Source organism: Pseudomonas sp. Tn43 (assembly GCF_014192635.1).
In the GTDB taxonomy this organism is placed as follows: Bacteria; Pseudomonadota; Gammaproteobacteria; order Pseudomonadales; family Pseudomonadaceae; genus Aquipseudomonas.
On the sequence record NZ_JACHYG010000018.1, the window covers coordinates 1 to 55530 of the forward strand.

Sequence of the window (55530 nt, forward strand, 5' to 3'; positions counted from 1 at the left end):
GGTTTCCCCATGTGAGAGTAGGTCATCGTCAAGATCAAATTCCGAAACCCCTATCTGCATCTGCAGGTAGGGGTTTTGTTTTGTCCGCAGGAAAATCTCGCTTGTGGGTTTCTATGCAACAGCCTGGGGCATGGCTATCATGCGGGCCTCATTGTGAGGCGAGACTTGCATGCTGACGTTGTTAAAGCTTCTTAAGGATGGTCGATTCCATTCGGGCCAAGCCCTCGGCACTGCCTTGGGGGTCAGTCGTAGCGCTGTATGGAAGCAGCTTCAGCACTTGGAAGCTGAACTCGGCTTATCCATACACAAAGTACGCGGTCGCGGCTATCAATTGGCTGCGCCGTTGACACTGCTTGATCCTGCGCAAATAAGCGCATGGGCGCCTTCTTGTGAGTGGCCCATTCTAGTCTTCGATTCAATTGATTCTACAAATGCTGAGGCTTTGCGTGCTATTGAGCGTGGTCAGCCGGCACCCTTTCTGGTGCTGGCTGAGCGGCAAACGGCCGGTCGCGGGCGGCGAGGACGCAAATGGGTGAGCCCATTCGCGGAAAACATCTATTACAGCCTGGTGCTGCGCATTGATGGTGGGATGCGCCAGCTGGAGGGCTTGAGTCTTGTCGTCGGGCTTGCCGTGATGCAAGCCTTGCGGCAGCTTGGTGTTTCAGGCGTTGGGTTGAAGTGGCCAAATGACGTTCTTGTGGGGCAGCAGAAGATCGCCGGGATACTGCTTGAGTTAGTGGGGGATCCTGCTGATGTATGTCATGTGGTGATTGGGGTTGGAATTAATGTGAACATGCAGATGACCGATGAGGTTGATCAGCAGTGGACATCCATGAGACTCGAGTCAGGTAAGGCGGTTGATCGCAATCATCTGGTTGCGGAGCTAGGGCTAATGCTTAAGACCTACTTAAATCGTCATCAGGCGGGCGGATTTTCGGCTATCCAGGCTGAGTGGGAGCAAAATCATCTATGGCAGGGCCGGGCGGTGTCATTGATTGCCGGTGTTCATCAGATAGATGGGGAAGTTCTGGGTATCGACAGTCAAGGTGCCTTGCGCTTAAAGGTGGATGGTGTGGAAAAGGTTTTTAGCGGTGGCGAGCTCAGTCTGAGGTTGCGTGATGATTCTTGAGCTCGATTGTGGAAACAGTTTCATCAAATGGCGCGTGCTCGGCGAGGATGTCCGGCGGGTAGTTGGCGAGGGGGTCGTTGATTCGAATTTCGCATTGCTGGAGAGCTTGAAAGGGCTTAAGGGGCTCGCTCTCATGCATTGTCGTTTGGTCAGTGTCAGAACCTCCGAAGAAACCAATGCGCTGATATCACTGCTGACCGACGCTTTTGGCGTTTCCGTGGTGTGCGCGGCACCGGCTCGTGAGATGTCCGGGGTTCGAAATGGCTATGAGGAGTTCGAGCGGCTAGGGCTTGATCGGTGGCTTGCAATGCTCGGGGGCTTTCATCTGGCTTCGGGTGCTTGTTTGGTGCTCGACTTCGGTACGGCTGTTACGGCTGATTATATTGCAAAGGATGGTGAGCATCTCGGAGGATTTATCTGTCCGGGAATGCCTTTGATGCGCAACCAATTGCGCACCCATACCCGTAGAATTCGCTATGGAGATCTTGCTGCCGAGCGCGCGTTGGAGAGTCTTGTTCCAGGGCGCACAACCGTTGAAGCGGTCGAGCGAGGTTGTTTGCTAATGTTGAGGGGGTTTGTCCTGACTCAGCTAGAGTTGGCGCGCAATTATTGGGGAGAGGATTTCGCAGTCTTTCTGACTGGAGGAGATGCTGAGCTGGTCTCCGAAATTGTGCCCGAGGCCAGAGTGGTTCCAGACCTGGTATTTGTAGGTTTGGCGATGGCGTGTCCCTTATCCTGAGGTTTTTATGCGTTGGTTGTTCCTGCTGTTGCTTGTTCTCAATGTGTTCTATTACGTCTGGCACCAGCAGGAGGCTCCACTTCGCGCGAAAGATGTAACCCCCTTGAGTTTATATCGTGGTTCGCAGCAGGATATTCGTTTATTGAGCGAGGCAGCCGAGGCTCGAGACAAAGGAAAATCTGCGCAGACGGATAGCAATTGTTTCTATCTGGGAGGGGTTGCTCGACAGGATGTCGCCCAGGTGATTGAGCGTCGATTGAGTGACATGGATATCAAGTTCCTGCCCCTGCCGAAGGATCGCCCCGAATATCCTGGTTACTGGGTGCGTATATCCCCGGAAAGCGGGCGTTTGCTGGGTGACTCGCAGTTGCAAAACCTTTCTAGAGAATTCAATGAGTTAAAACATAAAATAATGCCATGCGAGGGGGTTGCACCCGTCGAATAGTTTGCATAGAATGGCGCCCGCTCCGCAGTGAAGACCTTTAACGGTCAGCAGTGCGAAGCGAGGTCAACGCAGCTAACCTCAGGTTTTTAATGAGAAAATGCTTGACAGAAGGCTGGCATGATATAGAATGCCGGCTCGCTTAGGAGGGGTTCCCGAGCGGCCAAAGGGATCAGGCTGTAAATCTGACGTCTACGACTTCGAAGGTTCGAATCCTTCCCCCTCCACCATTTTTAGCGAGAGCTGCAAGCTCCGCGGGTATAGTTTAGTGGTAGAACCTCAGCCTTCCAAGCTGATGATGCGGGTTCGATTCCCGCTACCCGCTCCAAGTTTGCAGGTCCTGCAAAGTGTTACGCTCTTGTAGCTCAGTTGGTAGAGCACACCCTTGGTAAGGGTGAGGTCAGCGGTTCAAATCCGCTCAAGAGCTCCATATAACAAGGCAGATATGAAAATATCTGCCTTTGTTTTAATGGCTGATAGTACTTGCTTAATTCTTCTGCTAGGGGTGATTTCGATGGCTAAGGAAAAGTTCGAACGTAACAAGCCGCACGTCAACGTTGGAACCATTGGTCACGTAGACCACGGCAAGACAACTTTGACCGCCGCTCTGACTCGAGTCTGTTCCGAAGTGTTCGGTTCGGCAAAGGTTGACTTCGACAAGATCGATAGCGCCCCGGAAGAAAAGGCTCGTGGTATTACCATTAACACTGCTCATGTTGAGTACGATTCGGCTGTGCGTCACTATGCGCACGTTGACTGCCCAGGCCACGCTGACTATGTGAAGAACATGATCACCGGTGCTGCGCAGATGGACGGTGCGATCCTGGTTTGCTCGGCTGCTGATGGCCCAATGCCGCAAACTCGTGAGCATATCCTGTTGTCCCGTCAGGTTGGCGTTCCATACATCGTTGTCTTCCTGAACAAGGCTGACATGGTTGATGATGCTGAGCTGTTGGAGCTGGTTGAAATGGAAGTGCGCGATCTGCTGAGCACTTACGATTTCCCGGGTGACGACACTCCGATTATTATTGGTTCGGCGCTGATGGCGTTGAATGGTCAAGACGACAACGAGATGGGCACCACCGCCGTCAAGAAGTTGGTCGAGACTCTGGATAGCTATATTCCGCAGCCTGAACGTGCTATCGATAAGCCGTTCCTGATGCCGATCGAGGATGTGTTCTCGATCTCTGGTCGCGGTACTGTTGTGACTGGTCGTGTTGAGCGTGGCATTGTTCGCATTCAGGAAGAAGTTGAGATTGTTGGTCTTCGTGACACTGTCAAAACTACTTGCACTGGTGTTGAGATGTTTCGCAAGCTGCTCGACGAGGGTCGTGCGGGTGAGAACTGCGGCGTTCTGCTGCGTGGCACCAAGCGTGATGATGTTGAGCGTGGCCAGGTTCTGGTCAAGCCGGGCACCGTCAAGCCGCACACCAAGTTCACTGCTGAGGTTTACGTTCTGAGCAAGGAGGAGGGTGGTCGTCATACGCCATTCTTCAAAGGCTACCGTCCACAGTTCTACTTCCGTACGACTGACGTGACTGGTAACTGCGAGCTGCCAGAAGGTGTTGAGATGGTGATGCCGGGTGATAACGTTCAGATGACCGTTACCCTGATCAAAACCATCGCGATGGAAGATGGTCTGCGTTTCGCTATCCGTGAAGGCGGTCGTACCGTCGGCGCTGGTGTCGTTGCAAAAGTCATCGAGTAAGTTGTTGTAATGTCTTTTTCGGGCCGGCATAATGGTCGGCCTGATTTTGTTTTAGGTCAGTAGCTCAATTGGCAGAGCGACGGTCTCCAAAACCGTAGGTTGGGGGTTCGATTCCCTCCTGACCTGCCAGATTCACTCGGTGTGTCTGGCTTTCTTTTCACAGGATCTTCATAGATGACTCCTAAAGCTGAAGCTCAAGGCTCTCGCTTCGATCTGCTCAAGTGGCTAGTAGTAGTCGCTTTGGTGGTTGTTGGCGTTGTTGGCAATCAGTATTACTCTGCTTCGCCGATCCTGTACCGCGTACTCGCTTTGCTTGTCATTGCTGCTGTAGCTGCCTTTGTAGGCCTGCAGACAGTCAAGGGCAAGTCTTTCTTTGTACTGGTTAAGGAAGCTCGCACCGAGATTCGTAAAGTCGTTTGGCCAACTCGCCAAGAAACCACGCAGACCACGCTGATCGTTGTGGCTGTTGTTCTGGTTATGGCGTTGCTGTTGTGGGGGCTTGATTCCCTGCTCGGTTGGCTTGTTTCCTTGATTGTCGGCTAAGGGTGTCCCGTGGCTAAGCGTTGGTACGTTGTGCATGCTTACTCCGGTTACGAGAAGCATGTCATGCGCTCGTTGATAGAGCGCGTAAAGCTGGCTGGCATGGAAGATGGCTTTGGCGAAATTCTGGTTCCCACTGAAGAAGTGGTTGAAATGCGTAATGGCCAGAAGCGCAAAAGCGAGCGTAAGTTCTTCCCAGGTTACGTGCTGGTTCAGATGGACATGAATGAGGGGACTTGGCACTTGGTCAAGGATACTCCTCGGGTGATGGGTTTTATCGGCGGTACTGCTGATAAGCCTGCGCCAATCACAGATAAAGAGGCAGAAGCGATTCTGCGTCGCGTTGCTGATGGTAGCGACAAGCCGAAGCCGAAGACGCTGTTCGAGCCAGGTGAGTCGGTACGCGTCAATGACGGGCCGTTTGCTGATTTTACTGGCACGGTTGAAGAAGTTAACTACGAGAAGAGCCGGATCCAAGTGGCAGTGCTCATTTTCGGTCGCTCTACTCCGGTAGAGCTAGAGTTCAGCCAGGTCGAAAAGGTCTAGCTGAGCAAGCATCCCAACCCCACAGCCCCAGGCTGTGGGGTTTTGTCGTCACTGGGATAAACGCGCAAGTAACCGGGGAGCCTTTCGAGGCGTTCGAACCCGTAATTGGAGTGCCTCATGGCCAAGAAGATTACCGCTTACATCAAGCTGCAAGTGAAGGCCGCTCAGGCTAACCCAAGCCCACCCGTTGGTCCTGCTCTGGGTCAGCACGGCGTGAACATCATGGAGTTCTGCAAGGCTTTCAACGCCCGTACTCAGGGTATTGAGCCAGGTCTGCCGACTCCAGTGATCATCACTGTCTATAGCGACCGTAGCTTCACTTTTGAAACCAAATCCACACCTGCTTCGGTTCTGCTGAAGAAGGCTGCTGGTCTGACTAGCGGCTCCGCTCGTCCGAACACCGTTAAGGTTGGCACCGTGACCCGTGCTCAGCTGGAAGAGATCGCGAAAACCAAAAACGCGGATCTGACTGCAGCTGATATGGAAGCAGCCGTGCGTACTATCGCCGGTTCTGCTCGTAGCATGGGCCTTAACGTGGAGGGTGTGTAATGGCTAAGTTGACCAAGCGTCAAAAGGCTATCGCCGGCAAAATCGAAGCAGGCAAGTCCTACAATTTTGTAGACGCTGCCGCTCTGCTGGCTGAGCTGTCGACTGTCAAGTTCAGCGAGTCGTTCGACGTTGCTGTAAACCTGGGCGTTGACCCGCGTAAATCTGACCAGGTTGTTCGTAGCGCTACTGTGCTGCCACACGGCACTGGCAAGACCGTTCGCGTAGCTGTGTTCACCCAGGGTCCAGCTGCCGAGGCCGCTCTGGCTGCCGGCGCTGACCGTGTAGGTATGGATGACCTGGCTGCTGAAATGAAAGGCGGCGACCTGAATTATGACGTAGTTATCGCATCCCCGGATGCAATGCGCGTTGTAGGTCAGTTGGGTCAGATCCTCGGTCCACGTGGTCTGATGCCTAACCCTAAAGTCGGCACCGTAACTCCAGACGTAGCTACCGCGGTTAAAAACGCCAAGGCTGGTCAGGTTCGTTATCGCACCGACAAAAACGGCATCATCCACACCTCCGTTGGCAAAGTTGGCTTCGATGCCGTCAAGCTGAAGGAAAACGTTGAAGCCCTGATCGCTGATCTGAAGCGTATCAAGCCAGCTTCCTCGAAAGGTATTTACGTCAAGCGCGTTACCCTGAGCACTACCATGGGTCCAGGTCTGGTCATCGACCAAGGCTCGCTCGACGCGTAAGACACAGGTTGGCGCAAGCGATTGCGCCAATGAAAGATTGGGGTCCCTGCCTGGCGGGGGCTATCCAAGACCGTAGGCGACGCAAGTCTTAAACCACAAGCCTACGCAGATGGTGCTCCCGGTTCCTTACCGAATCAGACACCAAAACGACATCCGGCTTCGGTTGGATGAAACGGTAACAAGCAGGAGTTAAACCCGTGGCAATTAAACTCGAAGACAAGAAGGCCATCGTCGCTGAAGTCAACGAGGCTGCCAATGTTGCCCTGTCTGCTGTTGTGGCTGATGCCCGCGGCGTGACAGTTGGCGCTATGACCGGACTCCGTAAAGAGGCTCGTGAAGCTGGCGTTTACGTACGTGTTGTACGTAACACCCTGCTCAAGCGCGCCGTTGCTGGCACTCAATATGACGTGCTCAACGACGTGTTCACCGGCCCGACCTTGATTGCATTTTCGAAAGAACATCCGGGCGCTGCTGCTCGTATCTTCAAAGAATTCGCAAAAGGTCAGGATAAGTTCGAGATCAAGGCAGCTGCGTTCGAGGGCAAGTTCCTCGCAGCTAATCAGATCGACGTACTGGCAAGTCTGCCGACCCGTGACGAAGCAATTTCTCAGCTGATGAGCGTGATTCAAGGCGCAACCAGCAAATTGGCTCGTACTCTGGCGGCCCTTCGCGACCAGAAAGAAGCTGCCGCAGCCTAAGGCTGAGCGACTCCTTTCAGCGTTTATTGTTTATTTCGATGGCCGCGTAGGCTGTCACCCCAATACAGGAATTTATAGTCATGTCTCTGACTAACGACCAAATCATCGAAGCAATCGGCGAAAAATCCGTTCTGGAAATCGTTGAGCTGATCAAGGCCATGGAAGAGAAGTTCGGCGTTTCTGCTGCCGCTGCTTCCGCTGGTCCAGCTGCTGTTGCTGCCGTTGTTGAAGAACAAACTGAATTCAACGTCATGCTGACCGAAGCTGGCGAGAAGAAAGTTAACGTGATCAAGGCTGTACGTGAACTGACCGGTCTGGGCCTGAAAGAAGCCAAGGCTGTAGTTGACGGCGCTCCTGCCATGGTTCTGGAAGCTGTTGCCAAAGACGCAGCTGACAAAGCCAAAGCAGTTCTGGAAGAGGCAGGCGCTAAAGTCGAGCTGAAGTAAGCATCGACTTTGCTCCTCCAGCCCGAGCGTTAAGCGACAGGCTGATGGCTGGTGGCTCTTGCCACCGGCCTTTTTCCGTTATTGGCAGCCGACTCGGTCGGTGCCCATAACGTGCTGTAACCACCCGATGCGGTGGCGCAAACCATGGGGTTTGCACGATTTTCTGGCTGCTCCCGTCGGGAGGGGCCAAACAAGCAGGTGACCAAGCTGGGGAACGCTGATGGCTTACTCATATACTGAGAAAAAACGTATCCGCAAGGACTTTAGCAAGTTGCCGGACGTCATGGATGTGCCGTACCTCCTGGCCATCCAGCTGGATTCGTATCGTGAATTCTTGCAAGCGGGAGCGACTAAAGATCAGTTCCGCGACGTGGGCCTGCATGCGGCCTTCAAATCCGTTTTCCCGATCATCAGCTACTCCGGCAATGCTGCGCTGGAGTACGTCGGTTATCGCCTGGGCGAACCGGCATTTGATGTCAAAGAATGCGTATTGCGCGGTGTAACTTACGCCGTACCTTTGCGGGTAAAAGTGCGTCTGATCATTTTCGACAAAGAATCGTCGAACAAAGCGATCAAGGACATCAAAGAGCAAGAAGTCTACATGGGTGAAATCCCCCTGATGACTGAAAACGGTACCTTCGTAATCAACGGTACCGAGCGTGTAATCGTTTCCCAGCTGCACCGTTCCCCGGGCGTGTTCTTCGACCACGACCGTGGCAAGACGCACAGCTCCGGCAAACTGCTGTACTCCGCGCGCATCATTCCTTACCGCGGTTCGTGGCTGGACTTCGAGTTCGACCCGAAAGACTGTGTGTTCGTGCGTATCGACCGTCGTCGCAAGCTGCCTGCATCGGTACTGCTGCGCGCACTGGGCTATACCACTGAAGAAGTGCTCGACGCGTTCTACACCACCAACGTCTTCCACGTGCAAGGTGAAAACCTCAGCCTGGAACTGGTGCCTCAGCGCCTGCGTGGTGAAATTGCTGTCCTGGATATCCTGGATGACAAAGGCAAGGTTATTGTCGAGCAAGGTCGTCGTATTACTGCTCGCCACATCAACCAGCTGGAAAAAGCAGGGGTCAAAGAGCTGCAAGTGCCTCTGGACTACGTCCTGGGTCGCACTACCGCCAAGGTCATCGTGCATCCGGCAACCGGCGAAATCCTGGCAGAGTGCAACACCGAGCTGAGCACCGAAATCCTGGCAAAAATCGCCAAGGCCCAGGTTGTTCGCATCGAAACTCTATATACCAACGATATCGATTGCGGTCCGTTCGTTTCCGACACTCTGAAGATCGACTCCACCAGCAACCAATTGGAAGCGCTGGTCGAGATCTATCGCATGATGCGTCCTGGCGAGCCGCCAACCAAAGACGCTGCCGAGACTCTGTTCAACAACCTGTTCTTCAGCCCTGAGCGCTATGACCTGTCTGCGGTCGGCCGGATGAAGTTCAACCGTCGTATCGGTCGTACCGAGATCGAAGGTTCGGGCGTGTTGTGCAAGGAAGACATCGTTGCGGTACTGAAGACTCTGGTCGACATCCGTAACGGTAAAGGCATCGTCGATGACATCGACCACTTGGGTAACCGCCGTGTTCGCTGTGTAGGCGAAATGGCCGAAAACCAGTTCCGCGTTGGCCTGGTACGTGTTGAGCGTGCGGTCAAAGAGCGTCTGTCTATGGCTGAAAGCGAAGGCCTGATGCCGCAAGACCTGATCAACGCCAAGCCAGTGGCTGCGGCGGTGAAAGAGTTCTTCGGTTCCAGCCAGCTTTCCCAGTTCATGGACCAGAACAACCCGCTGTCCGAGATCACCCACAAGCGTCGTGTCTCTGCACTCGGCCCTGGCGGTTTGACTCGTGAGCGTGCTGGCTTTGAAGTGCGTGACGTACACCCGACTCACTACGGTCGTGTATGCCCGATTGAAACGCCGGAAGGTCCGAACATCGGTCTGATCAACTCCTTGGCTGCCTATGCGCGCACCAACCAGTACGGCTTCCTCGAGAGCCCGTACCGTGTGGTGAAAGACGCCCTGGTCACCGACGAGATCGTGTTCCTGTCCGCCATCGAAGAAGCTGATCACGTGATCGCTCAGGCTTCGGCCACGATGAACGACAAGAAAGTCCTGGTCGACGAGCTGGTAGCTGTTCGTCACTTGAACGAATTCACCGTCAAGGCGCCGGAAGACGTCACCTTGATGGACGTATCGCCCAAGCAGGTAGTTTCGGTTGCGGCGTCGCTGATCCCGTTCCTCGAGCACGACGACGCCAACCGTGCGTTGATGGGTTCGAACATGCAGCGTCAAGCTGTACCAACCCTGCGCGCTGACAAGCCGCTGGTCGGTACCGGCATGGAGCGTAACGTAGCCCGTGACTCCGGCGTTTGCGTCGTGGCTCGTCGTGGCGGCGTGATCGACTCCGTCGATGCCAGCCGTATTGTGGTTCGCGTTGCTGATGATGAAGTTGAAACCGGTGAAGCCGGTGTCGATATCTACAACCTGACCAAGTACACCCGCTCCAACCAGAACACCTGCATCAACCAGCGTCCGCTGGTGAGCAAGGGTGATCGGGTTCAGCGCAGCGACATCATGGCCGACGGTCCGTCCACCGATATGGGTGAGCTGGCTTTGGGTCAGAACATGCGCATTGCGTTCATGGCGTGGAACGGCTTCAACTTCGAAGACTCCATCTGCCTGTCCGAGCGTGTTGTTCAGGAAGACCGCTTCACCACGATCCACATCCAGGAACTGACCTGTGTGGCACGTGACACCAAGCTTGGGCCAGAGGAAATCACTGCAGACATCCCGAACGTGGGTGAAGCTGCACTGAACAAACTGGACGAAGCCGGTATTGTTTACGTAGGTGCTGAAGTTGGCGCAGGCGACATCCTGGTCGGTAAGGTCACTCCGAAAGGCGAGACCCAACTGACTCCGGAAGAAAAACTGCTGCGTGCCATCTTTGGTGAAAAAGCCAGCGACGTTAAAGACACTTCCCTGCGTGTGCCTACCGGTACCAAGGGTACTGTCATCGACGTACAGGTCTTCACCCGCGACGGCGTTGAGCGTGATGCTCGTGCACTGTCGATCGAGAAGACTCAGCTCGACGAGATCCGCAAGGATCTGAACGAAGAGTTCCGTATCGTTGAAGGCGCCACTTTCGAACGTCTGCGTTCCGCTCTGGTCGGCCACAAAGCCGAAGGCGGCGCCGGTCTGAAGAAAGGTCAGGACATCACCGACGAAATTCTCGACGGTCTTGAGCATGGTCAGTGGTTCAAACTGCGCATGGCTGAAGATGCTCTGAACGAGCAGCTCGAGAAGGCTCAGGCCTACATCGTTGATCGCCGCCGTCTGCTGGACGACAAGTTCGAAGACAAGAAGCGCAAACTGCAGCAGGGCGATGACCTGGCTCCAGGCGTGCTGAAAATCGTCAAGGTTTACCTGGCAATCCGTCGTCGCATCCAGCCGGGCGACAAGATGGCCGGTCGTCACGGTAACAAGGGTGTGGTCTCCGTGATCATGCCGGTTGAAGACATGCCGCACGATGCCAATGGCACCCCGGTCGACGTCGTCCTCAACCCGTTGGGCGTACCTTCGCGTATGAACGTTGGTCAGATCCTGGAAACCCACCTGGGCCTCGCGGCCAAAGGTCTGGGCGAGAAGATCAACCGGATGGTCGAAGAGCAGCGTAAAGTTGCCGAGCTTCGCACTTTCCTGGACGAGATCTACAACCAGATCGGCGGCCGTAACGAAGAACTGGATAGCTTCTCCGACCAGGAAATCCTGGATCTGGCGAAAAACCTGCGTGGCGGCGTACCAATGGCCACTCCAGTGTTCGACGGTGCCAAGGAAAGCGAAATCAAGGCCATGCTGAAACTGGCAGACCTGCCAGAAAGCGGCCAGATGCAGCTGACCGACGGCCGTACGGGCAACAAGTTCGAGCGCCCGGTTACTGTTGGCTACATGTACATGCTGAAGCTGAACCACTTGGTAGACGACAAGATGCACGCTCGTTCTACCGGTTCGTACAGCCTGGTTACCCAGCAACCGCTGGGTGGTAAGGCACAGTTCGGTGGTCAGCGTTTCGGGGAGATGGAGGTCTGGGCACTGGAAGCATACGGTGCCGCTTACACTCTGCAAGAAATGCTCACAGTGAAGTCGGACGATGTGAACGGTCGGACCAAGATGTACAAAAACATCGTGGACGGCGATCACCGTATGGAGCCGGGCATGCCCGAGTCCTTCAACGTGTTGATCAAAGAAATTCGTTCCCTCGGCATCGATATCGATCTGGAAACCGAATAACACGTGACGCGAATCGAGAGCGGGGCAGGATTGCCCGCTCTCTGCTCCGCCAGGAGGAAAGGCCTTGAAAGACCTACTGAATTTGCTGAAAAACCAGGGTCAAGTCGAAGAGTTCGACGCCATCCGTATTGGATTGGCATCGCCTGAGATGATCCGTTCGTGGTCGTTCGGTGAAGTTAAAAAGCCGGAAACCATTAACTACCGTACGTTCAAACCTGAGCGTGACGGCCTGTTCTGCGCCAAGATCTTTGGCCCGGTAAAGGATTACGAGTGCCTGTGCGGTAAGTACAAGCGCTTGAAGCACCGTGGTGTGATCTGCGAGAAGTGCGGTGTTGAAGTCGCGCTGGCAAAAGTTCGTCGTGAGCGCATGGCGCACATCGAACTGGCCTCGCCGGTTGCCCACATCTGGTTCCTGAAATCGCTGCCGTCCCGTATCGGCTTGCTGATGGACATGACCCTGCGTGATATCGAACGCGTTCTCTACTTCGAGAGCTATGTCGTTATCGATCCAGGCATGACCACCCTTGAAAAGGGTCAGTTGCTCAACGACGAGCAGTACTTCGAAGCGCTGGAAGAGTTCGGCGACGATTTCGATGCCCGCATGGGTGCCGAAGCTGTCCGCGAACTGCTGCACGCTATCGACCTGGAGCACGAGATTGGTCGTCTGCGTGAAGAAATTCCGCAAACCAACTCCGAAACCAAGATCAAGAAGCTGTCCAAGCGTCTGAAGTTGATGGAAGCCTTCCAGGGTTCCGGCAACCTGCCAGAGTGGATGGTGCTGACCGTTCTGCCGGTTCTGCCGCCAGATCTGCGTCCACTGGTCCCGCTGGATGGCGGTCGCTTCGCGACTTCCGACCTCAACGACCTGTATCGTCGAGTGATCAACCGTAACAACCGCTTGAAGCGTCTGCTCGATCTGTCCGCTCCGGACATCATCGTGCGCAACGAAAAGCGTATGTTGCAGGAAGCTGTCGACGCACTGCTCGACAACGGTCGTCGTGGTCGCGCTATCACCGGTTCCAACAAGCGTCCTCTGAAATCCTTGGCTGACATGATCAAGGGTAAGCAGGGTCGTTTCCGTCAGAACTTGCTCGGTAAGCGTGTTGACTACTCCGGTCGTTCGGTAATTACCGTTGGCCCGACCCTGCGCCTGCACCAGTGCGGTCTGCCGAAGAAGATGGCTCTGGAGCTGTTCAAGCCGTTCATTTTCGGCAAGCTGGAAATGCGTGGTCTTGCTACCACCATCAAAGCAGCCAAGAAGATGGTCGAGCGCGAACTGCCAGAGGTTTGGGACGTTCTCGCTGAAGTGATTCGCGAACACCCGGTTCTTCTCAACCGTGCACCGACTCTTCACCGTCTGGGTATCCAGGCGTTTGAACCGGTACTGATCGAAGGTAAGGCTATCCAGCTGCACCCTCTGGTCTGTGCTGCGTACAACGCCGACTTCGACGGCGACCAAATGGCCGTGCACGTACCGCTGACACTGGAAGCCCAGCTGGAAGCGCGTGCGTTGATGATGTCGACCAACAACATTCTGTCGCCAGCCAACGGTGAGCCAATCATCGTTCCGTCGCAGGACGTTGTATTGGGTCTGTACTACATGACTCGTGAAGCGATCAACGCCAAGGGCGAAGGTCGTGTGTTTGCGGATCTGCAGGAAGTTGACCGTGTGTTCCGTGCTGGCGAAGCCGCACTGCACGCTAAAGTCAAAGTGCGGATCACCGAAACCGTCAACGACCGCGATGGCGGCAGCGTGACCAACACTCGTATCGTCGACACCACTGTTGGCCGTGCGCTGTTGTTCCAGGTTGTGCCAAAAGGTCTGTCATACGACGTCGTCAACCTGCCGATGAAGAAAAAGGCGATCTCCAAGCTGATCAACCAGTGCTACCGCGTGGTTGGTCTGAAAGAGACTGTGATCTTCGCTGACCAGTTGATGTACACCGGTTTTGCTTATTCGACCATCTCCGGCGTTTCCATCGGTGTTAACGACTTCGTTATCCCGGATGAAAAAGCTCGCATCATCGGTGCAGCCACCGACGAAGTGAAAGAGATCGAAAGCCAATACGCCTCCGGCCTGGTAACCCAGGGCGAGAAGTACAACAAAGTGATCGACCTTTGGTCCAAGGCGAACGACGAAGTTTCCAAGGCGATGATGGCCAACCTCTCGAAAGAGAAAGTCATTGACCGTCATGGCGTCGAAGTCGACCAGGAGTCGTTCAACTCGATGTACATGATGGCCGACTCGGGCGCACGGGGTTCTGCTGCGCAGATCCGTCAGCTCGCCGGTATGCGTGGCCTGATGGCCAAGCCGGACGGCTCCATCATCGAAACGCCGATTACTGCGAACTTCCGTGAAGGTTTGAGCGTACTTCAGTACTTCATCTCTACTCACGGTGCTCGTAAAGGTTTGGCGGATACCGCGTTGAAAACTGCGAACTCCGGTTACCTGACTCGTCGTCTGGTAGACGTGGCGCAGGATCTGGTAGTAACCGAGATCGATTGCGGCACCGAACATGGCCTGGTAATGACTCCGCACATTGAAGGCGGTGACGTTGTTGAGCCGTTGGGTGAGCGCGTATTGGGCCGTGTCATTGCCCGTGACGTGTTCAAGCCGGGTACCGAAGAAGTCATCGTTCCTGCCGGTACTCTGGTAGACGAAAAGTGGGTCGAATTCATCGAGCTGAACAGCATCGACGAAGTGATCGTGCGTTCGCCAATCAGCTGCGAAACCCGCTACGGCATTTGCGCCAAATGCTATGGCCGTGACTTGGCTCGTGGTCATCAGGTGAACATTGGTGAAGCGGTCGGTGTTATCGCTGCCCAGTCCATCGGTGAGCCGGGTACCCAGCTGACCATGCGTACGTTCCACATCGGTGGTGCGGCAAGCCGGACCTCCGCGGCCGACAGCGTTCAGGTGAAGAATGGCGGTACCGTCCGTCTGCATAACCTGAAACACGTTGAGCGAGTCGATGGGTGCCTGGTTGCTGTGTCCCGTTCCGGTGAGCTGGCGATCGCTGATGACTTCGGTCGTGAGCGCGAGCGTTACAAGCTGCCGTACGGTGCTGTGATTTCGGTTAAAGAAGGTGACAAGGTCGACGCTGGCGCAATCGTGGCCAAGTGGGATCCGCACACTCACCCGATCGTTACCGAAATGAAAGGTACCGTGACCTACGTAGGCATGGAAGAAGGCATCACGATCAAGCGTCAGACTGACGAATTGACCGGTATGACCAACATTGAAGTACTCGACGCCAAAGACCGTCCAGCTGCCGGTAAAGATATCCGTCCTGCTGTGAAGATGGTTGATGACAACGGCAAGGATCTCTTGCTGCCGGGTACCGACGTAATCGCTCAGTACTTCCTGCCTGCTAACGCCCTGGTTGGTGTAGCGGATGGTGCGAAAATCGCGATCGGTGATGTTATCGCTCGTATTCCGCAAGAGACTTCGAAGACCCGTGACATCACCGGTGGTCTGCCGCGTGTTGCCGACTTGTTCGAAGCCCGTCGCCCGAAAGAAGCCTCGATTCTGGCTGAAGTCAGCGGCACCATCGCGTTCGGTAAAGAAACCAAAGGCAAGCGCCGTCTGGTTATCACCCCGAACGACGGCAGCGATCCGTACGAAGAGCTGATTCCGAAGTGGCGTCACCTGAACGTCTTCGAAGGCGAACAGGTAAACCGCGGCGAAGTTATCTCCGACGGCCCGAGCGATCCACACGACATCCTGCGTCTGCTGGGTGTGAGTGCGCTGGCCAAGTACATCGTGAACGAGATTCAGGACGTTTACCGTCTGCAAGGCGTGAAGATCAACGACAAGCACATCGAGACCATTCTGCGTCAGATGCTGCGTAAAGTTGAAATCGCTGAATCCGGCGATTCCAGTTTCATCAAGGGCGACCAGATGGAATTGACTCACGTTCTGGTAGAGAACGAGCGTCTGGCTGGCGACGAGAAATTCGTTTCCAAGTTCACTCGCGTACTGCTGGGTATCACCAAGGCGTCGTTGTCCACCGAATCGTTCATCTCGGCGGCTTCCTTCCAGGAAACCACTCGAGTACTGACCGAAGCGGCGGTAACCGGCAAGCGCGATTACCTGCGCGGCCTGAAAGAAAACGTAGTCGTGGGTCGTTTGATCCCGGCGGGTACCGGTCTGGCTTACCACAGCGAGCGCAAGCGCCGCCGTGATGCTGACAAACCGTTGCGCGTAAGCGCCAGTGAAGTGGAAGCTGCACTGACCGAAGCGCTGAACTCGAGCGGTAACTGAGTTCTGCGGTAAATGAGCGTAAGGCCCTGGCTGTTCCGTTCATCGAATCGAGACAATTTGTCGAGGTTGGATGAACGGGGAGGTCGGGGCCTTTCCTTGACTGGGGGCAAGATCCTCTTTAGACTCTTGTACCCCTAAATTTGGCGGGAATTCGTTCCTGCCATTTTGCTTTTCTTGCAAGACAATAGCGTCGCAAGACAACAGTGGAGCTAGTAGATGGCAACTATCAACCAGCTGGTACGTCAGCCGCGTAAGCGTATCGTCGAGAAATCCGACGTGCCTGCGCTGCAGAACTGCCCGCAACGTCGTGGCGTATGCACCCGTGTGTATACCACCACGCCGAAAAAACCTAACTCGGCACTGCGTAAAGTATGCCGTGTGCGTCTGACCAACGGTTTCGAGGTTTCCTCGTACATCGGCGGTGAAGGCCACAACCTGCAAGAGCACAGCGTGGTACTGATCCGCGGCGGTCGTGTAAAAGACTTGCCAGGTGTTCGTTACCACACCGTTCGCGGTTCTTTGGATACTTCCGGCGTTAAAGGTCGTAACCAGGGTCGTTCGAAGTACGGTACCAAGCGTCCGAAGTAATGGTCGCGTGCTGCAAAAACTGATTTCTATTTTTCTGAGTCGATAAGAGTAAGGTCGGAGGCGTCCCGAAAGGGCACCGATTCCGAGCGAACCTGAAGACCGTTTGAGGGCTTATCCATGCCAAGAAGACGCGTAGCAGCCAAGCGCGAAGTGCTTGACGATCCAAAATACGGAAGCCAAATCCTGGCCAAGTTCATGAACCACGTGATGGAGAGCGGCAAGAAAGCCGTTGCCGAGCGTATCGTTTATGGCGCGCTGGAAAAGGTTAAAGAACGCAAGAACAGCGACCCCCTGGAAATCTTCGAGAAAGCTCTCGACGCCATCGCTCCGCTGGTCGAAGTAAAGTCGCGCCGTGTAGGCGGTGCTACTTACCAGGTTCCGGTTGAAGTTCGTCCGTCCCGTCGTAACGCTCTGGCAATGCGCTGGTTGGTAGACTTCGCCCGTAAGCGCGGCGAGAAGTCTATGGCTCTGCGTTTGGCTGGCGAACTGTTGGACGCTGCCGAAGGTAAAGGTGCTGCAGTTAAGAAGCGTGAAGACGTGCACCGTATGGCTGAAGCTAACAAAGCTTTCTCGCACTACCGCTTCTAATTTTAGCGTCACTAATTTTGCGAGGGCTTTATGGCTCGTACTACACCGATTAATCGCTACCGTAACATTGGTATCGTTGCTCACGTGGATGCTGGTAAAACCACCACCACCGAGCGCGTCCTTTTTTACACTGGCAAAAGTCACAAGATGGGCGAGGTGCATGACGGCGCCGCGACCACAGACTGGATGGTTCAGGAGCAGGAGCGTGGTATTACCATTACTTCTGCTGCTATTACCGCCTTCTGGCAGGGTTCTGCGAAGCAGCACAAGGACCAATACCGCTTCAACGTCATCGATACCCCGGGTCACGTAGACTTCACTATTGAAGTTGAGCGTTCCCTGCGTGTGCTCGACGGCGCTGTGGTTGTGTTCTGTGGTACTTCCGGTGTTGAACCTCAGTCCGAAACCGTATGGCGTCAGGCCAACAAGTACGGTGTTCCACGTATCGTTTACGTGAACAAGATGGACCGTGCCGGTGCGAACTTCCTGCGCGTGATCGCTCAGATCAAGCAGCGTCTGGGTCACACTCCGGTGCCAATCCAGTTGGCTATCGGTTCCGAAGACAACTTCCAGGGTCAGATCGATTTGATGACCATGGAAGCGGTTTACTGGAACGATTCCGACAAGGGTATGACTCCGCGTCGCGAAGCTATCCCTGCCGAATTGCAGGAACTGGCTGAAGAGTGGCGCAGCAACATGGTTGAGGCTGCTGCCGAAGCCAGTGAAGAGCTGATGAACAAGTACCTCGAGGGCGAAGAGCTTTCCATCGAGGAAATCAAGGCCGCTCTGCGTCAGCGTACTATCGCTGGTGAGATCGTTCTGGCTGTTTGCGGTTCTTCCTTCAAGAACAAGGGTGTTCCCCTGGTTCTCGACGCCGTTATCGACTACCTGCCTGCACCAACTGACATTCCTGCCATCAAGGGTACTGACCCGGATGACGAGGAAAAGCAGATGGAGCGTCACGCAGACGACAACGAGCCGTTCTCGGCTTTGGCGTTCAAGATCGCTACCGACCCATTCGTGGGTACCTTGACCTTCGTTCGAGTTTACTCGGGCGTGTTGGCCTCCGGCGACGGCGTGATCAACTCGGTTAAAGGCAAGAAAGAGCGCGTGGGTCGTATGGTGCAAATGCACGCAAACGCCCGTGAAGAGATCAAGGAAGTTCGCGCTGGCGACATCGCGGCCCTGATCGGCATGAAGGACGTCACCACTGGTGAGACTCTGTGCAACGCTGACAAGCCAATCATCCTGGTTCGCATGGACTTCCCGGAGCCGGTTATCTCGGTAGCCGTAGAGCCTAAGACCAAGGATGACCAGGAAAAAATGGGTATCGCTCTGGGCAAGCTTGCTCAGGAAGACCCGTCTTTCCGCGTCAAGACTGATGAAGAGACTGGTCAGACGATCATCTCTGGCATGGGCGAGTTGCACCTGGACATCCTGGTTGACCGGATGCGCCGTGAGTTCAACGTCGAAGCCAACATCGGCAAGCCTCAGGTTTCGTACCGTGAGCGCATCACGAAGAGCTGCGAGATTGAAGGCAAGTTCGTTCGCCAGTCCGGCGGTCGTGGCCAGTTCGGTCACTGCTGGATTCGTTTTGCTCCTGCTGACGAAGGTCAGGAAGGTCTGCAATTCCTGAACGAAGTAGTGGGTGGTGTGGTTCCTAAGGAATACATCCCGGCTATCCAGAAGGGTATCGAAGAGCAGATGAAGAACGGCGTTGTTGCCGGCTATCCGCTGATCGGCCTGAAGGCTACCGTGTTTGATGGTTCCTACCACGACGTCGACTCCAACGAGATGGCGTTTAAAGTGGCTGCCTCCATGGCTACCAAGCAACTGGCCCAGAAGGGCGGTGGTGAGTTGCTTGAGCCGATCATGGCGGTAGAGGTTGTTACGCCTGAAGACTATATGGGTGACGTGATGGGCGACCTTAACCGTCGTCGCGGCATGATCCTGGGTATGGAAGACACGGTCTCCGGCAAAGTGATTCGCGCCGAAGTTCCGCTGGGTGAGATGTTCGGTTATGCGACCGACGTCCGCTCCATGTCCCAAGGTCGCGCAAGCTACTCTATGGAATTCAAAAAATACAATACAGCTCCGTCGCATATCGTCGAAACTGTTACCAAAAAACAAGGCTGATTCAGCCCCTTTAGGCTAGGAGTTAATTGTCGTGGCTAAAGAAAAATTTGACCGTACCCTCCCGCACGTCAACGTTGGCACCATCGGTCACGTCGACCACGGTAAAACCACGCTGACCGCTGCTCTGACTCGCGTCTGCTCCGAAGTTTTCGGTTCGGCCGTTGTTGCTTTCGACAAAATCGACAGCGCTCCGGAAGAAAAAGCTCGTGGTATCACCATCAACACCGCGCACGTTGAGTACAACTCTTCGATTCGTCACTACGCTCACGTTGACTGCCCAGGTCACGCTGACTACGTGAAGAACATGATCACTGGTGCTGCCCAGATGGACGGCGCGATCCTGGTTTGCTCGGCCGCTGATGGTCCGATGCCACAAACCCGTGAGCACATCCTGCTGTCCCGTCAGGTAGGCGTACCGTACATCGTTGTCTTCCTGAACAAGGCTGACATGGTTGACGACGCTGAGCTGCTGGAACTGGTTGAGATGGAAGTGCGCGATCTGCTGAGCACTTACGACTTCCCGGGCGACGACACTCCGATCATCATCGGTTCGGCTCTGATGGCTCTGAACGGTCAAGACGACAACGAGATGGGCACCACTGCCGTCAAGAAGTTGGTTGAAACTCTGGACAGCTACATCCCGGATCCGGTCCGTGTTATCGACAAGCCGTTCCTGATGCCAATCGAAGACGTATTCTCGATCTCCGGTCGCGGTACTGTTGTAACTGGCCGTATCGAGCGCGGTATCGTCAAGGTTCAGGATCCACTGGAAATCGTTGGTCTGCGTGAGACTACCGTCACCACCTGCACCGGTGTTGAAATGTTCCGTAAGCTGCTCGACGAAGGTCGTGCTGGCGAGAACTGCGGCGTTCTGCTGCGTGGTACCAAGCGTGACGACGTTGAGCGTGGCCAGGTTCTGGTTAAGCCAGGTTCGGTCAAGCCGCACACCAAGTTCGAAGCTGAAGTCTACGTTCTGAGCAAGGAAGAAGGCGGTCGTCACACTCCGTTCTTCAAAGGCTACCGTCCACAGTTCTACTTCCGTACTACTGACGTGACTGGTAACTGCGAACTGCCAGAAGGCGTTGAAATGGTAATGCCGGGCGACAACATCAAAATGGTTGTCACCCTGATCAAGACCATCGCAATGGAAGACGGTCTGCGTTTCGCTATCCGTGAAGGCGGTCGTACCGTCGGCGCTGGCGTCGTAGCCAAAATCATCGAGTAAGCTCTTTTTGAGTAAGCTTCGATGAATTGAAAAAGCCCCCGCTTAGCGGGGGCTTTTTTATTGGGTTGACACCTATATGGGGCGTCTATAGAATTGCGCCTCCTTTTAACGGGCGTATTGCGCTCGGTGGGAATAGCAGCCGGAGTCTGAAATCCAATGCAAAATCAGCAAATCCGTATCAGGTTGAAGGCTTTTGACCATCGCCTGATCGACCAATCCACCCAGGAAATCGTGGAAACCGCGAAACGTACTGGTGCTCAAGTGCGTGGTCCAATTCCACTGCCTACCCGTAAAGAGCGGTTCACCGTTCTGGTCTCCCCGCACGTCAACAAAGACGCGCGTGACCAGTACGAGATCCGTACTCATAAGCGCGTTCTGGACATCGTCCAGCCAACGGATAAAACCGTTGATGCACTTATGAAGCTTGATCTTGCGGCCGGTGTGGAAGTGCAGATCAGCCTCGGCTAAGACTCGGTCTTGGTCGTGTAACGCTCTGAAATGGGCGGCCATAGCGGGTGAAAGCCCCGTACACTCATGAGGTTTACAACATGACTATTGGTGTAGTCGGTCGTAAATGCGGTATGACCCGTATTTTCACCGAAGAAGGTGTCTCCATTCCGGTCACGGTCATTGAGATCGAGCCGAATCGCGTCACCCAGTTCAAAACTGAAGAGACCGATGGCTATCGTGCAGTGCAAGTCACTGTAGGCGAGCGTCGTGCTTCGCGTGTTACAGCTGCTCAAGCTGGTCACTTCGCTAAAGCGAACGTTGCCGCTGGTCGTACCGTAATGGAATTCCGTCTTGAAGAAGGCGAGTACCAGGCCGGCGATCTGATCAACGCTGAAATCTTCGCTGCTGGTCAACTGGTTGATGTAACCGGTCAGTCCAAAGGTAAAGGCTTCCAGGGTACGATCAAGCGTTGGAACTTCCGCGGGCAAGATAATACCCACGGTAACTCCGTGTCCCACCGCGTTCCAGGCTCTATCGGCCAGTGCCAGACTCCTGGTCGTGTATTCAAGGGCAAAAAAATGTCCGGTCATATGGGCGCTGAGCGCGTGACCGTGCAGTCCCTCGAAGTAGTGCGCGTGGACGCTGAACGCAATCTGTTGTTGGTCAAGGGTGCTGTTCCTGGCGCTACTGGCGGCAACTTGGTTGTACGTCCAGCAGCCAAGGCTCGCGGTTAAGGGGAAGCTGACATGCAATTAAATGTAAATGACGCTCAAGCGATCGAAGTTTCCGAACTGACATTTGGCGGCGAATTCAACGAGACGCTGGTTCACCAAGCAGTCGTGGCCTACATGGCTGGCGGCCGTCAAGGTAGCAAGCAGCAAAAAACCCGTTCCGACGTTCGTGGTGGCGGTAAGCGCCCATGGCGTCAGAAAGGTACTGGCCGTGCTCGTGCCGGTACTATCCGTAGCCCAATCTGGCGTGGCGGCGGTACCACTTTTGCAGCTCGTCCTCAGGATCACACCCAGAAGCTGAACAAGAAGATGTATCGCGCAGCAATGCGTTCCATCCTTGCTGAGCTGGTGCGTACTGATCGTCTGGTTGTGGTTCAGGACTTCGCTGTTGATGCACCGAAGACCAAAGACCTGCTGAGCAAACTGACCGGCATGGGCCTGACTGACGTCTTGATCGTGTCTGAAGTGGTTGATCAGAACCTGTACCTGGCTGCTCGCAACCTGCCACACGTTGATGTACGTGACGTGCAAGGTTCCGATCCAGTTAGTCTGATCGCATACGACAAGGTGTTGATCACCGTGTCGGCCGTGAAGAAATTCGAGGAGCTGCTGGGATGAACCAGGAACGCGTATTTAAAGTTCTGCTCGGCCCGCACGTTTCCGAGAAGGCTACGGTTCTGGCTGACAAGAAAGGCCAGTTCGTTTTCAAGGTTGCAACTGATGCAACCAAGCTGGAAATCAAGAAGGCCGTCGAAAGCCTGTTCAGCGTGAAAGTAGAGCGTGTTACTACCCTGAATGTTCTGGGTAAGAGCAAGCGCACTGCTCGCGGTCTGGGCAAGCGTAATGACTGGAAGAAGGCAGTTATCTCCCTTCAGCCAGGCCAAGATCTCGATTTCAGCAGCAGTGCTGAGTAAGGAAGGGGTGCATCATGGCAATCGTTAAATGCAAACCGACTTCCCCTGGCCGCCGTTTTGTGGTCAAGGTGGTCAACCAGGAGCTGCATAAAGGCGCTCCTCACGCACCGCTGCTCGAGAAAAAATCGAAGACTGGTGGTCGTAACAACAATGGTCGCATTACCACTCGTCACGTCGGTGGTGGCCACAAGCAGCATTATCGTCTGGTCGATTTCCGTCGCAACGACAAAGATGGCATCTCTGCCACTGTCGAGCGTATTGAATACGATCCAAACCGTACTGCTCACATCGCTCTGCTGCTGTACGCAGATGGCGAGCGTCGCTACATCATCGCCCCTAAAGGCGTGAGTGCTGGTGACCAGCTGATCGCAGGTGCTTTGGCGCCGATCAAGCCGGGCAACGCTCTGCAACTGCGTAACATTCCAGTTGGTAGCACCGTACACGGCATCGAATTGAAGCCAGGTAAAGGCGCGCAAATCGCTCGTTCTGCTGGTGCTTCGGCTCAGCTGATCGCTCGTGAAGGTGTCTACGTGACCCTGCGTCTGCGTTCTGGTGAGATGCGTAAAGTGCTGGCTGAATGCCGTGCGACCCTGGGTGAGGTCTCGAACTCCGAGCACAGCCTGCGTTCGCTGGGTAAAGCTGGTGCCAAACGCTGGCGTGGCGTTCGCCCAACCGTTCGTGGTGTTGCCATGAACCCGGTTGACCACCCACATGGTGGTGGTGAAGGTCGTACCTCTGGTGGTCGTCATCCGGTATCGCCATGGGGCTTCCCGACTAAGGGCGCGAAGACTCGTGGTAATAAGCGTACCGACAAAATGATCGTCCGTCGTCGCAAGTAAATAGAGGGATACGACAGTGCCACGTTCTCTGAAAAAAGGTCCTTTTATCGATCTTCACCTACTGAAGAAGATCGAAGTGGCGGCGGAAAAGAACGATCGCAAACCAGTTAAGACCTGGTCGCGTCGTTCCATGATCCTGCCACAAATGGTCGGTCTGACCATCGCAGTACACAACGGTCGTCAACACGTCCCAGTTCTCGTTAACGAAGACATGGTCGGCCACAAACTGGGCGAGTTCGCCGGTACCCGCACTTATCGTGGGCACGTGGCAGACAAGAAAGCCAAGCGTTAAGGGGTTAGGAAATGGAAGTAGCCGCTAAGTTGTCGGGCGCTCGAATCTCCGCCCAGAAAGCCCGCTTGGTCGCCGACCAGATCCGCGGGAAGAAGGTGGGCGAAGCGCTCAACCTGTTGGCTTTCAGCAGTAAGAAAGCCGCCGAGATCATGAAGAAAGTGCTGGAGTCGGCCGTAGCCAACGCCGAGCATAACGAAGGCGCAGACGTTGATGACCTGAAGGTCAGCACCGTTTTCGTCAACGAAGGGCGTTCGCTGAAGCGCATCATGCCACGCGCCAAAGGCCGTGCTGATCGCATCGTCAAGCGGTCTTGCCATATCACTGTCAAGGTTGCTGACAAGTAACGGAGTCGAAGAGATGGGTCAGAAAGTACATCCCATTGGCATTCGCCTGGGAATCGTCAAGGAGCACACCTCCGTCTGGTACGCAGACGGTCGGACTTATGCGGACTATTTGTTCGCTGATCTGAAGGTGCGTGAATATCTCCAAGACAAACTAAAAAGCGCGTCCGTAAGCCGTATCGATATCCATCGTCCGGCTCAGACTGCACGCATCACCATCCACACCGCTCGTCCAGGTATCGTTATCGGGAAGAAAGGTGAAGATGTTGAGAAGCTGCGTCAGGACCTGACCAAGCAAATGGGTGTGCCTGTGCACATCAATATCGAAGAGATCCGTAAGCCGGAGCTCGACGGTATGCTGGTTGCGCAGAGCGTAGCTCAGCAGCTGGAGCGTCGCGTAATGTTCCGTCGCGCTATGAAGCGCGCTGTTCAGAACGCCATGCGCATTGGTGCCAAAGGCATCAAAATCCAAGTGAGCGGTCGTCTCGGCGGTGCTGAAATCGCACGTACTGAATGGTATCGCGAAGGTCGTGTGCCACTGCACACCCTGCGTGCCGACATCGACTATGCCAACTACGAAGCTCACACCACTTATGGTGTGATCGGTGTAAAGGTTTGGATCTTCAAAGGCGAAGTAATTGGTGGTCGCCAAGAAGAACTGAAACCACAAGCACCAGCGCCTCGTAAAAAAGCTGCTAAGTAAGGGGTACGCCAAATGTTGCAACCAAAGCGTACGAAGTTCCGCAAGCAGATGACAGGCCACAACCGTGGTCTGGCTCAGCGCGGTAGCAAAGTCAGCTTCGGCGAGTTCGCGCTGAAGTCTGTAGCTCGTGGTCGTCTCACCGCTCGTCAGATCGAGTCAGCGCGTCGTGCTCTGACCCGTCACGTTAAACGTGGCGGCAAGATCTGGATCCGTGTATTCCCGGACAAGCCTATTTCCAAAAAGCCACTCGAAGTTCGGATGGGTAAAGGTAAGGGTAGTGTGGAGTACTGGGTTGCCCAGATTCAGCCAGGCAAAGTCCTGTATGAAATCGAGGGTGTTTCTGAAGAGCTGGCGCGTGAGGCTTTTGCCCTGGCTGCTGCAAAGCTGCCGCTCGCCACCGCCTTTGTTAAACGGACGGTGATGTGATGAAAGCGAATGAACTTCGTGAAAAATCCGCACAGCAGCTGAACGAGCAACTGCTCGGCTTGCTGCGCGACCAGTTCAATCTGCGTATGCAGAAAGCAACTGGCCAGTTGGGGCAGTCTCATCTGCTCTCGCAAGTTAAGCGTGACATCGCTCGCGTGAAGACTGTGCTCAACCAGCAGGCAGGTAAGTAATCATGGCTGAAGCCGAAAAAACTGTCCGTACGCTGACTGGCCGTGTTGTCAGCGACAAGATGGACAAAACCATCACCGTTCTGATCGAGCGTCGCGTTAAGCACCCGATCTACGGTAAATACGTTAAGCGTTCGACTAAGCTGCACGCGCACGACGAAACCAATCAGTGCCACATCGGCGACAAAGTCACTATTCGTGAAACTCGTCCTTTGGCCAAGACCAAGTCTTGGGCGCTGGTTGATGTTCTCGAACGCGCTGTGGAAGTCTAAGGACTAGGGGTCGGAGAAATTATATGATTCAGACTCAATCCATGCTCGATGTGGCCGATAACAGCGGCGCTCGCCGTGTTATGTGCATCAAGGTGCTGGGTGGCTCCCATCGTCGTTACGCTGGTATCGGTGACATCATCAAAGTTACCGTGAAGGAAGCAATTCCTCGCGGTAAGGTGAAAAAAGGCCAAGTGATGACTGCTGTTGTGGTCCGCACTCGTCACGGTGTTCGCCGTGCTGATGGCTCCATTATCCGCTTTGATGGCAACGCTGCTGTTCTTCTGAACAACAAGCAAGAGCCGATCGGCACCCGTATCTTTGGGCCAGTGACCCGTGAACTTCGTACTGAGAAGTTCATGAAGATCGTCTCGCTCGCCCCAGAAGTGCTGTAAGGAGATCCGACATGCAAAAGATTCGTCGTGACGACGAGATCATCGTGATCGCCGGCAAAGACAAAGGTAAGCGCGGTAAGGTGCTTAAGGTTCTCGCTGACAACCGTCTGGTTGTTGGTGGTCTGAACCTGGTCAAGCGTCATACCAAGCCTAACCCGATGTCGGGCGTACAAGGCGGTATCGTCGAGAAAGAAGCGCCACTGCACGCTTCCAACGTTGCCATTTTCAACGGCGAAACCAACAAGGCTGATCGCGTTGGTTTTAAAGTAGAAGACGGCAAGAAAATTCGTGTCTTCAAGTCGACCCAAAAAGCGGTTGATGCTTGAACACTGCTAGGTAGAAGACCATGGCACGACTAAAAGAGATTTACTGGAAGGAAATCGCACCGAAGCTTAAGGAAGAACTTAAGCTTTCGAACGTGATGGAAGTTCCACGCGTTACAAAAATCACCCTGAACATGGGTCTGGGCGAAGCGGTCGGTGACAAAAAAGTCATCGAGCACGCTGTTGCCGACCTGGAAAAGATCACCGGTCAGAAAGTCGTTGTGACTTACGCTCGGAAATCCATCGCTGGCTTTAAAGTCCGTGAAGGTTGGCCGATTGGCGTCAAAGTGACTCTGCGCCGTGAGCGTATGTATGAGTTCCTGGATCGTCTGCTGTCGATCTCCCTGCCTCGGGTTCGCGACTTCCGCGGCCTGAATGCCAAGTCCTTCGATGGTCGTGGTAACTACAGCATGGGCGTTAAAGAGCAGATCATCTTCCCGGAAATCGACTACGACAAGATCGATGCTCTCCGCGGTCTGGACATTACCCTGACCACCACTGCCAAGAACGATGATGAAGGTCGCGCTCTGTTGCGCGCTTTCAAATTCCCGTTCCGCAACTGATTGGAGTAGGAAAATGGCCAAGATGAGCATGAAAAACCGCGAGCTGAAGCGTCAGCTCACGGTTGCCAAGTACGCCAAGAAGCGTGCAGCACTGAAAGCTATCATCGTTGATCTGAACGCAAGTCCAGAAGCACGTTGGGAAGCTACAGTAGCTCTGCAGAAGCAGCCACGTGACGCAAGCGCTTCGCGCATGCGTAACCGCTGCCGCTTGACCGGTCGTCCACACGGCGTTTACCGCAAGTTCGGCCTCGGCCGTAACAAGCTGCGTGAAGCTGCGATGCGTGGTGACGTGCCTGGTCTGGTTAAAGCCAGCTGGTAAGCACTGTCAAAGTCTCGGTGTTCGGGGTCGCAAGATCCTGACCATCGGTGACCTTGAACTTGAATCAAGCCCCTATTGGGGCTTGATTCATTTGTGGGGTGTGTCTAGAATACCCGGCTCGCCTGAGCCCGTGCTTTTTTTGCGCGGATGTACTCGGCGACACGTAGTAGCCGCAAGGCTAATTTTTTGTGTATTAGGAGCGTCTAGCCCATGAGTATGCAGGACCCGTTAGCGGACATGCTAACTCGAATCCGTAATGCCCAGATGGCTGAAAAGTCCGTCGTAAGCATGCCATCTTCTACTTTGAAGGTAGCTGTTGCCAAAGTCCTGAAGGACGAAGGTTACATTGCGGATTATCAGATCAGCAGCGAAATCAAGCCACTGCTGTCCATCGAGCTGAAGTACTTCGAAGGCCGTCCGGTCATCGAGGAAGTGAAGCGCGTTAGCCGTCCAGGCCTGCGTCAGTACAAGTCCGTCGATGATCTGCCAAAAGTTCGTGGCGGTCTCGGTGTGTCTATCGTCTCCACCAACAAGGGTGTGATGACGGATCGTGCTGCGCGCGCTGCCGGTGTCGGCGGCGAAGTTCTTTGCACTGTGTTCTAAGGGGGGATAAGCATGTCACGCGTCGCTAAGAACCCCGTTAAGCTGCCAGCCGGTGTCGAAGTCAAATTCGCAGGCCAACAGCTTTCGGTGAAGGGTGCCAAGGGCACTCTCGAACTGAACATCCATTCGTCCGTTGAGATCGTTGAAGAAGCTGGTGAGCTGCGTTTCGCTGCTCGCAATGGCGATCAACAAACTCGCGCAATGGCTGGTACCACTCGTGCGTTGGTTAACAACATGGTCCAAGGCGTAAGCCAAGGCTTCGAGCGCAAGCTCCAGCTGGTCGGTGTTGGTTACAAAGCGCAAGCAAAAGGCACAGTGCTGAACCTGGCTCTTGGCTTCTCGCACCCAGTGGATTATGAACTGCCGGAAGGCATCACCGCTGAGACTCCTAGCCAGACCGATATCCTGATCAAGGGCATCGATAAGCAGCTGGTAGGTCAAGTGGCCGCCGAGATCCGCGACTTCCGTCCACCAGAGCCGTACAAAGGCAAAGGTGTGCGCTACGCGGACGAAGTCGTCCGTCGTAAAGAAGCCAAGAAGAAGTAGGGCATAGCAAATGACCGACAAAAAAGTTACTCGACTGCGTCGCGCTCGCAAAGCACGCCTGAAAATGCACGAACTCGAAGTCGTGCGTCTCTGCGTGTTCCGCTCGTCGCAGCACATCTACGCCCAGGTCATTTCGGCCGACGGCAACAAAGTCCTGGCAAGTGCCTCGACTTTGGATAAAGAACTGCGTGATGGCGCCACTGGCAACATCGACGCGGCCACTAAGGTTGGCCAGCTGGTCGCTACGCGTGCTAAAGCCGCTGGCGTCTCGCAGGTGGCTTTCGACCGCTCTGGCTTCAAGTACCACGGCCGCGTCAAGGCGCTGGCTGATGCTGCTCGTGAAGCTGGGCTGGAGTTCTAAGTTATGTCAAATAACGACCAAAAGCGCGACGAAGGCTACATCGAGAAGCTGGTTCAAGTTAACCGCGTAGCCAAAACCGTTAAAGGCGGCCGTATCTTCACTTTCACCGCGTTGACCGTGGTTGGTGATGGTAAAGGGCGTGTTGGCTTCGGCCGTGGCAAGTCGCGTGAAGTGCCTGCTGCGATCCAGAAGGCAATGGAAGCTGCTCGCCGCAACATGATCCAAGTTGATCTGAACGGCACCACTCTGCAGTACGCAATGAAGTCCGCCCATGGCGCTTCGAAGGTGTACATGCAGCCTGCTTCTGAAGGTACCGGTATCATCGCTGGCGGCGCTATGCGTGCTGTCCTCGAAGTTGCTGGCGTTCAGAACGTTCTGGCCAAGTGCTACGGCTCGACTAACCCGGTAAACGTGGTTCACGCCACTTTCAAAGGTTTGAAAGCTATGCAGTCTCCTGAATCCATTGCCGCCAAGCGTGGCAAAAGCGTCAAGGAGATCTTCTGATCATGGCTACCGTTAAAGTTACGCTGATCAAAAGCATGACCGGCCGCATCCCTAACCACAAACTGTGCGTTAAGGGTCTGGGTCTGCGTCGCATCGGTCACACTGTAGAAGTACTTGATACTCCCGAGAATCGCGGGATGATCAACAAGGCTTACTACATGCTGCGTGTCGAGGGTTAATCGATGAAACTCAATGATCTGAGTCCAGCGCCGGGTTCCCGTCGCGAAAAGCATCGTCCGGGCCGTGGTATCGGTAGTGGTTTGGGCAAGACCGGTGGCCGTGGCCACAAAGGTCAAACCTCCCGCTCCGGTGGCACCATTGCTCCAGGCTTTGAAGGCGGTCAACAGCCGCTGCATCGTCGCCTGCCGAAGTTCGGTTTCGTTTCCCTGAAGGCCATGGATCGCGCAGAAGTGCGTCTGTCCGAGCTGGCTAAAGTGGAAGGCGACATCGTCACCGTGCAGTCCCTGAAAGATGCCAACGTGATCAACGTCAACGTACAGCGTGTGAAAATCATGCTGTCCGGCGAAGTTGCTCGCGCTGTCACCATCGGAAAGGGAATCGGCGCCACCAAAGGTGCGCGTGCGGCTATCGAAGCAGCTGGCGGCAAGTTCGAGGAATAAATGGCTAAGCAAGGTGCTCTCTCTGCGCTCGGCAAAGGCGGTATGTCTGAACTCTGGGCTCGTCTGCGTTTTCTATTCTTGGCGATTATCGTCTACCGAATAGGCGCACACATCCCGGTTCCAGGTATCAACCCGGACCGACTCGCGGACCTGTTTCGACAGAATGAGGGGACCATTCTTAGCTTGTTCAACATGTTTTCCGGCGGTGCGCTGGAACGGATGAGCATCTTTGCACTGGGGATCATGCCGTATATTTCGGCGTCGATCATCATGCAACTGATGACCGCCGTCAGTCCGCAGTTGGAGCAGTTGAAGAAGGAAGGTGAAGCTGGGCGTCGCAAGATCGCTCAGTACACCCGCTACGGCACTGTCGTCCTCGCTCTCGTCCAGGCAATTGGCATGTCCATTGGTCTGGCAGGGCAGGGCGTTGCGTTCACTGGTGACTTTGGCTTCCATTTCGTCGCGGTATCCACGTTTGTGGCTGGTGCGATGTTCATGATGTGGCTGGGTGAGCAGATTACTGAGCGTGGTGTTGGCAACGGTATCTCGATGTTGATTTTCGCAGGTATCGTCGCCGGTCTTCCGAGAGCGATCGGGCAGTCTTTCGAGTCTGCGCGTCAGGGTGATATAAACATTTTTGCCCTGGTTGCCATCGGTTTGCTGGCAGTAGCGATTATCGGTTTCGTGGTGTTCATTGAGCGTGGTCAGCGTCGCATTGCTGTTCATTACGCCAAGCGCCAGCAGGGCCGCAAGGTCTTTGCTGCGCAGACTAGCCACTTGCCGCTGAAGGTGAACATGGCCGGTGTTATTCCGGCCATTTTCGCGAGCAGCATTTTGCTGTTCCCGGCTTCGTTGGGTACCTGGTTCGGTCAGTCTGAAGGTATGGGCTGGCTGCAGGACATCTCGCAGTCGATCGCTCCTGGTCAGCCGTTGAATATTCTGCTGTTTAGTGCAGGGATTATTTTCTTCTGCTTCTTCTATACGGCGTTGATGTTCAATCCGAAAGACGTAGCGGAAAACCTGAAGAAGTCCGGTGCCTTTATTCCGGGCATTCGTCCAGGTGAGCAGTCTGCGCGCTATATTGATGGCGTTCTGACTCGTTTGACCCTGTTCGGTGCTCTATATATGACGGCCGTGTGTCTGTTGCCCCAGTTCCTGGTGGTTGCGGCAAACGTTCCGTTCTACCTTGGCGGGACCTCGTTGCTGATCGTCGTCGTGGTTGTGATGGACTTCATGTCCCAAGTACAATCGCACCTCGTTTCGCACCAGTACGAATCCCTGATGAAGAAAGCCAACCTGAAGGGTTACGGCAGCGGCATGTTGCGCTGAGTACCCATAAGGTTCGAGGAGTTGGTGATGAAAGTTCGTGCATCGGTGAAAAAGCTGTGCCGTAACTGCAAGATTATTCGCCGCGAAGGTGTTGTTCGAGTAATTTGCAGCGCGGAACCGCGTCACAAACAGCGCCAAGGCTGAGTGTGATTGTGCTTCAAGCCCGGCAGCTAGTGCGCTGCCGGGTTGATTATTTGTTATTACAGCGATATTATCTCGCGCCCTATTTCTTGGCTTCCGGGGCGTAGGTAGCTGTCAATTGGAGTCCCACTGAATGGCCCGTATTGCAGGCGTTAACATTCCAGATAACAAGCATACTGTTATCTCGCTGACCTACATCTATGGTGTTGGTCGCACTACTGCACAGAAAATTTGTGCAGTGACTGGGGTAAACCCAGCCGCAAAGATCAAAGATCTGAGCGACGAGCAGATTGAACAGCTGCGTGGCGAAGTGGCGAAGTTCACCACTGAAGGTGACCTGCGTCGCGAAATCAACATGAAAATCAAGCGTTTGATGGACCTCGGTTGCTATCGCGGTCTGCGTCATCGTCGTGGTCTTCCAGTGCGCGGTCAGCGTACCAAGACTAACGCGCGTACCCGTAAAGGTCCGCGTAAGCCGATCCGCAAGTAATCGCCCCAGCGAATCGACAGGAAATTAATCATGGCTAAACCTGCTGCTCGTCCTCGTAAAAAAGTTAAAAAGACAGTGGTTGATGGCATCGCCCACATCCATGCTTCTTTTAACAACACAATCGTGACCATCACCGACCGTCAAGGCAACGCTCTTTCCTGGGCTACCTCCGGTGGTTCGGGTTTCCGCGGTTCCCGCAAGTCCACCCCGTTCGCTGCTCAGGTAGCTGCTGAACGTGCTGGTCAAGCTGCGCTGGAATACGGCCTGAAAAACCTCGACGTTAACGTCAAAGGTCCAGGCCCAGGTCGTGAATCCGCAGTCCGCGCTTTGAACGGCTGTGGCTACAAGATCGCCAGCATCACCGACGTGACGCCAATCCCGCACAACGGGTGCCGTCCGCCGAAGAAGCGCCGCGTGTAATCCAGGAGATTGTAAAGAATGGCTCGTTACATTGGTCCAAAATGCAAACTCGCTCGTCGCGAAGGCACCGATCTCTTTCTGAAGAGCGGCGTGCGCGCGATCGAATCGAAGTGCAACATTGAAGCAGCACCTGGTATCCACGGCCAACGCCGCGGTCGCCAGTCCGATTACGGCACCCAACTGCGTGAAAAGCAGAAGGTCCGTCGTATCTACGGCGTTCTCGAGCGTCAATTCAGCGGCTACTACAAAGAAGCAGCTGGCAAGAAAGGCGCAACCGGCGAAAACCTGTTGCAACTGCTCGAATGCCGTCTGGACAACGTTGTATACCGTATGGGTTTTGGCTCTACTCGTGCCGAATCCCGTCAGCTGGTATCGCACAAGTCGATCAGCGTTAACGGTCAGACCGTAAACGTTCCGTCTTACCAGGTTCGTGCTGGTGACGTGGTCGCAGTTCGCGAGAAAGCAAAGAACCAACTTCGCATTGTCCAAGCTCTCGATCTGTGTGCCCAACGTGGCCGCGTAGAATGGGTAGAAGTAGACACTGAGAAGAAGTCGGGCGTTTTCAAGAACGTTCCTGCTCGCAGTGATCTGTCCGCCGACATCAACGAAAGCCTGATTGTCGAGCTCTACTCCAAGTAAGGGCTAGAAAATAGGTGCATCCATGCAGATTTCGGTAAATGAGTTCCTGACACCCCGCCATATTGATGTGCAGGTTGTCAGTCCAACCCGCGCCAAGATCACTCTCGAGCCTCTCGAGCGTGGTTTCGGCCACACCCTGGGCAACGCGCTGCGCCGCATCCTGTTGTCCTCAATGCCCGGCTGTGCAGTAGTCGAGGCCGAGATTGACGGTGTGCTCCATGAGTACAGCGCCATCGAAGGTGTACAGGAAGACGTAATTGAAATCCTGTTGAACCTTAAAGGTCTGGCTATCAAGCTGCACGGTCGAGACGAAGTTACGCTGACCTTGTCGAAGAAGGGTTCGGGGGTGGTTACCGCTGCCGATATTCAGCTGGATCATGATGTCGAGATCGTTAACCCCGATCACGTAATCGCTAACCTGGCGTCTAATGGCGCCCTGAACATGAAGCTCACCGTAGCTCGTGGTCGTGGTTATGAACCGGCAGACTCGCGTCAGAGCGATGAAGACGAAAGCCGCAGCATCGGTCGCTTGCAGCTTGACTCTTCGTTCAGCCCGGTTCGCCGTATCGCTTACGTGGTGGAAAACGCCCGTGTCGAACAGCGTACTAACCTGGACAAGCTGGTTATTGATCTGGAAACCAACGGTACCCTGGATCCTGAAGAAGCTATTCGCCGTGCTGCAACCATCCTGCAACAGCAGTTGGCTGCGTTCGTCGATCTCAAAGGTGACAGTGAGCCAGTGGTTGTCGAGCAGGAAGACGAGATCGATCCGATCCTGCTTCGCCCGGTTGACGATCTGGAACTGACTGTACGTTCGGCTAACTGCCTTAAGGCGGAAAACATCTACTACATCGGCGACCTGATTCAGCGCACCGAAGTAGAGCTGTTGAAGACTCCGAACCTTGGCAAGAAATCCTTGACTGAAATCAAGGACGTTCTGGCCTCCCGCGGTCTGTCCCTCGGCATGCGCCTCGACAACTGGCCGCCTGCAAGTCTTAAGAAGGACGACAAGGCGACTGCCTGATCGTCGTAATCACCGAACGTTGTGTTTGGTAAGGAATGAACCATGCGTCATCGTAAAAGTGGTCGTCACCTGAGCCGCACCAGCTCGCACCGCAAGGCCATGTTTCAAAACATGGCGGTGTCGCTGTTCGAGCACGAGCTGATCAAAACTACACTGCCAAAAGCCAAAGAACTGCGTCGCGTTGCTGAGCCGCTGATCACTTTGGCCAAGACAGACAGTCTGGCTAACCGCCGTCTGGCTTTCGACCGTACTCGTTCGAAAGCTATCGTTGGTAAGCTCTTCAACGACCTGGGCAAGCGTTACGCTACCCGTGAGGGTGGCTACCTGCGCATCCTCAAGTGCGGCTTCCGCGCTGGCGACAACGCGCCTATGGCGTACGTCGAGTTGGTTGATCGTCCTGTCGGCGGTGAAGCTGTATCCGCTGAGTAAGACGTCAGTCTGAAACAAAAAACCGGGCCTAGTGCCCGGTTTTTTGTGCGTGCAAGAAAACGCGCTATTTGTACAAGCTTCCTGGCAGTTCATGCCTTCAATATATGAGAAGGATAGTTGGTAGTATTTTTCTATTGATGTCTGCAAATTAATGAATTTGTAGGTGCCATATCGATGATCAATACTCCCTCCCAAGCCGATTAACCGGCAGCTCAAAAAATTGACAGAGGACGAGATCGCATGAGCCAAAACAAAACGCTTACGACCGCCAGTGGCGCTCCTGTCGCCGACAACCAGAATTCCCGCTCCGCCGGCCCACGTGGCCCTTTGCTGCTCGACGATTTCCACCTGATCGAGAAGCTTGCACACTTCAATCGTGAAAATATTCCTGAGCGTCGTGTACACGCCAAAGGTTCGGGTGCTTACGGTACGTTCACCGTGACTCGCGATATCACTCAGTACACCAGTGCCAAGCTGTTTGAGTCCGTCGGCAAACAAACTCCGACTTTCTTGCGATTCTCCACTGTAGGTGGCGAGCGCGGTTCGGCCGACACCGAGCGTGATCCACGCGGTTTTGCCCTGAAGTTCTACACAGAAGAAGGCAACTGGGACATCGTGGGGAACAACACACCGGTGTTCTTCATTCGTGATCCGCTGAAATTCCCTGACTTCATCCATACCCAGAAACGCCTGCCGCAAAGCAATCTGAAAAGCGCGCAGATGATGTGGGATTTCTGGTCGCACTCGCCTGAGGCGTTGCACCAGATCACCATTTTGTTCTCGGACCGCGGTATCCCTGACGGCTATCGCCACATGCATGGCTTCGGCAGCCACACCTACAGCCTGATCAACGCCAGCGGCGAGCGTCACTGGGTGAAGTGGCACTACAAAACCAGGCAGGGGATCAAGAACCTCGCTCCGGCAGAAGCCGCACGCCTGGCGGGTACCGATCCGGATTACGCGCAACGTGACCTGTTCGACGCCATTGAGCGCGGCAATTTCCCGAAATGGAGTGTCAATATCCAGATCATGACCGAGGCCCAAGCCGAGGCTCACTATGAGAACCCGTTCGACGTGACCAAGACCTGGTCGCAGAAAGAGTTTCCATTGATCGAGGTGGGTGAGCTTGAGCTGAACCGCAATCCGCTGAACTACTTCGCGGAAGTCGAGCAGGCGGCGTTCGGTCCGAGCAATATGGTTCCGGGTGTCGGTCTGTCGCCTGACCGCATGTTGCAAGGTCGCGTGTTTGCCTACGCTGATGCTCACCGCTACCGTGTTGGCACCAATCACCAGCAACTGCCGGTGAATGCGCCTCGCAGCCCGGTCAACACTTACCAGCGTGACGGCTCCATGGCGTTTGGCGCCAATGGGGGCGCAACACCGAATTACGAGCCGAACAGTTACGTAGAATCACCGAAACAGGCGCCGCGCTACGCGGAACCTGCTTTGGCCTTGAGTGGCGCGGCTGGTCGTTACGATCATCGCGAAGACACTGACTACTACAGTCACGCCGGTGCATTGTTCCGTTTGATGAGCGAAGAGCAGAAACAACTGCTGACCGACAATATTGCTGGTGCAATGGCAGGCGTTTCCAGCGATGTGGTCGATCGTCAACTGCAGCATTTCTTCAAGGCTGACCCAGCGTATGGAGAAGCAATCGCAAAGGCACTTAACGTACAGCTTAACTAAGTCTAAACGATAAGCAGAACCGCCCTCATTTGGGCGGTTTTTTGCGTTATTTAAGCTGCTTTTCTAAGAATATCTTCGCTTTTATAGCGTCGGGCGAGTGACCTTCCGATCAGGTTGGTTCAAACTACAGACTTTCAAGCAGGGAGATGTAGGGCGATGCAAGGTCACCCAGACGTAATCGATTACCTCAACACGTTGCTGACAGGCGAACTGGCAGCCCGTGATCAATATTTCGTCCATTCGCGGATGTATGAGGACTGGGGTTTCACCAAGCTCTACGAACGTATCAACCACGAGATGGAAGAAGAAGCCGGGCATGCTGATGCCCTGATGCGTCGAATTCTGATGCTCGAAGGCACGCCTCGCATGCGACCGGACGACCTTGATGTTGGCACCACTGTGCCGGACATGCTCGCCGCTGACCTGCGCCTGGAATACAAAGTACGCGCCGCGCTCTGCAAGGGCATTGAGCTCTGCGAGCAGCATAAGGACTACGTCAGCCGTGAGATGCTGCGGGTTCAGCTGCATGACACCGAAGAAGACCACACCTACTGGCTTGAAAAGCAAATGGGCCTGATCAAGTTGATCGGTCTGGAGAACTACCTGCAATCACACGCCTGATTGCACCGATACAAAAAGCCCCTGTCACTGAGCAATGACAGGGGCTTTTTTGTTAGCTCCGGATTCAGGCCCGATCACGCTCCAACAGCGGTTTTAGATAGAAACCGGTGTGAGACTGCTTCATTTCGGACACTTCCTCTGGCGTACCGACGGCAATGATCTGCCCGCCCTTGGAACCCCCTTCCGGCCCCAGGTCCACCAACCAGTCGGCAGTCTTGATCACGTCCAGGTTGTGTTCGATCACTACCACGGTATTACCGTGATCGCGCAGCCGGTGCAGTACGTCGAGCAGTTGCTGGATATCCGCAAAGTGCAGGCCGGTGGTCGGCTCATCGAGGATGTACAGCGTCTTGCCGGTATCACGCTTGGACAACTCACGAGACAGTTTTACCCGCTGGGCTTCACCGCCGGACAATGTCGTCGCCGATTGCCCCAGCTTGATGTACGAAAGGCCTACGTCCATCAGCGTCTGAAGCTTGCGCGCCAAAGCTGGAACGGCGTCGAAGAACACTCGTGCTTCCTCGATCGTCATCTCGAGGGTTTCGTGGATGCTCTTGCCTTTGTACTTGATCTCCAGCGTCTCGCGGTTGTAGCGCTTGCTTTTGCAGACGTCGCATGGGACATAGATGTCCGGCAGGAAGTGCATTTCCACCTTGATCAGGCCATCGCCCTGACAGGCTTCGCAACGACCACCCTTCACGTTGAAAGAGAAACGCCCCGGTCCGTAACCGCGGGAGCGGGATTCCGGCACGCCGGCGAACAACTCGCGAATCGGCGTGAACAGCCCGGTATAGGTCGCGGGGTTGGAGCGCGGTGTGCGACCGATCGGGCTCTGGTCGATGTCCACAACCTTGTCCAGATGTTCCAGGCCTTTAATGCTGTCGTGAGCAGCCGCTTCCAGCGTCGTTGCCCCATTGAGTGCGGTAGCGCTCAAAGGAAACAGTGTGTTGTTGATCAGCGTTGACTTGCCTGAACCGGAAACACCCGTCACGCAGGTCAACAGGCCGATCGGAATCTCCAGATCGACATTGCGTAAATTGTTGCCGCGAGCGCCCTTGAGGGCCAGCGACAACTTCTTGTTACGTGGCGTGCGTTTGGCTGGCACTGCGATCTTCACCCGCCCCGACAAGTACTTACCGGTCAGTGAATCAGGGTGAGCCATGACCTCGGCCGGCGTACCTTCGGCGACGATATGCCCACCGTGTACACCCGCGCCCGGGCCGATATCCACCACATAGTCGGCCAGACGAATCGCGTCTTCGTCGTGCTCGACCACGATCACGGTGTTGCCGATGTCCCTCAGGTGTTTGAGGGTGCCCAACAACCGATCGTTGTCCCGTTGATGCAGACCAATCGACGGCTCATCGAGGATGTACAGAACCCCCACCAGGCCGGCGCCGATCTGGCTGGCAAGGCGGATACGCTGGGCCTCACCGCCGGATAGTGTGTCGGCACTGCGATCCAGTGACAGATAGTCCAGGCCAACGTTGACCAGGAACTGCAAACGCTCGCGGATTTCCTTGAGAATCTTGTCGGCGATCTCGCCACGGCGACCGGTCAGTTTCAGTATGCCGAAATATTCACAGGCGTCGCCAATTGGCAGATTGGTTACCGCCGGTAAAGTCTTCTCGCCAACCCATACGTGCCGCGCCTCGCGACGCAGACGGGTGCCGCGGCAATCCGGGCAGGGCTGGGTGCTAAGGAATTTGGCCAGTTCTTCACGGACCGAAGCCGATTCGGTTTCGCGGTAGCGGCGTTCCAGGTTCGGCACGATGCCTTCGAACGGGTGCGAACGTTTGACGATGTCACCACGGTCGTTCAGGTATTTGAAGTCGACGTTCTGCGAGCCACTGCCATGCAGGATGAACTTCTGCTGATCGGCCGGCAGGTCGTTGAACGGCACTTCAAGGCTGAACTTATAGTGCGAGGCCAGCGAGCCGAGCATCTGGAAGTAATAGACGTTGCGCCGGTCCCAGCCGCGAATCGCACCTTCGGCCAGGGTCAGTTCACCATTCACCAGTCGTTTGGTGTCGAAGAACTGTTTAACCCCCAGGCCATCGCAAGTCGGGCAGGCGCCGGCCGGGTTGTTGAAGGAAAACAGCTTGGGTTCCAGCTCGCTGATGGCGTGGCCGCAGATCGGGCAGGCGAAGCGCGCGGAGAAGATGATTTCTTCGCCGGGCTCGTCGTCCATTGGCGCCACCAGCGCAATACCGTCCGCCAGTTTCAGCGCGGTCTCGAACGATTCGGCCAGGCGCTGTTGCAGATCGGCCCGGACCTTGAAGCGGTCAACCACAACATCGATCGAGTGTTTTTTCTGCTTATCCAGCTTCGGCAACTCGTCCAGTTCACAAAGCCTGCCGTTGACCCGGGCCCGCACAAAACCCTGGGCGCGCAGTTCTTCGAAGACCGAAAGATGTTCGCCTTTGCGCTCGCGGATCACCGGGGCCAGCAGCATCAGTTTGCTGCCCTCCGGTTGTGCCAGCACCAGGTCGACCATCTGGCTGACGGTCTGGGCTTCCAGCGCAATGTCGTGATCCGGGCAGCGCGGAATACCAACGCGAGCGTAGAGCAGGCGCAGGTAGTCGTAGATTTCGGTAATGGTGCCAACCGTCGAGCGCGGGTTGTGCGAGGTCGACTTCTGTTCGATGGAGATCGCTGGCGACAGACCTTCAATGGTGTCGACGTCAGGTTTTTCCATCATCGACAGGAATTGCCGGGCGTAAGCCGACAGCGATTCGACATAACGGCGCTGGCCTTCGGCGTACAGCGTGTCGAAGGCCAGGGACGACTTGCCAGAGCCGGACAGGCCGGTGATAACGATCAGTTTGTCCCGTGGCAGGGTCAGGTCGATGTTCTTCAGGTTGTGGGTTCGGGCCCCACGAATCAGGATCTTGTCCAAAGTGGCCTCGCTCGGCGGGCGTCGAAAACGTAGGAGTATACGGCCAAATACTGGATGGATGCACACTATCGAATGCGGGGCGCGCGGCCTTGGATGAAGACTGTGTCATCTGCACGCGTCATAGCGACGCGATATACCCCGTCAATCGATGGGACTGGTAGAATCGCCGCCGGTTCACATGAGGTTTTTCCATGCACGATCCCCACAGCGAACGCATGAGTGGCAGTGAGACCCGCGCAGCAAGCGGTCTGGCCCTGGTGTTCGCCTTCCGTATGCTTGGCATGTTCATGGTGTTGCCGGTTCTGGCGACCTATGGGATGGACCTGGCGGGAGCGACCCCGGCCCTGATCGGGCTGGCGATTGGCGCTTACGGTCTGACCCAGGCGTTATTCCAGATTCCATTTGGTTTCATTTCCGACCGCATTGGTCGCCGTCCGGTGATTTACCTGGGGCTGATCATCTTTGCCTTGGGGAGTGTGCTGGCGGCCAATGCCGATTCGATCTGGGGTGTCATCGCCGGACGCATCCTGCAAGGTGCCGGGGCGATTTCTGCGGCGGTGATGGCGTTGCTGTCAGACCTGACCCGGGAACAGCATCGGACCAAAGCCATGGCCATGATCGGCATGACGATTGGTCTGTCGTTCGCTGTCGCCATGGTTGCAGGGCCATTGTTGACCCGTGCCTTTGGCCTGTCCGGGTTGTTCTTCGCCACCGGCGGGATGGCGCTGGTCGGTATTGTCATCGTGATGTTCATGGTGCCGCACGCAACCGGGCCGTTGCAGCATCGTGAATCAGGCGTCGCGCGCCAGGCGCTGATACCGACCCTCAAACATCCGGACCTGCTGCGCCTGGACCTGGGTATTTTTGTGTTGCACGCGATGTTGATGTCGAGCTTCGTGGCATTGCCCCTGGCCCTGGTCGAAAAAGCCGGGCTGCCCAAAGAGCAGCATTGGTGGGTGTACCTGACCGCGCTGCTGATTTCCTTTTTCGCCATGATCCCGTTCATTATCTACGGCGAGAAGCGACGCAAAATGAAACGAGTTTTGCTCGGCGCCATCGTGACGCTGATGCTCACTGAGCTATTCTTCTGGCAGTTTGGCGATAGCTTGCGGGCGCTGGTGATGGGTACGGTGGTCTTCTTCACCGCGTTCAATCTGCTGGAAGCCTCCTTGCCCTCGCTGATCAGCAAGGTTTCACCGGCAGGCGGCAAAGGCACGGCAATGGGGGTTTATTCCACCAGTCAGTTCCTCGGTTCGGCACTGGGCGGAATCCTCGGCGGCTGGATGTTCCAGCACGGCGGTTTGTCGGTTGTCTTCCTCGGATGCGCCGGCCTGGCTGCCCTCTGGCTGGCCTTTGCTGTTACCATGCGCGAACCACCTTACGTCACGAGCCTGCGCTTGCCGTTGTCGCCCGAGGCGATCCGCGAAGCGGGTCTGGTCGAGCGCCTGAAGGCCGTCGTAGGGGTAACAGATGCAGTGATCGTCGAAGACGAAGCGGCGATTTACATCAAACTGGATACAGAACTATTGGATCGCACCACCCTTGAGCGCCTGGTGAACAACCCGGCCGGGGCAGCGTGCGTAGCCTAGGAGAACGTTATGGCCCGTGGGGTTAACAAAGTCATATTGGTCGGCACTTGCGGCCAGGATCCCGAAGTTCGCTACTTGCCTAACGGTAACGCCGTGACCAACCTGAGTCTGGCGACCAGCGAACAGTGGACCGACAAGCAAACCGGTCAAAAGGTCGAGAAGACCGAATGGCACCGTGTTTCGATGTTCGGCAAGGTTGCCGAAATTGCCGGCGAATACCTGCGCAAAGGTTCGCAGGTGTATATCGAAGGCAAGCTGCAGACCCGCGAGTGGGAAAAAGACGGTATCAAGCGTTACACCACTGAAATCGTGGTCGACATGCAAGGCACCATGCAATTGCTGGGCGGCCGTCCACAGCAGGGCGACCAACAAGGCGGGGGCAATAACTACCAGCAGTCCGCCCCGGCTCCACGCCAACAGGCTCCGCGTCCGCAGTCGGCACCGCAACAGTCGCGCCCGGCTCCACAGCAGCAGGCCGCACCGCAGCCGGCTCCGGATTTCGACAGCTTTGATGACGATATCCCGTTCTAAAAAACAGTAAACAATAAAAAAAGCGAAGCCAGTGATCTGGCTTCGCTTTTTTGTGGGCGTTGTTTAACTGAATAAAGGGGTCACATTGGCCCGTGCCGAGTGCAGTTTCTTGTAGCTGTCGATCAACCGCAGGTGCCTGTCGAGCCCCTCCAGTTTCATGCTGGTCGGCGTCAAGCCATGGAAGCGCACGCTGCCGTCTACCGATCCGATCGCTGCATCTGTACGCTCGTTGCCAAACATCCGGCGGAAATTGGCCTCGTAGTCTTCCAGTTCCAGGTCCTCGTCCAGCTTCATCTCCAGCACCACATTGACGGCTTGGTAGAACAAGCCACGCTCGACCGTGTTGTCGTTGTACTGCAGGAACATTTCCACCGCTTCTTTCGCCTCTTCGAATCGCTGCAAGGCGAGATAAATCAGCAGCTTCAGCTCCAGGATCGTCAGCTGACCCCACGCGGTATTGTCGTCAAATTCGATGCCGATCAAGGTGGTGATGTCGGTGTAGTCGTCCAGCTCGCTTTCCACCAGGCGCTCAACCAGCGCTTGCAGTTCTTCATCGTCCAGGCGATGCAGGTTCAGGATGTCGGTGCGGAAGAACAGCGCTTTGTTGGTGTTATCCCAGATCAGATCGTCTGCGGGATAGATTTCCGAGTAGTTCGGCACCAGGATGCGGCACGCCTTCGCGCCGATATGCTCGTAGACCGCCATGTACACTTCCTTGCCCATGCCTTCGAGAATGCCGAACAAGGTCGCGGCTTCCTCGGCGTTCGAGTTTTCACCCTGGCCGGAGAAGTCCCACTCCACGAATTCGTAATCCGATTTGGCACTGAAGAAGCGCCACGACACCACGCCGCTGGAGTCGATAAAGTGCTCGACGAAGTTATTCGGCTCGGTCACCGCATGCCCTTCAAACGTCGGCTGAGGCAAGTCGTTGAGGCCTTCGAAGCTGCGGCCCTGCAGCAATTCGGTCAGGCTGCGTTCCAGCGCCACTTCCAGGCTCGGATGCGCGCCGAACGAGGCGAACACACCGCCGGTACGCGGGTTCATCAACGTGACGCACATCACCGGGAATTCACCACCCAGGGACGCATCCTTCACCAGCACCGGGAACCCTTGCGCTTCCAGCGCCTGAATCCCGGCCAGTATCCCGGGGTACTTCGCCAGCACCTCGGCCGGCACATCCGGCAAGGCAAATTCACCTTCGATGATTTCGCGTTTGACCGCGCGCTCGAAGATCTCCGACAGGCACTGCACCTGGGCTTCGGCCAAGGTGTTACCGGCACTCATGCCGTTGCTCAGGAACAGGTTTTCAATCAGGTTGGACGGGAAATACACCACCTCGCCGTCCGACTGGCGCACGTACGGCAGCGAGCAGATGCCGCGTTCTTCATTGCCCGAGTTGGTATCGATCAGATGGGAGCCACGCAACTCGCCGTCGCGGTTGTAAATCTTCAGGCAGTACTCGTCGAGAATCTCGGTGGGTAGCTCATCTTTACGACCAGGCTTGAACCAGCGTTCGTCCGGGTAGTGCACAAACGCTGCGTTGGCGATGTCTTCGCCCCAGAACTGATCGTTGTAGAAGAAGTTGCAGTTGAGGCGCTCGATGAATTCGCCCAGCGCCGAGGCCAACGCGCCTTCCTTGGTCGCACCCTTGCCGTTGGTAAAGCACAGCGGCGAATGCGCATCGCGGATATGCAGCGACCACACATTGGGCACGATATTGCGCCACGAGGCGATTTCAATCTTCATGCCCAGGTCCGCCAGAAGGGCCGACATATTGGCGATGGTTTGCTCCAGTGGCAGGTCCTTGCCGGCGATATATGTGCTCGTCTCTGAACGGGACGCAGGCATCAGCAACGCCTGGGCATCGGCGTCGAGGTTTTCGACTTCCTCGATCACAAACTCAGGCCCGGCTTGCACCACTTTTTTCACGGTGCAACGGTCGATGGAACGCAGGATGCCCTGGCGATCCTTGTCGGAAATGTCCGCCGGCAATTCGACCTGGATCTTGAAAATCTGGTTGTAGCGGTTTTCCGGATCAACAATGTTGTTCTGCGACAGGCGGATGTTATCCGTGGGAATACTGCGCGTGTCGCAGTACAACTTCACGAAATAAGCCGCACACAACGCCGACGAAGCCAGGAAGTAATCGAACGGACCCGGTGCCGAGCCATCGCCCTTGTAGCGGATAGGTTGATCGGCCACCAACGTGAAGTCATCGAACTTGGCTTCAAGTCGAAGGTTGTCGAGAAAGTTGACCTTGATTTCCATGGGGGATTACCAGAATAACGGCTAAACGAATGGCCGCCATTATCCGGTATTTCAGCCGTAAGTCTTGCGGGCATCTTGATTATGTCCACCCATCGGCGATGGACGGGTCAGTCGAGTATCAAGTGCGGCAAGAACCGGCTCGAATCCTTGGTGATCAAACTGTTGTCTTCGCGCACGCCAATACCGGCCGCCTGATCGCCGATGACCCAGGAGCCAATCAGCGTGAAGCTGTCGTCAAACTTCGGCAGCGGGGCGAATTCCTGAAGAATAAATGGCGCGTCGGTGTAGGGACCGTCCTCTTTCACGATCAGACCCTCAGCGGTTTGCAGCTCGATGTTGGCGCCTTCCCGGGAGAAGAACGGTTTGCGCACCCAACCTTTGGGCACCGCTTTGCCCGGGTCGGTATCCACGTGTGCCGCGAGCAGGTTCGGGTGACCTTTGTTGAACTCCCATAGCAGCGGCAAGATGCCCTTGTTGGAAATAATCGATTTCCAGGCCGGCTCGAAAAACTGGGTATCGCTCTGGGCAATCGCTGCACCAAAGGGCTCGTGGAAGATGAACTCCCAGGCATGCAGCTTGAACAGGTGAGGAATCCAGCGATCTTCCAAATCGACGAAACGTCCTTGAGGGGTGAGGCCGATGTCTTCGATATCGATGTGCCGTGATTCGATACCGACCTTTTCCGCGATCAGGCGCAAGTAGTCGGTGGTGCCTTTGTCTTCGACCGAGTCTTTCATCGAGGCGAAATAGAAGGGCTGTTTGAGCTGCAGTTGAGCGAAGGCCTGATGCAGCTTGGTGTCGATGCTGTTGAACTGGTCGGCATGCTTGGGCAGCAAGCCGCGTTCGATGCATTGCTCCAGCCAGCCCCATTGAAACGCCGCCGCCTCGTACAGACTGGTCGGCGTGTCGTAGTTGAGTTCCAGCAACTTGGCGGGCCCGTTGCCGTTGTAGGAGAAATCCATGCGTCCATACAGGTGCGGGTGGCCTTCGAGCCATGACGTGCGAACCATGTCGAAGAATGACGCCGGAATGCTCAGGCGCTCCAGCAGCTCCTCGCTCTGCACCACGCGGGCCACCAGGTCCATGCACATCTCATGAATCTCGGTGGTCGGGTCTTCGAGATCGTTTTCGATCTGTTTGAGCGTGAACTGGTAATACGCGCTCTCGTCCCAATAAGGTTCGTCGTCGATGGTATGGAACAGAAAACCAAGAGATTCGGCGGTCTGTTTCCAGTCGTGACGCTCGGCGCAGAGGATCTTCTTCATGGTGTCCGTTCCTTAACTGCTCGATCGGCCAGCGCTGCTCGAGCCGCCCCAACCGCTGCGGGCGCTGGCTTTGCTGCCGAAGCCGCCACGGGAGGTGGACGAGTCCACCGACATCGGCTTGCTGGTGGAACGGATTGAATTGGCGTAGCTGCTGCTGCCGTACCTCGCCTGATTGGACTTGGCAAAGGTTGAGCCTTTGGAAATCCGCTGGTTGAGCGTCGAGGAACCGTAGTTGCCGCGATCATCGCGGTAGCGGTAGACCGGCTCGGAGTAGTAGCTGTTGCGGTTGCTGCTCAGCATGTTGCCAATCAGCAGGCCGGTCAGCAGGCTGGTGCCGGAGAACCCGGAGCCTCCACTGTTCGCTTCCGAGGCTGGTAATTGAGCCTTGGCTGCGTCCACTTGCGATTGTGTTACCTCGCCATCGGCAGTCAGTTCGAAACCACCCAGCTTGGGAATGAACTTGCCGGCCGAATCCTGTTGGCACCAGTCGGCGACAAAGTCGGCATCGCAATCGGCCTGGTTGTCGTAAACCGGCGCGATGCGGCGGTGCTCGGCCATGGCGCTCATGTAGGCGTCAGAGCAGACGTCCACCGGGAGCTTTTCATCGGCGCACTGCTGAACGGACTGGAAGTTGTATTTCTTCTGCACCGGGTAGGTTTTTTCCGCTTGCCCGCAACCTGATATCGCCATGGCGACCGACGCGGCCAGCGAGAGTTGAACGTACTTGCTTCGTTTCATCGGGATCTCCGCGGCGCGATCAGTTCTGGGAAGGGGTCATGCAGGCGGCGTTCAACATGCCCACGCTGATGGCCACTGCCGCGATATAGATACCCGCAGCGATTTCGCCTTTTTTAATCCGTTCGGAGGCGCCTTTAAGCACCAGGCTGGTCACCAGAAACGCCAGCAGTTGTACGAAAGCGGCAATCACTGCCCAAACGACGAAGTCCAGAATGCTGATCGAGTAGGCGATCACATTGCTGGCCGGAATGGCAAAACCGATGATGGCGCCACCCAGCGCGATCGCGGCCGCAACGTTGCCCGAGCGGATCAGTTCGAACTCTCTGTGCGGGGTGATTCGGGTGTAGATGAACTGGAACAGCGCAAACAGCACGGTGGCGCCGAGGATGTACAACACAAACCCGAGCACGGCGGCTTTGTTCAGGGAGACGGAGAGCGCTTCAAGCATGGACTTCTTCCTTTTTAAAAAGTGTTCAGGTCAGTGGTGTACAACGAAATGCCCAGCGAAGTGCTCAAGCTGATGGTGCCTTCGGCGTCTTCTTCGACGGAAAACAGCAGGAATTCCCGGCGATCGGTCAGACCGGTTTCGCGGGCATACAGCATCGAACGGTGCTCGATGCTGTAGGACTCATCCGGGTTTTTCAGGTGTTCGCTCAGCGCCACCAGTTCTGTCTGACCGTTCTCGGTGCCCCATTCGCGGGTGTATTCGACACCGTTGTGGGTGTAGCTCGGCAGGCCGATCAAGCTTTCAGGACCGGCCAGCCGACGCAGCTCCGATTCACTGTTGATGGTGATGTAGCTGAGGTAATTGAACAGGATCACCGACTCGACTTGCCCGGCGACGTCGCCGGTGGTGTGCACTTGCAGCCAGTAGTCTTCGTCGTTCATGTAATAGCGTGACAGCCAGGTCGACTGCCCGAGATCAACAGTGCCAGCGCTCCAGATCTGTTGGGAGCCGGGGATGACCACATGGGTGTTGCCATCGAGCAGCAATTTCAGGGTCGTGTCGAACATCACGCCTTTGCCCAATGCCAGGCCCAGCGGGCCGATGGCGGGCAGGGTTTCGTTGGCTGTCCATTTCGATTCCGTATTCGCTTTCGGGGCCTCGAGCCCCATCAATTGTTTAAACCAGCCCATTGGTGATTTCCTTGAGGCGAGTGGAGGCGATGTAGAAGAGTTCGCCGCCCTCAACGCGAGTGGTGCCAGGCGGGTTGATCCAAGGCTGTCGGGCGTCTTTGGCGCGGTAGCCGATCAGGGTCGCGTTGTGCTGTTCTTTCATCTGTGCGTACAGATCGCCGAACGTGGCTTCAAAGGTCTCGGGTAGCCTCATCAGGTATTGGGTGGCGCCTTGGCCCACGCACAGCAATTCATTGATGACCGCGGATGAGCCCGGATCCTGAGAGGCGCGTACCAGCATTTCGATGGCCATGCTCGAGGTGCATTCCAGGCTGGGCGCGTAGGCGCTGGCAAGGGCGGCGATTTCGCTTTCATTGAAGTGGGCGACCACATGGCCGACCGGGCTCAATTGATTGATCGCCAGCACGGTGGCCAGGGTCAGGTCGTCTGAATGAGTTCGCACCAGCACGCGTTCGGCACCGGGGACGCCGGCCCGCAGCAACAGTGCGGCAGAGGACAGGCTTTCGCCTTTGATAAAGTCCGCTTTACCCGGCATGGGGTTTTCTTCGAGGTCGCAATCGCAAATGACGATCAGGTTGTCATTGGAGGTTTCGTCTTGCAGCAATAATTCAATGACCCGCTCGCTGGAGGCGCCTTCCCAGCCGATGAGAACGGTATGGCCGACCTTGCCGCTGAAATCGCCTTTGCCCTTCATGCCTTTTCTCCATACATCGATAACACTGCTGGTGGTTTTGCCGATGGCTGCCGTCAGCAGCGCAATGCCCCCGAGCATGACCCAGGTAGCCACGAAAATTCGTCCCGCCGCTGTCTGTGGCGCGAGATCGCCATAGCCGACGGTGAGTGTTGTGGTGAGATAGAAGTAGGTAAACGTGGCGGGGGCGGTGAGGTGTTGTTCGCCCAAAAGCACCAGGCCGAGATAGGCCGTGCTCAGGTGTATGCCCAACGCAATGGCCAGGCCTGCCCAGCCGAACCGATGGAAGAAGGACGAGGCGTACGTGCGCAGCAAAAGGAAAATCGACATTTACATCCCTGACTCCGTGGGGGGCTCGTTCCTGGCGACTTAATCGCTTTGGCGTCTGAGCTCAAGCGCGTTACGGGATGGCATTAAACCTGCTGCGCGGCGTAGATAACAGTGCCTTGGCTGCAATAAATCCCATTGAGCCATTACAGCGCGACCATGAAGAAGGCCACGCCTGCGATTGTCTTGAAACCCTTCAGGGCTTCCATCCATGACCTCGACTCGGCAAAAAGAAGGCAGTGCAAGGAACACAAAAACCTGCGGCAAGGGGACTTGCCCCCTCGGGATGCGAAGCGGCCCCAAGACCATTGCATGGGGGGGGGGGTGTCAGACACACCCCATGCCGTGGTTTACGACTGCTTCGCAGCCGAACGGGGGCAAGCCCCCTCGCCACACAGCGTTCGTCGCGTTTGTTGCCCGGGCCGGTTTACTCAGCCGATTTTTTCTTCAGGCGTTCCAGAATCGCATTGGCGCTGCCTTCGTTCGGCGTGATGCCGGCATCGCGCAGCTTGCGCTCCAGGTCGTTGCCGGTCGACGCATCGGCCAGTTGGTCCTGGGCTTCCAGTTCCGCGGCGCGTTGCTGTTGCTTGGCTTGCAGGCGGTTCAGCGTACCGACGGCGGTTTCCAGCTTGCCGTTGGCGCCGCCACTGGCGATCGAAGCACTGACCTGGGCTTTCTGCACGCTTTCACGCGCCTTGGCCATGTCCACTTGCTGACGCAGGCTTTTGATGCGGCTTTCGGCTTTGGTGATGTCTTTACGCATGTTGTCTGCGTAACCGCCGAATTCGGTGGCCTGCTTTTGCTCGACCTCCAATTCATTGGTCAGGGTCGAAATGGCTTCGGCCACTTCCAGTGCCAGGTCTTCGCGGTTGGCCTGGATCGCAGCCAGGGCCTTGGATTCCAGATCCTTGATCTTGGCGTTGTACTCGCTGACGCGATCAGCCGACAGCTTGTGCTTGGCCATAATGGTGACCAGCTCACGCTTGGCGTTGGCCAGCGCGCTGTCAGCATCGCGAATTTCCTGGTCAAGAATGCGCAGGGCCTGTTGGTCGACGATCGATTCGCCGACTTCGTTGGCACCGCCACGCAGCGCGGTGAACAATTTGCTCCAGATGGACTGAGTCATTGGATATATCCTGTTCCCGAAAAATTAGATGAAGAAACGTTCAAAGGCTTCGCTGGCGCGCTGGACGTTATCGACAAGGGTTTTGACCTCGGTCACGACGTTGGTCAGGCTGGAGTCGGAGCTGAGCGCGCCGAACATGCTGTAAACGGTCTGCCCGTTGGGCATGGACTCGATACCGATCGAGGACAGCGGGAACATTTCCCGGCTGCGCAGAACGGCATCGTTGAATGCCGGTACGTCGTTGATGGACTCGATATCGACCAGAACGGTATCGACGATGATCTGATCGCCAACCACCGCGATGTAAATCGGCAGGCCACCGAACTCGTTCATGTCCAGCTTGATGCTGGACTCGGCGCCTTGAACCAGGGAGAGGGTGATGTCGTTAGAAACCACTTCGTCGAGGGCCTGAAGGGCGCTGTAGAGGCGATCGATGTTCCAGTTATTACCTGCGCTCATGTAATTCTCCGACATGAATGAGCCAGCCAGGATCGGTTGGCGTAGCTGTTTCTCCATCTGCTTGAGCAGGCTTCGATTTTCGGGAAGCACCCAAGTCTCGTGTTTCACATAACCGGCGGCACCCAGGCCCGCACGCATCTGCTTCATGTAGAAGCTGGATGGTTTTTTCGCGGACGGTTTCGAGCGCTCTCCCTTTTGGCTCGCTGAATCGGTAACAGATCCGGTAGGCGGATCTGATGGAGAGCTGCTTTTCATACTGGTGACTCCGTAGTGAAAATCTCACGCGTGAGAAACACTACAGGCAATATTCGGGACCCTCAATAGCTCACGCGTGAGATTTTTTCGGCTGTTATGTCTACCGAGCAATCCTGTGGGAGCGGGCTTGCCCGCGATAGCGATGTGACAGTCAACAAAGATGTTGGATGTGATGACCTCATCACGGCAAGCCCGCTCCCACAGGTTCTTCATCTAGCCAGCCAGAAAGTCGTCAGTGGACACCACGCTGGCATAGGCAAAACCCAAGGCCGCCATGAAGGCGGCGTGCACGTGGGCGGCCGGGACGGTGATGCCGTTGAATTCCAGGTCACGGGTGGCGCAGGCGTCGTGAATCACCGTGACGGTATAGCCCAGGTCGGCCGCGGCGCGGGTGATGCCATCGATGCACATGTGGCTCATGCTCCCGACTACCACCAGATGCTCGATGCCTTGCTGGTCGAGGATGGCTTGCAGTTCGGTTTCGCGGAACGAGTTGACGAAGTGTTTGAGTACCACCGGCTCGTCGGTGCGGTTGAGGACTTTAGGGTGCAGCTTCGCGCCGTCGGAACCCGGGGTGAAAAATGGCGCGGCATCGGAGGTGAATTCGTGGCGAATATGCACCACGGGATCAGCGGCCTCGCGAAATGCCTGAATCAACCGCGCGGCGTTGTCCGCAGCGGCGTCGGCGCCCACCAGAGGCCATTTGCCGTGAGGGAAGTAGTCGTTCTGGATATCGACTACGATGAGTGCTTGCTTGGCCATGGGTGTTTCCTCGAAGTGTTTGTTGGGTGTGAATCAAGTATTAGGTTTTGCTGGCCGTTCGAGGATTGGCCGCACCGACAATAGAAGGGGGAAAACTGACAATGGGTGTTGAAAAGACAGTCGCCGAACTGGGCGTGCTGATCTATCCCGGTGCGCAGATGGCGGCGGTGCATGGGCTGACGGACCTGTTCGGCGTGGCCAACCGGATCGCCGCCGAGCATCAGTCGGCGCAGCTGCCGTTGCTGCGGGTCAGTCACTGGCAGGTCGAGGGTGATCAAGTGCCCGAGCGGGTGTACGACACTCATCCCGGCCCGACCGGCGCATTGGTTGCCGTGTTGATCCCGCCCTCGATCGGAGGTTTTTCCGAGGGGCAGGCGCCCCAAGGGTTGATTCGCTGGCTTCGTCAGCAACATGCCAGCGGTGCGACCCTTGGCGGGGTCTGCGTGGGTTCTATTCTGTTGGCTGAAAGCGGTTTGCTCGATGGCCGCAGCGCGACGACCCACTGGACTTCGGCCAAGGCTTTCGCCGAGCGTTACCCGGCGATCAAGCTCAAGGCTGATACGCCGATTGTCGACGACGGCGACCTGATCACCACCGCGGGTTTGATGGCCTGGTCAGAGCTGGGATTGCGGTTGGTGAACCGCTTGCTCGGGCCGAGCATCGCCACCGGCACGGCGCGGTTTCTGGTGGTGGAACACAGCGACAGCGCGAGCGAGTGCGGCAGTAATTTTTCACCCATTCTCAGCCATGGCGATGCGTCGATTCTCAAGGTCCAGCATTGGCTGCAAAGCACTGGAGCGACCGATGTCTCATTGACGGCAATGGCCGAGCGGGCGGGGCTGGAAGAGCGCACTTTCCTGCGGCGATTCCGTGCGGCGACCGGGCTGAAACCTACCGAGTATTGCCAGCACCTGCGTGTCGGCAAGGCGCGAGAAATGCTTGAATTCACCAACGGCACCATTGATCACATTGCCTGGACCGTGGGTTATCAGGACCCGAGTGCGTTTCGGGCAACGTTCAAGAAGATCACCGGGCTGGCGCCGAGTGATTACCGGGGACGGTTCGGTGTGTCTGCGACTGCGGCAACGGCTCGGTAGCAAGCACTGCAGATCTGAAAATGTGGGAGGCGGCAGGCTTGGGTCGTGCAAAATGCCGGGAGCATTGAAAGGTGTCGTGCAGAATAAAGCAGGCCTTGTGCTACTAACGATTTCCCAATGGGCTGATTTGAAACCCGTTTTCGGCCAGACGTCGTTGGCCTGATCTCTGCACCGCCTTCAGCTACATTTATCAAACGCAGATTAAGGGGGACGCATGACCCCAAAAAACCGCAAGAAACTGGTGCTCGCCCATTCGGTGCGACCCGACGCCTCGCTGCACGAAGTCGAAACCAATCGCGCGTTGGCTCGTTGGCTGGCGCAGGTCGTCGGGCTCGAATATGGCGGCAGTTACGACCCGCAGCTGCATAGCGGCCGGGACATCTATCTGGTGCCGACCCAGACGCTGGTGGGCGTGGCTGCCGCCCGGCAGTTGGGCGTCAAAGGGCCGGAGGATTTGTGGGGTGGTTACGTCGACCACGCTTTCATCTGCACCAAAGCCATCAGCCATGGGTTGTTGAACAAGTATGCGTTCGCGCCAGAAGGCTGGTCGTCGCTGTTTTCCGAACGGGTGCGCAGCGTTGTGCTCGATGGCCTGAGTGTGTTTTCCCTGGAGGATGCTCGCCCGGCAGCGGAGCATCTGCTCTACAGCGGTCCGATCCGCATGAAGCCTATTCATGCTTGCGCCGGACGCGGCCAGGAAGTGATCGAAAGCCTCGACCAGTTCGACGCCATCCTCACGCGCCCCGATGCCAAAACCTTGTTCACCGAAGGCGTGGTGCTGGAACAAGACTTGACCGAGGTGGTCACCCATAGCGTCGGCCAAAGCTTCATCGGCGACAAGGTGCTGAGTTATTGCGGTGATCAATACTTGACCGAAGACGGTCAGGGCGAGCAGGTTTATGGCGGGTCCAACCTGCTGGTGGTGCAAGGCTATTACGAGGACCTTCTGGCGCTGGAACTACCGGACGACACGAGGCTGGCGATCCAGCAGGCGCAGGTGTTCGACAGCGCGGCCGATGAAGCCTACCCCGGTTTCTACGCCTCGCGGCGCAACTACGACATCGCCCAAGGGCTGGATTGCGATGGCAAACAACGCAGCGGCGTGCTCGAACAATCCTGGCGCCTGGGCGGTGCCAGCAGTGCTGAAGTCGCGGCGCTGGAGCGTTTCATCAACGACCCTGGCTTGCGTGCGATTCGCGTGTCGTCGGTCGAAACCTATACCGATCAACCTCTGCCGGCCAACGCCATCGAGGTCTACCGTGGGCCAGCGGAACACAGTGACTTTCTTCTCAAGTACGTAACGGTCAAATCCTATGACGGCTAGAAGCGAAACCATTGCGATCGACATCGACGATGAACAGATGAGCGGAACCTTCCTCAGCCCCAAGTCGAAAGTCCCGGGTGTGCTTTTCGTTCATGGCTGGGGTGGTAGTCAGGAGCGCGACCTGGAGCGTGCCAAAGGCATCGCCGCGTTGGGTTGCGTGTGCCTGACATTCGACTTGCGCGGCCACACCGGCGGGACCGGTATTCCGTTGTCCCGGGTCACCCGCGAAGACAACCTGCGTGATCTGCTGGCGGCCTACGATCGACTGCTTGCCCATCCCGCACTCGACACCTCGGCGATCGCTGTGGTCGGCACCAGTTATGGTGGTTATCTGGCGGCGATCCTGACGTCCTTGCGCCCGGTGCGCTGGCTGGCGCTACGGGTGCCGGCGTTGTATCGCGACGACCTTTGGCACACACCCAAGCGTGATCTGGACAAGCTCGATCTGCACGATTACCGCAGCACGCGGGTCAGCGCCGACAGCAATCGCGCACTGCATGCCTGTTCGCAATTCACCGGGGATGTGTTGCTGGTGGAGTCCGAGACGGACGCCTATGTGCCTCACGCGACCATCATGAGTTACCGCGCGGCGTGTCAGCAGACCCACTCGCTGACTCACCGGATTATCGACGGTGCCGATCACGCCCTGAGCGATCCGGTGTCGCAACAGGCGTACACCTCGATCCTGGTGGGCTGGATCACGGAAATGGTGGTGGGCGAGCGATTGAGCATTATTCAGTCGAGTTGAGATTTGCCGTGTTCTTGCGATTATTCGCAGGCAAGCCTCGCTCCTACGGGTTGCGTGTGCCCCTGTGGGAGCGAGCCTGCTCGCGATGGCGGCATCCGCTTCGCCATCATTCTCAAGAAGACTTCTTCGAAATCCGCAACGACTTCGCCTTGGCTTCCAGCACCAGGTACATCACCACGGTAATCAGCAGTGGCAGCAGGAAATAGATCGCCCGATACGCCAGTAAACCCGCCACCAGACTTCCTCGCGAGGCCTCGTGTTGCAGCAGCGCCACGAACACCGCCTCCAGCACCCCGAGCCCGGCCGGAATGTGGGTGATGACTCCGGCAATGGCGCTGATCAGCAACACGCCAAGCACCAGCGGATAATCCAGTTTGCTCGGTAGCAGGGTGAAGATCACCGCCGCCATCAGCGACCAGTTCAGTGCGCCCAGGGCCAGTTGCAGGACCGCCATGTGCAGCGATGGCAGGTTGATTTCCACGCCGCGAATCGACCATTCCCGTCGCCTGGAAAACCGACAGGCTGCCAGATACCCCGCGCTCAACAGCAGCAATAACACGCCCACGCCTTGTAGGGCTCCGCTGCTCAGTTTCCAGCCTGGCGGCATTCGCACCAGTCCGCTGCTGAACACCGCGCCGGCAATCACCATGTAGCCGAACCAGTTGGTCGCCAGGCTCAGCCCGAGGATTTTCGCGATGTTGCTTTTGCTTACGCCGAGCCGCGAATACAACCGATAACGCATCGCCACCCCGCCGACCCAGGCGCTCAGGTTAAGGTTGAAGGCATAGCTGATGATCCCCACCGGCAGGATCTGTCGCCAGGTCAGGTCCTGCCGGATGTAGGTGCGACCGATCAGGTCGTAACAGGCGTACACCAGAAAACTCAGCAACGTCAGGCCGGACGCGATAACCAATGTACGCACTTTGAAATCGGCGAGGTTATCGAACACTTCGCCCCATTCGATGCGTTGGGCAAGCATCGTGAACAGCACGATCAACGCCAGAAAAAACAGCATCGTCAGCGGCTTTTTCCAGCGGTGCCAATGGGATTTTCGTGGCGTGTCGGAGTGAGGGGCAGGCTGTGCATCAGAATGCCTCATGCCTAATCGCTCCCGGTTGGATGGATGAAGGGTTTGAGGCGCGGTTTATGCGCCGGTAGCCACCCGGCCCATGCCGGGAAATGGCGCAGGAAGTGAAACACCAGAAAACCGATGGTCATGTGCCAGATCCGTCCGCGCGGAGCCTTGTCCACCGACATGACCTTGCAGTGGTTGTGGCTCAATTCGTCGAGCCGCTCGAACAGGTCGCGGTTGAAGGCGCGGTCGCGGATCAACACATTGGCCTCCAGGTTCAGGGCCAGGCTCAGCGGGTCGAGGTTGCTTGAGCCGACGGTGCTCCAGTCCTCGTCGACCAGGGCGACTTTGCCATGCAGGGGACGGTCGCAATATTCGTAAATCGCTACTCCGGCTCGCAGCAGATAATCGTAGGTCATGCGCGCGGCAAGTCTGGCCACCCGCAAATCCGGCTGCCCCTGAAGAATCAGGCGCACCTCGACCCCT

General features: G+C 56.1%; 63 protein-coding genes and 4 tRNA genes (1 of these 67 only partly in view). 55 read left to right on the forward strand and 12 right to left on the reverse strand.

Annotated features, from left to right (window positions below; genetic code table 11):
- The first annotated feature begins 169 nt into the window (after window positions 1–169).
- From birA to bfr, 50 genes are all read left to right on the forward strand, one after another.
- Window positions 170–1129, forward strand: a complete 960-nt coding sequence (gene birA, locus FHW68_RS25610) for a bifunctional biotin--[acetyl-CoA-carboxylase] ligase/biotin operon repressor BirA (RefSeq protein WP_183683722.1) — start codon at window positions 170–172, stop codon at window positions 1127–1129.
- Window positions 1119–1868, forward strand: coding sequence for a pantothenate kinase (locus FHW68_RS25615; RefSeq protein WP_095630597.1), 750 nt, complete (start codon window positions 1119–1121; stop codon window positions 1866–1868). The genes birA and FHW68_RS25615 overlap by 11 nt, the downstream gene beginning before the upstream one ends.
- 7 nt (window positions 1869–1875) lie before the next feature.
- Window positions 1876–2313, forward strand: coding sequence for a hypothetical protein (locus tag FHW68_RS25620; protein ID WP_183683724.1), 438 nt, complete (start codon window positions 1876–1878; stop codon window positions 2311–2313).
- Window positions 2314–2455: 142 nt separating this feature from the next.
- Window positions 2456–2540 (forward strand) — tRNA-Tyr (locus tag FHW68_RS25625).
- A gap of 24 nt (window positions 2541–2564) precedes the next feature.
- A tRNA-Gly gene (locus FHW68_RS25630) sits at window positions 2565–2638 on the forward strand.
- Window positions 2639–2664: 26 nt separating this feature from the next.
- Window positions 2665–2740, forward strand: a tRNA-Thr gene (locus FHW68_RS25635).
- Window positions 2741–2824: 84 nt separating this feature from the next.
- Window positions 2825–4018 (forward strand): elongation factor Tu, encoded by a 1194-nt coding sequence (gene tuf / locus FHW68_RS25640; RefSeq protein WP_007896619.1) that lies wholly within the window; start codon window positions 2825–2827, stop codon window positions 4016–4018.
- Window positions 4019–4071: 53 nt separating this feature from the next.
- Window positions 4072–4147 (forward strand) — tRNA-Trp (locus tag FHW68_RS25645).
- Window positions 4148–4192: 45 nt separating this feature from the next.
- Complete coding sequence (gene secE, locus FHW68_RS25650; RefSeq protein ID WP_007896620.1) at window positions 4193–4561, forward strand: preprotein translocase subunit SecE; 369 nt, start codon at window positions 4193–4195, stop codon at window positions 4559–4561.
- A gap of 9 nt (window positions 4562–4570) precedes the next feature.
- A complete protein-coding gene (gene nusG, locus FHW68_RS25655) occupies window positions 4571–5104 on the forward strand; it encodes a transcription termination/antitermination protein NusG (protein WP_007933727.1) in 534 nt (177 codons plus the stop codon).
- Between the two features lie 117 nt (window positions 5105–5221).
- Entirely contained in the window at window positions 5222–5653 is a 432-nt protein-coding gene (gene rplK / locus FHW68_RS25660) for a 50S ribosomal protein L11 (protein ID WP_008008888.1), read from the forward strand.
- Window positions 5653–6348, forward strand: coding sequence for a 50S ribosomal protein L1 (rplA, locus tag FHW68_RS25665; protein WP_007896626.1), 696 nt, complete (start codon window positions 5653–5655; stop codon window positions 6346–6348). The genes rplK and rplA overlap by 1 nt, the downstream gene beginning before the upstream one ends.
- Window positions 6349–6545: 197 nt before the next feature.
- Window positions 6546–7046, forward strand: a complete 501-nt coding sequence (gene rplJ, locus FHW68_RS25670) for a 50S ribosomal protein L10 (RefSeq protein ID WP_007896629.1) — start codon at window positions 6546–6548, stop codon at window positions 7044–7046.
- 80 nt (window positions 7047–7126) lie between these two features.
- Window positions 7127–7492, forward strand: a complete 366-nt coding sequence (rplL, locus tag FHW68_RS25675; protein ID WP_084319630.1) for a 50S ribosomal protein L7/L12 — start codon at window positions 7127–7129, stop codon at window positions 7490–7492.
- A 220-nt stretch (window positions 7493–7712) separates the two neighbouring features.
- On the forward strand, window positions 7713–11786 hold the full coding sequence (rpoB, locus tag FHW68_RS25680) for a DNA-directed RNA polymerase subunit beta (protein WP_183683726.1): 4074 nt from the start codon (window positions 7713–7715) through the stop codon (window positions 11784–11786).
- A 64-nt stretch (window positions 11787–11850) separates the two neighbouring features.
- Window positions 11851–16050, forward strand: a complete 4200-nt coding sequence (rpoC, locus tag FHW68_RS25685) for a DNA-directed RNA polymerase subunit beta' (protein ID WP_095630594.1) — start codon at window positions 11851–11853, stop codon at window positions 16048–16050.
- A gap of 216 nt (window positions 16051–16266) precedes the next feature.
- The gene (gene rpsL / locus FHW68_RS25690; protein ID WP_003186084.1) at window positions 16267–16638 is read left to right on the forward strand and encodes a 30S ribosomal protein S12; all 372 of its coding nucleotides are present in this window, start codon (window positions 16267–16269) and stop codon (window positions 16636–16638) included.
- Window positions 16639–16755: 117 nt separating this feature from the next.
- Window positions 16756–17226: a 30S ribosomal protein S7 gene (rpsG, locus tag FHW68_RS25695; RefSeq protein ID WP_002555493.1), complete on the forward strand. Its 471-nt coding sequence runs from the start codon at window positions 16756–16758 to the stop codon at window positions 17224–17226.
- 30 nt (window positions 17227–17256) lie between these two features.
- Window positions 17257–19362: an elongation factor G gene (gene fusA, locus FHW68_RS25700; RefSeq protein ID WP_095630593.1), complete on the forward strand. Its 2106-nt coding sequence runs from the start codon at window positions 17257–17259 to the stop codon at window positions 19360–19362.
- 31 nt (window positions 19363–19393) lie between these two features.
- Window positions 19394–20587 (forward strand): elongation factor Tu, encoded by a 1194-nt coding sequence (tuf, locus tag FHW68_RS25705; RefSeq protein ID WP_095630592.1) that lies wholly within the window; start codon window positions 19394–19396, stop codon window positions 20585–20587.
- A 156-nt stretch (window positions 20588–20743) separates the two neighbouring features.
- The gene (gene rpsJ, locus FHW68_RS25710; protein ID WP_003186070.1) at window positions 20744–21055 is read left to right on the forward strand and encodes a 30S ribosomal protein S10; all 312 of its coding nucleotides are present in this window, start codon (window positions 20744–20746) and stop codon (window positions 21053–21055) included.
- Window positions 21056–21135: 80 nt separating this feature from the next.
- On the forward strand, window positions 21136–21771 hold the full coding sequence (gene rplC, locus FHW68_RS25715) for a 50S ribosomal protein L3 (RefSeq protein WP_003186059.1): 636 nt from the start codon (window positions 21136–21138) through the stop codon (window positions 21769–21771).
- Window positions 21772–21783: 12 nt separating this feature from the next.
- Window positions 21784–22386 carry a 50S ribosomal protein L4 gene (gene rplD / locus FHW68_RS25720; protein WP_095630591.1) on the forward strand — a complete coding sequence of 201 codons (603 nt, stop codon included), beginning with the start codon at window positions 21784–21786 and terminating at the stop codon, window positions 22384–22386.
- Window positions 22383–22682, forward strand: a complete 300-nt coding sequence (rplW, locus tag FHW68_RS25725) for a 50S ribosomal protein L23 (protein WP_002555488.1) — start codon at window positions 22383–22385, stop codon at window positions 22680–22682. Before rplD ends, rplW begins: the two co-directional genes overlap by 4 nt.
- A 14-nt stretch (window positions 22683–22696) precedes the next feature.
- A complete protein-coding gene (gene rplB / locus FHW68_RS25730; protein WP_095630590.1) occupies window positions 22697–23521 on the forward strand; it encodes a 50S ribosomal protein L2 in 825 nt (274 codons plus the stop codon).
- Window positions 23522–23537: 16 nt separating this feature from the next.
- On the forward strand, window positions 23538–23813 hold the full coding sequence (rpsS, locus tag FHW68_RS25735) for a 30S ribosomal protein S19 (RefSeq protein WP_002555486.1): 276 nt from the start codon (window positions 23538–23540) through the stop codon (window positions 23811–23813).
- A gap of 11 nt (window positions 23814–23824) precedes the next feature.
- Window positions 23825–24157 carry a 50S ribosomal protein L22 gene (gene rplV, locus FHW68_RS25740; RefSeq protein WP_003103908.1) on the forward strand — a complete coding sequence of 111 codons (333 nt, stop codon included), beginning with the start codon at window positions 23825–23827 and terminating at the stop codon, window positions 24155–24157.
- A gap of 13 nt (window positions 24158–24170) precedes the next feature.
- Window positions 24171–24857: a 30S ribosomal protein S3 gene (gene rpsC / locus FHW68_RS25745; RefSeq protein ID WP_003176422.1), complete on the forward strand. Its 687-nt coding sequence runs from the start codon at window positions 24171–24173 to the stop codon at window positions 24855–24857.
- A gap of 12 nt (window positions 24858–24869) precedes the next feature.
- On the forward strand, window positions 24870–25283 hold the full coding sequence (rplP, locus tag FHW68_RS25750) for a 50S ribosomal protein L16 (RefSeq protein WP_007896757.1): 414 nt from the start codon (window positions 24870–24872) through the stop codon (window positions 25281–25283).
- Entirely contained in the window at window positions 25283–25474 is a 192-nt protein-coding gene (gene rpmC / locus FHW68_RS25755) for a 50S ribosomal protein L29 (protein WP_002555481.1), read from the forward strand. The genes rplP and rpmC overlap by 1 nt, the downstream gene beginning before the upstream one ends.
- A gap of 2 nt (window positions 25475–25476) precedes the next feature.
- The gene (rpsQ, locus tag FHW68_RS25760; protein WP_003176419.1) at window positions 25477–25743 is read left to right on the forward strand and encodes a 30S ribosomal protein S17; all 267 of its coding nucleotides are present in this window, start codon (window positions 25477–25479) and stop codon (window positions 25741–25743) included.
- 23 nt (window positions 25744–25766) lie between these two features.
- A complete protein-coding gene (rplN, locus tag FHW68_RS25765; RefSeq protein ID WP_002555479.1) occupies window positions 25767–26135 on the forward strand; it encodes a 50S ribosomal protein L14 in 369 nt (122 codons plus the stop codon).
- A gap of 11 nt (window positions 26136–26146) precedes the next feature.
- A complete protein-coding gene (rplX, locus tag FHW68_RS25770) occupies window positions 26147–26461 on the forward strand; it encodes a 50S ribosomal protein L24 (protein WP_003186046.1) in 315 nt (104 codons plus the stop codon).
- 20 nt (window positions 26462–26481) lie between these two features.
- Complete coding sequence (gene rplE, locus FHW68_RS25775; RefSeq protein ID WP_003176415.1) at window positions 26482–27021, forward strand: 50S ribosomal protein L5; 540 nt, start codon at window positions 26482–26484, stop codon at window positions 27019–27021.
- Window positions 27022–27034: 13 nt separating this feature from the next.
- On the forward strand, window positions 27035–27340 hold the full coding sequence (rpsN, locus tag FHW68_RS25780) for a 30S ribosomal protein S14 (RefSeq protein WP_003176414.1): 306 nt from the start codon (window positions 27035–27037) through the stop codon (window positions 27338–27340).
- A gap of 210 nt (window positions 27341–27550) precedes the next feature.
- Window positions 27551–27943: a 30S ribosomal protein S8 gene (rpsH, locus tag FHW68_RS25785; RefSeq protein ID WP_095630589.1), complete on the forward strand. Its 393-nt coding sequence runs from the start codon at window positions 27551–27553 to the stop codon at window positions 27941–27943.
- A 12-nt stretch (window positions 27944–27955) separates the two neighbouring features.
- Window positions 27956–28489: a 50S ribosomal protein L6 gene (gene rplF / locus FHW68_RS25790; RefSeq protein WP_003176412.1), complete on the forward strand. Its 534-nt coding sequence runs from the start codon at window positions 27956–27958 to the stop codon at window positions 28487–28489.
- Between the two features lie 10 nt (window positions 28490–28499).
- Window positions 28500–28850 (forward strand): 50S ribosomal protein L18, encoded by a 351-nt coding sequence (gene rplR / locus FHW68_RS25795; RefSeq protein WP_003186037.1) that lies wholly within the window; start codon window positions 28500–28502, stop codon window positions 28848–28850.
- 3 nt (window positions 28851–28853) lie between these two features.
- Entirely contained in the window at window positions 28854–29354 is a 501-nt protein-coding gene (gene rpsE, locus FHW68_RS25800) for a 30S ribosomal protein S5 (RefSeq protein ID WP_003186035.1), read from the forward strand.
- Window positions 29355–29356: 2 nt separating this feature from the next.
- A complete protein-coding gene (gene rpmD, locus FHW68_RS25805; RefSeq protein WP_003186033.1) occupies window positions 29357–29533 on the forward strand; it encodes a 50S ribosomal protein L30 in 177 nt (58 codons plus the stop codon).
- A 3-nt stretch (window positions 29534–29536) separates the two neighbouring features.
- Window positions 29537–29974, forward strand: coding sequence for a 50S ribosomal protein L15 (gene rplO, locus FHW68_RS25810; protein WP_011336169.1), 438 nt, complete (start codon window positions 29537–29539; stop codon window positions 29972–29974).
- Window positions 29975–31303 (forward strand): preprotein translocase subunit SecY, encoded by a 1329-nt coding sequence (secY, locus tag FHW68_RS25815; protein WP_007896784.1) that lies wholly within the window; start codon window positions 29975–29977, stop codon window positions 31301–31303.
- Window positions 31304–31330: 27 nt separating this feature from the next.
- Window positions 31331–31447: a 50S ribosomal protein L36 gene (gene rpmJ / locus FHW68_RS25820; protein ID WP_002555468.1), complete on the forward strand. Its 117-nt coding sequence runs from the start codon at window positions 31331–31333 to the stop codon at window positions 31445–31447.
- 130 nt (window positions 31448–31577) lie between these two features.
- On the forward strand, window positions 31578–31934 hold the full coding sequence (gene rpsM / locus FHW68_RS25825; RefSeq protein ID WP_003186020.1) for a 30S ribosomal protein S13: 357 nt from the start codon (window positions 31578–31580) through the stop codon (window positions 31932–31934).
- Window positions 31935–31964: 30 nt separating this feature from the next.
- Window positions 31965–32354, forward strand: coding sequence for a 30S ribosomal protein S11 (gene rpsK, locus FHW68_RS25830; protein ID WP_002555466.1), 390 nt, complete (start codon window positions 31965–31967; stop codon window positions 32352–32354).
- An 18-nt stretch (window positions 32355–32372) separates the two neighbouring features.
- Entirely contained in the window at window positions 32373–32993 is a 621-nt protein-coding gene (gene rpsD, locus FHW68_RS25835) for a 30S ribosomal protein S4 (protein ID WP_003176404.1), read from the forward strand.
- A gap of 22 nt (window positions 32994–33015) precedes the next feature.
- Window positions 33016–34017: a DNA-directed RNA polymerase subunit alpha gene (locus FHW68_RS25840; protein ID WP_003186012.1), complete on the forward strand. Its 1002-nt coding sequence runs from the start codon at window positions 33016–33018 to the stop codon at window positions 34015–34017.
- A gap of 42 nt (window positions 34018–34059) precedes the next feature.
- Window positions 34060–34446, forward strand: coding sequence for a 50S ribosomal protein L17 (gene rplQ, locus FHW68_RS25845; protein WP_095630588.1), 387 nt, complete (start codon window positions 34060–34062; stop codon window positions 34444–34446).
- A 240-nt stretch (window positions 34447–34686) separates the two neighbouring features.
- Complete coding sequence (locus FHW68_RS25850; RefSeq protein WP_183683728.1) at window positions 34687–36135, forward strand: catalase; 1449 nt, start codon at window positions 34687–34689, stop codon at window positions 36133–36135.
- Window positions 36136–36291: 156 nt separating this feature from the next.
- Complete coding sequence (gene bfr / locus FHW68_RS25855; protein WP_007896795.1) at window positions 36292–36756, forward strand: bacterioferritin; 465 nt, start codon at window positions 36292–36294, stop codon at window positions 36754–36756.
- Between the two features lie 64 nt (window positions 36757–36820).
- Here bfr and uvrA read toward each other — a convergent pair whose 3' ends face one another.
- The gene (uvrA, locus tag FHW68_RS25860; RefSeq protein WP_183683730.1) at window positions 36821–39655 is read right to left on the reverse strand and encodes an excinuclease ABC subunit UvrA; all 2835 of its coding nucleotides are present in this window, start codon (window positions 39653–39655) and stop codon (window positions 36821–36823) included.
- Between the two features lie 191 nt (window positions 39656–39846).
- Here uvrA and FHW68_RS25865 point away from each other — a divergent pair, with 191 nt between their 5' ends.
- Both FHW68_RS25865 and FHW68_RS25870 read left to right on the forward strand, forming a co-directional pair.
- Window positions 39847–41244, forward strand: coding sequence for an MFS transporter (locus tag FHW68_RS25865; protein WP_183683732.1), 1398 nt, complete (start codon window positions 39847–39849; stop codon window positions 41242–41244).
- A gap of 9 nt (window positions 41245–41253) precedes the next feature.
- Window positions 41254–41775: a single-stranded DNA-binding protein gene (locus FHW68_RS25870; protein ID WP_063342384.1), complete on the forward strand. Its 522-nt coding sequence runs from the start codon at window positions 41254–41256 to the stop codon at window positions 41773–41775.
- A 63-nt stretch (window positions 41776–41838) separates the two neighbouring features.
- On the opposite strand, the gene FHW68_RS25875 is transcribed toward FHW68_RS25870, so the two are convergent.
- The 9 genes from FHW68_RS25875 to FHW68_RS25915 all read right to left on the reverse strand — a co-directional run bounded on the left by FHW68_RS25875 (window position 41839) and on the right by FHW68_RS25915 (window position 50803).
- Complete coding sequence (locus FHW68_RS25875) at window positions 41839–44043, reverse strand: OsmC domain/YcaO domain-containing protein (RefSeq protein ID WP_183683734.1); 2205 nt, start codon at window positions 44041–44043, stop codon at window positions 41839–41841.
- Between the two features lie 107 nt (window positions 44044–44150).
- Window positions 44151–45308, reverse strand: a complete 1158-nt coding sequence (locus FHW68_RS25880) for a glutathionylspermidine synthase family protein (protein ID WP_183683736.1) — start codon at window positions 45306–45308, stop codon at window positions 44151–44153.
- A 12-nt stretch (window positions 45309–45320) separates the two neighbouring features.
- Window positions 45321–46046 (reverse strand): DUF1190 domain-containing protein, encoded by a 726-nt coding sequence (locus FHW68_RS25885; protein WP_095630582.1) that lies wholly within the window; start codon window positions 46044–46046, stop codon window positions 45321–45323.
- Between the two features lie 19 nt (window positions 46047–46065).
- Window positions 46066–46494, reverse strand: a complete 429-nt coding sequence (locus FHW68_RS25890; RefSeq protein ID WP_095630581.1) for a DUF350 domain-containing protein — start codon at window positions 46492–46494, stop codon at window positions 46066–46068.
- A gap of 14 nt (window positions 46495–46508) precedes the next feature.
- Window positions 46509–47183 carry a DUF2491 family protein gene (locus FHW68_RS25895; RefSeq protein ID WP_183683738.1) on the reverse strand — a complete coding sequence of 225 codons (675 nt, stop codon included), beginning with the start codon at window positions 47181–47183 and terminating at the stop codon, window positions 46509–46511.
- The gene (locus FHW68_RS25900; protein ID WP_183683740.1) at window positions 47170–48204 is read right to left on the reverse strand and encodes an ion channel; all 1035 of its coding nucleotides are present in this window, start codon (window positions 48202–48204) and stop codon (window positions 47170–47172) included. The genes FHW68_RS25895 and FHW68_RS25900 overlap by 14 nt, the downstream gene beginning before the upstream one ends.
- Window positions 48205–48628: 424 nt before the next feature.
- Window positions 48629–49327, reverse strand: coding sequence for a PspA/IM30 family protein (locus FHW68_RS25905; protein WP_095630578.1), 699 nt, complete (start codon window positions 49325–49327; stop codon window positions 48629–48631).
- A 24-nt stretch (window positions 49328–49351) separates the two neighbouring features.
- Window positions 49352–49933 (reverse strand): YjfI family protein, encoded by a 582-nt coding sequence (locus tag FHW68_RS25910; RefSeq protein ID WP_177409303.1) that lies wholly within the window; start codon window positions 49931–49933, stop codon window positions 49352–49354.
- A gap of 321 nt (window positions 49934–50254) precedes the next feature.
- Window positions 50255–50803, reverse strand: a complete 549-nt coding sequence (locus FHW68_RS25915) for a cysteine hydrolase family protein (protein WP_183683742.1) — start codon at window positions 50801–50803, stop codon at window positions 50255–50257.
- Window positions 50804–50904: 101 nt separating this feature from the next.
- On the opposite strand from FHW68_RS25915, the gene FHW68_RS25920 reads away from it, so the two are divergent.
- The 3 genes from FHW68_RS25920 to FHW68_RS25930 all read left to right on the forward strand — a co-directional run bounded on the left by FHW68_RS25920 (window position 50905) and on the right by FHW68_RS25930 (window position 53972).
- Window positions 50905–51900 (forward strand): GlxA family transcriptional regulator, encoded by a 996-nt coding sequence (locus FHW68_RS25920; RefSeq protein ID WP_183683744.1) that lies wholly within the window; start codon window positions 50905–50907, stop codon window positions 51898–51900.
- 214 nt (window positions 51901–52114) lie between these two features.
- Complete coding sequence (locus FHW68_RS25925; RefSeq protein ID WP_183683746.1) at window positions 52115–53224, forward strand: DUF3182 family protein; 1110 nt, start codon at window positions 52115–52117, stop codon at window positions 53222–53224.
- Window positions 53214–53972, forward strand: a complete 759-nt coding sequence (locus tag FHW68_RS25930) for a S9 family peptidase (protein WP_183683748.1) — start codon at window positions 53214–53216, stop codon at window positions 53970–53972. Before FHW68_RS25925 ends, FHW68_RS25930 begins: the two co-directional genes overlap by 11 nt.
- A 112-nt stretch (window positions 53973–54084) precedes the next feature.
- On the opposite strand, the gene FHW68_RS25935 is transcribed toward FHW68_RS25930, so the two are convergent.
- Together FHW68_RS25935 and clsB are read right to left on the reverse strand one after the other, a co-directional pair.
- Entirely contained in the window at window positions 54085–55071 is a 987-nt protein-coding gene (locus FHW68_RS25935; protein ID WP_183683750.1) for a lysylphosphatidylglycerol synthase domain-containing protein, read from the reverse strand.
- A 2-nt stretch (window positions 55072–55073) separates the two neighbouring features.
- A protein-coding gene (clsB, locus tag FHW68_RS25940) for a cardiolipin synthase ClsB (RefSeq protein WP_183683752.1) crosses the window boundary here: on the reverse strand, window positions 55074–55530 show its 3' end. It continues 824 nt past the right edge of the window; 457 of the gene's 1281 nt are visible here — the last part of the coding sequence; its start codon lies off the right edge, out of view — the gene reads right to left on this strand; its stop codon occupies window positions 55074–55076.

Excerpts from the sequence above, each read along its gene's own strand:
- birA (WP_183683722.1), top strand. The coding sequence starts at position 170 with ATGCTGACGTTGTTAAAGCTTCTTAAGGATGGTCGATTCCATTCGGGC.
- FHW68_RS25615 (WP_095630597.1), top strand. The coding sequence starts at position 1,119 with ATGATTCTTGAGCTCGATTGTGGAAACAGTTTCATCAAATGGCGCGTG.
- FHW68_RS25620 (WP_183683724.1), top strand. The coding sequence starts at position 1,876 with ATGCGTTGGTTGTTCCTGCTGTTGCTTGTTCTCAATGTGTTCTATTAC.
- tuf (WP_007896619.1), top strand. The coding sequence starts at position 2,825 with ATGGCTAAGGAAAAGTTCGAACGTAACAAGCCGCACGTCAACGTTGGA.
- secE (WP_007896620.1), top strand. The coding sequence starts at position 4,193 with ATGACTCCTAAAGCTGAAGCTCAAGGCTCTCGCTTCGATCTGCTCAAG.
- rplK (WP_008008888.1), top strand. The coding sequence starts at position 5,222 with ATGGCCAAGAAGATTACCGCTTACATCAAGCTGCAAGTGAAGGCCGCT.
- rplA (WP_007896626.1), top strand. The coding sequence starts at position 5,653 with ATGGCTAAGTTGACCAAGCGTCAAAAGGCTATCGCCGGCAAAATCGAA.
- rplL (WP_084319630.1), top strand. The coding sequence starts at position 7,127 with ATGTCTCTGACTAACGACCAAATCATCGAAGCAATCGGCGAAAAATCC.
- rpoB (WP_183683726.1), top strand. The coding sequence starts at position 7,713 with ATGGCTTACTCATATACTGAGAAAAAACGTATCCGCAAGGACTTTAGC.
- rpsL (WP_003186084.1), top strand. The coding sequence starts at position 16,267 with ATGGCAACTATCAACCAGCTGGTACGTCAGCCGCGTAAGCGTATCGTC.
- rpsG (WP_002555493.1), top strand. The coding sequence starts at position 16,756 with ATGCCAAGAAGACGCGTAGCAGCCAAGCGCGAAGTGCTTGACGATCCA.
- fusA (WP_095630593.1), top strand. The coding sequence starts at position 17,257 with ATGGCTCGTACTACACCGATTAATCGCTACCGTAACATTGGTATCGTT.
- rpsJ (WP_003186070.1), top strand. The coding sequence starts at position 20,744 with ATGCAAAATCAGCAAATCCGTATCAGGTTGAAGGCTTTTGACCATCGC.
- rplC (WP_003186059.1), top strand. The coding sequence starts at position 21,136 with ATGACTATTGGTGTAGTCGGTCGTAAATGCGGTATGACCCGTATTTTC.
- rplD (WP_095630591.1), top strand. The coding sequence starts at position 21,784 with ATGCAATTAAATGTAAATGACGCTCAAGCGATCGAAGTTTCCGAACTG.
- rplW (WP_002555488.1), top strand. The coding sequence starts at position 22,383 with ATGAACCAGGAACGCGTATTTAAAGTTCTGCTCGGCCCGCACGTTTCC.
- rplB (WP_095630590.1), top strand. The coding sequence starts at position 22,697 with ATGGCAATCGTTAAATGCAAACCGACTTCCCCTGGCCGCCGTTTTGTG.
- rplV (WP_003103908.1), top strand. The coding sequence starts at position 23,825 with ATGGAAGTAGCCGCTAAGTTGTCGGGCGCTCGAATCTCCGCCCAGAAA.
- rpsC (WP_003176422.1), top strand. The coding sequence starts at position 24,171 with ATGGGTCAGAAAGTACATCCCATTGGCATTCGCCTGGGAATCGTCAAG.
- rplP (WP_007896757.1), top strand. The coding sequence starts at position 24,870 with ATGTTGCAACCAAAGCGTACGAAGTTCCGCAAGCAGATGACAGGCCAC.
- rpmC (WP_002555481.1), top strand. The coding sequence starts at position 25,283 with ATGAAAGCGAATGAACTTCGTGAAAAATCCGCACAGCAGCTGAACGAG.
- rpsQ (WP_003176419.1), top strand. The coding sequence starts at position 25,477 with ATGGCTGAAGCCGAAAAAACTGTCCGTACGCTGACTGGCCGTGTTGTC.
- rplN (WP_002555479.1), top strand. The coding sequence starts at position 25,767 with ATGATTCAGACTCAATCCATGCTCGATGTGGCCGATAACAGCGGCGCT.
- rplX (WP_003186046.1), top strand. The coding sequence starts at position 26,147 with ATGCAAAAGATTCGTCGTGACGACGAGATCATCGTGATCGCCGGCAAA.
- rplE (WP_003176415.1), top strand. The coding sequence starts at position 26,482 with ATGGCACGACTAAAAGAGATTTACTGGAAGGAAATCGCACCGAAGCTT.
- rpsN (WP_003176414.1), top strand. The coding sequence starts at position 27,035 with ATGGCCAAGATGAGCATGAAAAACCGCGAGCTGAAGCGTCAGCTCACG.
- rpsH (WP_095630589.1), top strand. The coding sequence starts at position 27,551 with ATGAGTATGCAGGACCCGTTAGCGGACATGCTAACTCGAATCCGTAAT.
- rplF (WP_003176412.1), top strand. The coding sequence starts at position 27,956 with ATGTCACGCGTCGCTAAGAACCCCGTTAAGCTGCCAGCCGGTGTCGAA.
- rplR (WP_003186037.1), top strand. The coding sequence starts at position 28,500 with ATGACCGACAAAAAAGTTACTCGACTGCGTCGCGCTCGCAAAGCACGC.
- rpsE (WP_003186035.1), top strand. The coding sequence starts at position 28,854 with ATGTCAAATAACGACCAAAAGCGCGACGAAGGCTACATCGAGAAGCTG.
- rpmD (WP_003186033.1), top strand. The coding sequence starts at position 29,357 with ATGGCTACCGTTAAAGTTACGCTGATCAAAAGCATGACCGGCCGCATC.
- rplO (WP_011336169.1), top strand. The coding sequence starts at position 29,537 with ATGAAACTCAATGATCTGAGTCCAGCGCCGGGTTCCCGTCGCGAAAAG.
- secY (WP_007896784.1), top strand. The coding sequence starts at position 29,975 with ATGGCTAAGCAAGGTGCTCTCTCTGCGCTCGGCAAAGGCGGTATGTCT.
- rpmJ (WP_002555468.1), top strand. The coding sequence starts at position 31,331 with ATGAAAGTTCGTGCATCGGTGAAAAAGCTGTGCCGTAACTGCAAGATT.
- rpsM (WP_003186020.1), top strand. The coding sequence starts at position 31,578 with ATGGCCCGTATTGCAGGCGTTAACATTCCAGATAACAAGCATACTGTT.
- rpsK (WP_002555466.1), top strand. The coding sequence starts at position 31,965 with ATGGCTAAACCTGCTGCTCGTCCTCGTAAAAAAGTTAAAAAGACAGTG.
- rpsD (WP_003176404.1), top strand. The coding sequence starts at position 32,373 with ATGGCTCGTTACATTGGTCCAAAATGCAAACTCGCTCGTCGCGAAGGC.
- FHW68_RS25840 (WP_003186012.1), top strand. The coding sequence starts at position 33,016 with ATGCAGATTTCGGTAAATGAGTTCCTGACACCCCGCCATATTGATGTG.
- rplQ (WP_095630588.1), top strand. The coding sequence starts at position 34,060 with ATGCGTCATCGTAAAAGTGGTCGTCACCTGAGCCGCACCAGCTCGCAC.
- FHW68_RS25850 (WP_183683728.1), top strand. The coding sequence starts at position 34,687 with ATGAGCCAAAACAAAACGCTTACGACCGCCAGTGGCGCTCCTGTCGCC.
- bfr (WP_007896795.1), top strand. The coding sequence starts at position 36,292 with ATGCAAGGTCACCCAGACGTAATCGATTACCTCAACACGTTGCTGACA.
- FHW68_RS25865 (WP_183683732.1), top strand. The coding sequence starts at position 39,847 with ATGCACGATCCCCACAGCGAACGCATGAGTGGCAGTGAGACCCGCGCA.
- FHW68_RS25870 (WP_063342384.1), top strand. The coding sequence starts at position 41,254 with ATGGCCCGTGGGGTTAACAAAGTCATATTGGTCGGCACTTGCGGCCAG.
- FHW68_RS25875 (WP_183683734.1), bottom strand. The coding sequence starts at position 44,043 with ATGGAAATCAAGGTCAACTTTCTCGACAACCTTCGACTTGAAGCCAAG.
- FHW68_RS25880 (WP_183683736.1), bottom strand. The coding sequence starts at position 45,308 with ATGAAGAAGATCCTCTGCGCCGAGCGTCACGACTGGAAACAGACCGCC.
- FHW68_RS25885 (WP_095630582.1), bottom strand. The coding sequence starts at position 46,046 with ATGAAACGAAGCAAGTACGTTCAACTCTCGCTGGCCGCGTCGGTCGCC.
- FHW68_RS25890 (WP_095630581.1), bottom strand. The coding sequence starts at position 46,494 with ATGCTTGAAGCGCTCTCCGTCTCCCTGAACAAAGCCGCCGTGCTCGGG.
- FHW68_RS25895 (WP_183683738.1), bottom strand. The coding sequence starts at position 47,183 with ATGGGCTGGTTTAAACAATTGATGGGGCTCGAGGCCCCGAAAGCGAAT.
- FHW68_RS25900 (WP_183683740.1), bottom strand. The coding sequence starts at position 48,204 with ATGTCGATTTTCCTTTTGCTGCGCACGTACGCCTCGTCCTTCTTCCAT.
- FHW68_RS25905 (WP_095630578.1), bottom strand. The coding sequence starts at position 49,327 with ATGACTCAGTCCATCTGGAGCAAATTGTTCACCGCGCTGCGTGGCGGT.
- FHW68_RS25910 (WP_177409303.1), bottom strand. The coding sequence starts at position 49,933 with ATGAAGCAGATGCGTGCGGGCCTGGGTGCCGCCGGTTATGTGAAACAC.
- FHW68_RS25915 (WP_183683742.1), bottom strand. The coding sequence starts at position 50,803 with ATGGCCAAGCAAGCACTCATCGTAGTCGATATCCAGAACGACTACTTC.
- FHW68_RS25920 (WP_183683744.1), top strand. The coding sequence starts at position 50,905 with ATGGGTGTTGAAAAGACAGTCGCCGAACTGGGCGTGCTGATCTATCCC.
- FHW68_RS25925 (WP_183683746.1), top strand. The coding sequence starts at position 52,115 with ATGACCCCAAAAAACCGCAAGAAACTGGTGCTCGCCCATTCGGTGCGA.
- FHW68_RS25930 (WP_183683748.1), top strand. The coding sequence starts at position 53,214 with ATGACGGCTAGAAGCGAAACCATTGCGATCGACATCGACGATGAACAG.
- FHW68_RS25935 (WP_183683750.1), bottom strand. The coding sequence starts at position 55,071 with ATGAGGCATTCTGATGCACAGCCTGCCCCTCACTCCGACACGCCACGA.